This window comes from Rhodococcus sp. 14-2470-1a, assembly GCF_002259425.1.
In the GTDB taxonomy this organism is placed as follows: Bacteria; Actinomycetota; Actinomycetes; order Mycobacteriales; family Mycobacteriaceae; genus Rhodococcoides; species Rhodococcoides fascians_E.
This window is the reverse complement of sequence record NZ_NPFZ01000026.1, coordinates 57,672-115,342: the sequence shown is the minus strand read 5'-3', so window position 1 is coordinate 115,342 and position 57,671 is coordinate 57,672. Positions and strand designations below refer to the sequence as shown.

The window sequence follows — 57,671 nt, the reverse complement described above, 5'->3', positions numbered from 1 at the left end:
GATTCGATTAGCGGGACCGGATCACGCGACGATCGGTTACTGGGTCACCGAAGATGCGGAGGGACGAGGAATCGTCACTCGTGTCGCGCGAGCTCTGACGGCCCTCGCCGCGGAGCTCGACGGCATCGTTCGAGTCGAAATCCATTGCGATGCTGCGAACGACCGCAGTCGGGCGGTACCCGAGCGCCTCGGATACCGCCTCGACCGCGTGATCGATCACCCGATCACGACGTCGCATCAGACCGGCCGTCAAATGATCTGGATCTACGACGCGTCCTGACGCCACTCCGATCGTGGGATTGCAACTACCCTCGGCCGCGGGCGGTTCCGGGCTCTGTCGTAAGCGTGTCGCAGGTCGTCGATTACTGTATTGGGTTGAGAACGAATCGCTTTGGGAGTATGCGCGACGAGGACGACATCATGGCTTTCGATGTATGCGCGTCGTTCCAGCGTCTTCTCGAACGCCTCAGGAGAAGAGTGGTGTTTGAAGGATTCGATTTCCTGAGCCATTCCTACCTCGTCCCACCAGTTGTCGACGATTGCAATGAAATCACCGTGGGCAGTCAAGAGCACCTGGTTGGACACCACCGGAGGCAGGCCACTACTTCTGCAGAGTGCCTGAGCGTCGACTTCCGCCACCGAATGCGCGCCGTCTCCGAGTTCGTACAGCACCCTCCTCGGCATGGACGTTCCCCGTGATGACCCGTCGTCGAGTTCTTTCATCAACGCGCCGACGTCAGCTGCGCCGCGCTGCACCACCTCGGCGACGAGGGCCGTGCATTGCTTGCGATCGGACATTCGGCGGGCTGCATCGAGCAAACACCGATCGACCGGTGCGACGGGCAATCCTGCTTTCCTCACCGCCAGCGGTAGACGCGTCGTACGCTCGACACTCACAAATCCGGTAGCTTGACGATTTCGGGCATTCGGTATCAGGAGTACGCAGTCCGTCGGTTGCGTCGAAGACCCGAACCCATGCAACGCCAGACCAGCACGACCGGACAGCATGGAATCCTGCCCGCCGTACAGCACCGCCGCCGTGTTTCTTTGTTGCCTGGTTGGCTGACCATTGTGCAAAAGCACCAATCCGGGCAGGATCCGCTGCCACGGCCCACCGGCGGTTCTGTCCACTACCGTTTGCGCCCCCACTCCGAGCCTCCTCAAATCTGCCGTACGGATCACGCCATTCCGTGCATGACGCATCAGTAGTTCCCGGTCGTCCGCCCACTCGCCCCGTTTCATGCTGAGCATCGAATACGAAGGGTCGGACATTCTGCACCGCAATCCCGGCTGCCTGTGGATAACTGCCCGATGCTGTGGATAAGTGTCCGAAGTACAGGTTGACCGAACCCCACGTTCGCTCCGAAACGAGCGCGCACGAACACAGCACGAGGCCGCACCCACCCGAGCGAAAGTGCCCTCCAGTCCGTCAGACTGACCGAACCCCACGTTCGCTCCGGAACGCCGGGGCAAACTCCGCCGGAAACAGGCGGAAACTGGGGGGTAGCGGACACCGGTCGACGGCGGGGCCGGGGGTACGTAGGGTCGAGGTGGTGACCGGGGACACTCGGGTTCGCATGTGGAGGGGAATCATGGCGATATCGGATATTCAGGAATATGCCCATTTGACCGAGGCGGATATCGAGGCGCTCGGTGCGGAGTTGGATGCGATCCGGCGTGATGTCGAGGATTCTCGTGGTGAGCGGGATGCCAGGTATGTCCAGCGAACCATCACGTTTCAGCGGTCGTTGATGGTTGCGGGCCGGGCGGTGTTGTTCGCGAGCAAGAAGAGGCCTGCGTGGTTGCTCGGTACCGCGTTGCTCGGTGCGGGGAAGATCATCGAGAACATGGAGTTGGGGCACAACGTCATTCACGGTCAGTGGGATTGGATGAACGATCCTGAGATCCATTCCAGTAACTGGGAGTGGGACAACACGTGCCCGTCGTCGGGGTGGAAGCATTCGCACAACTTCACGCATCACAAGTACACCAACATCGTCGGTTTGGACAACGATGTCGGTTACGGCATTTTGCGCATCACTCGCGATCAGGAATGGCATCCGAAGTATGTCGCGCAGCCGCTGGTGAATGCGTTGCTGGCGACGTTCTTCGAGTGGGGCGTCGCGCTGCATCACCTCGAGACCGACAAGCTTCGTACCGGCGAGGTGAAGTGGGAGGACAAGAAGGAGATGGCGGTCGACGTCGTCCGCAAGATCGGAAAGCAGGTGGGCAAGGATTACGTTCTTTTCCCGTTGCTGACCGGCCCCGCGTGGAAGTCGACGCTGACGGCGAATGTCGTCGCCAATCTCATTCGCAACTACTGGTCGTATGCCGTCATTTTCTGCGGTCATTTTCCCGACGGCGCGGAGAAGTTCACGCTGGAGGAATACGAGACCGAGACGCAGCCGGAATGGTATCTGCGACAGATGCTGGGTAGCGCCAATTTCGAGGCAGGCAACACGTTGGCGTTCATGAGCGGCAACCTCTGCTACCAGATCGAGCATCACCTCTTTCCGGATCTACCGAGCAATCGCTATGCGGAGATCGCTCCGAGAATTCGGCAGTTGTGCGACAAGTACGACCTTCCGTACACGACGGGTTCGCTTGCGCACCAGTACGGACAGACGCTGCGCACCATTCTGAAACTGTCCTTGCCGAATCGACTGCTCTCCGCGACCTCGGACAATGCGCCGGAAACGTCGTCCGAGCTGAAGTTCCGCATTCGCGGTGGAATCAAGGAAGTGTTCGGTGTGGATCCGGCGACGGGCCGGCGCCGCGGCCTGAAAACTGCATTGGGAATGCTGAAGCAGCACACACCGGTCCATCCCGCCTGATCCGCGGCGGGTGATTACCGCGCCGCGAGGCGCCGAATGATCACTCGAAGTCGGTCCTCGGCGCTACCGTTACCTCGGCTGTTTTCGAAGCAGCCGACGAAGGGAACGGCAAGCGCCGAGGGCAGGAGCGGATCGTGACGAGCACACCGGTGACATCGGAGTCGACGAAGAATCCAGAACACCGCACTCCGCGGGCATTCACGCCGCCGGAGCACGGGCGTCTGCGCGAGGTGCCGCACATCTCCGGGCTCGTCCTCGGGGTGTTCGCGGTACTGGTGTTTCTCTGGAGCCTGTCTCCGGCGCTGCGCGCCGTCATCCGTGTGCCACGCGAGTACATCGACAACTACTACATCGACGCACCGGACACTTCGCTCGCGTGGGCTCTGGTGCTCGGGCTCACCGCAGCCGCCCTCGCGAGCCGCAAACGCATCGCCTGGTGGTTCCTGACGCTGTATCTCGTGCTCGTCGCGGTCAGCAACCTGGCGGATGTGATCGACGGCAACAACATCAGTGCGTGGATCGCGCTGGGCGTGCACATCGTGATCGTCGGTGTGCTCATCGCCGCTCGCAAGGAGTTCTACACCCGTGTTCGACGCGGTGCGGCGTGGAAGGCTCTGGGTGTACTGATCCTCGGCGCGGTCGTCGGAACGCTGGTCGGCTGGGCGCTGGTCGCTCTGTTCCCCGGCACACTCCCGGAGAACCAGACGTTCCTGTGGGCATTCAACCGAGTCACCGCCCTCGCAACCGTCGACAACGAGCAGTTCGACGGCCGCACACACGTTTTCGTCAACACGCTCTTGGGCTTGTTCGGGGCGCTCGCACTGTTGGCGGCCGTCGTCACGTTGTTCCGGTCGCAGCGCTCGTCCAACGCACTGACCGGTAGCGACGAGTCCGCGCTTCGCGGCCTGCTGGACAAGTGGGGCGCCGACGACTCGCTCGGATATTTCGCGACCCGCCGCGACAAGGCCGTCGTGTTCGCACCGAGTGGCAAAGCCGCCGTCACCTACCGTGTCGAGATCGGGGTGTGTCTCGCCAGCGGTGATCCCATCGGCAATCCGGAGGCGTGGCCGCACGCAATCGATGCCTGGCTGGACCTGGCGGAGAAGTACGGGTGGACGCCCGCGGTCATGGGCGCGAGCGAGACGGGCGCCACGGCGTTCAAGCGGGCGGGGTTGAACGTTCTCGAACTCGGCGACGAGGCCATCCTCGACACCAAGAAGTTCAACCTCGCCGGCCGGGAGATGAGGCCGGTCAGACAGGCGGTCAACCGCGCCCGCAAGGCAGGCGTCACAGTGCAGATACGACGCCACCGCGACATTCCGGCTCAGGAGATGGCCGACATCATCCGGTGCGCCGACGAGTGGCGTGACACCGAGACCGAGCGTGGGTTCTCGATGGCGTTGGGCCGCCTGGGCGATCCTCTCGACGGTGACTGCCTACTGGTTCAGGCCCGCGAGGGCGAGAAGACCGTCGCGGTGCTCTCGCTCGCTCCGTGGGGCCGCACCGGAGTATCGCTCGATCTGATGCGCCGCGACCCGCAGGCACCGAACGGTGTGATCGAGCTTCTGGTCACCGAATTGGCAACCGGCGGAGATCAATTCGGAATCAGTAGGATCTCGTTGAACTTCGCGGTGTTCCGTGCGGTCTTCGAGGAGGGCAGCCGCATCGGCGCAGGCCCTGTCCTGCGGATCTGGCGGTCGGTGCTGGTGTTCTTCTCCCGGTGGTGGCAGCTGGAGGCTCTGTATCGCTCCAACCTGAAGTACCTGCCGGACTGGGAGCCCCGGTACCTGTGCTTCGCGGACAACCGTGAGCTTCCCAAAGTCGGCATCGCGTCGGCCATCGCCGAAGGGTTCCTGACGCTTCCGAGCTTCCGGCGCGCCCACAAGCACACCGGTTCTCACACGGCGGTCCCGGCGGCCCTGGCGGACACCGCCGACATCCACGCCGACGGCAGCGGCCCCGATCAGATCGACGAGGACGACGAGCCCCAGCGGGGCCCCAAGCGTCCCGACCAGGTGCGGGTGCGGCTCGCGAAGCTCCAGCGGTTGAACGACGAGGGCACCGAGGGTTATCCCGTCGCCTATCCCCCGACGCATTCCGTCGCCGAAGCACTGGCCGCCCCGCAGGGAACGACGGTCCGCATCGCCGGCCGTATCCTGCGCAACCGCGATTACGGCGGCGTCGCGTTCGCGGTCGTGCGGGACTGGACGGACGACATCCAGGTGCTGTTCGACCGGGAACGCGTCGGCGACAGGTTGGACAGTTTCGACTCCGACTTCGACCTCGGCGACCTCATCGAGGTCAGTGGCACCATCGGCCGCAGCAAGAAGGGTGAGCTCTCGCTGCTGGCCGCGGAGTGGCGGATGAACGCCAAGTGCCTGCACCCGCTGCCGGACAAGTGGAAAGGACTGCAGGACCCGGAGTCCCGCGTGCGTCAGCGCTACGTCGACCTCGCGATCAACCGCAGTGCCCGTGACCTGATGATCGCGCGCAGCAACGTCGTGAAGTCTCTGCGTGATTCACTGTCCGACCGCGGCTACATGGAAGTCGAGACGCCGATCCTGCAGCAGGTGCACGGAGGTGCCAACGCAGCGCCGTTCATCACTCACATCAACGCGTACAACCTCGACCTCTATCTCCGTATCGCTCCGGAGCTGTACCTGAAGCGTCTGTGCGTCGGCGGCATGGACAAGGTGTTCGAAATCGGTCGGGTCTTCCGCAACGAAGGCGCGGACTTCAAGCACAATCCGGAGTTCACGATCCTCGAGGCGTACGAGGCACACAGCGACTACGAGCGCGCAATGGTGCTGTGCCGCGAACTGATTCAGAAAGCAGCCGTCGCGGCACACGGGCGCGAGATCATCCTGCGTCCCGACGGACCGAACGGCGAGATGATCGAGATCGACATCTCCGGGGAGTGGCCCGTCAAGACACTGCACGGAGCCGTCGCGGAGAAACTCGGCGTCGACGTCGCGCCCGGTACACCGCTCGCGGAACTGCAGCGACTCTGCGACGAGAACGACATTCCCTACGAGAAGGAATGGGACGCAGGGGCCGTCGCGCAGGGAATGTACGAACACCTGGTCGAGGACTACACCGAGTTCCCGACGTTCTACAAGGACTTCCCGACGTCGATGTCGCCGCTGACTCGGCCGCACCGGTCCATACCGGGCGTCGCGGAGAAGTGGGACCTCGTCGCCTGGGGCGTGGAGTTGGGTACGGCGTACAGCGAACTGACCGACCCGGTCGATCAACGTCAGCGTCTGACCGAGCAGTCGTTGCTTGCAGCAGGCGGCGACGAGGAGGCGATGAGTCTCGACGAGGACTTTCTGCAGGCCCTCGAGTACGGCATGCCGCCCACCGGTGGACTCGGCGTGGGCGTCGACCGTGTCGTCATGCTCATCACCGGTGGCTCCATCCGCGAGACCCTCGCGTTCCCGCTCGCCAAACCCCGGCAGTAATTGTTCAACGTGAAACAATTTGCGCCCGGGCAGTTCGTGACCGTCGACGACCTGACAACTCACGTCGTCCTGTCTCATGCGCAGGGTGAGGACGGATTCGGTGCCGCGCCGACGGTGGTGCTGTGCGGCGGCCTCGCGAGCAATTGGTTCGATTGGGACGACTGCGTCCGAATTCTGTCCCCGTTCCACACCGTCGTGGTATTCGATCGGCCGGGCTTCGGGCTGAGCGAACCGCTTCCCGACGACCGGGTCCCGACGGTTGCCGACGAAGCCGCCCGCATTCTCGCCGTCCTCGACTCCTTGGAGCTGACGAGCCCGGCGTTGATCGTCGGGCACTCGATCGCCGGTTTCTACGCCGAGGCCTTCGCGAGGCTGTATCCGCAGCGGACCGCCGGTGTGCTGCTGCTCGACTCCAGTGCCGAACGCGACCCGTGGGTCGTCCTTCCGAAACCGTGGCGAGTTGCCGGGGCCCACCTGCTCGCGGCGGTGGCGTCGGGCAGCGGTCTTCAGTTCCTTCTGGGACCGACGGTCCGCAGGATTCTGAACCACTCCATCCCACCCGACGGCATTCCGCTCGAGACGCTGGACTGGACCCGGCGGATCTACCGGAGACGGTCGTATCTGAAAGCGGCCCTGATCGAGGACTTCGTCTACCCGGACATGGCCGCGGAGTTGAACGAGATCCGGCGGCGAACACGATTCGAGTCCGCGGCGATCGTCGCGGCCGCGCACACCGGCAGGCGAACGCCGTGGGGTCGCTGGTGGCTGCGCAAGCAGGCGCGGCTCGCCGGATACCTGGGAGCCGAGTTCGCCGTGGTGGACCACGCACATCATCACGCGATGATCGATCAACCCGCGGACGTCTCCGCTCTCATCGTGAGGTTGGTGTCACATCACAGGAGCATCGACACGTAACGTGTTCTGTCGAGCCCGTTGCCCAAGACCCGAGCCGAAGCCCGGCGATGGCACGGTAGCCACCGAGAGGAACTGAAGATGGGTGCGATCAGCACAACGCAAGGCCGGCAGACCAAGCTCCTCGGCTTGGGAGTCCACCGACCCGAGCGGGTGGTGACCAACGACGAGATCTGCGAGTTCATCGACTCGAGCGACGAGTGGATCCAGACTCGATCGGGCATCAAGAACCGCCGGTTCGCAGAACCCGAAGAGAACGTCGTCCAGATGTCGATCTCCGCAGGCAAGAAGGCGCTCGAAGCCAGCGGCATCGCCGCCGAGCAGATCGACACCGTCATCGTCGCGACGTCGACGCACCTCGAGTTGACGCCCCAGGCTGCCGCGAAGGTCGCACACGGCCTCGGCACCAAGGGCCCCGCCGCGTTCGACATCTGCGCAGGCTGCGCCGGCTTCTGCTACGCGCTCGCTGTCGCATCGGACCTGGTGAAGGCCGGAACGGCACAGTACGTCCTCGTCATCGGTGCCGAGCAGCTCAGCCTGACCACCGACCCGTACGACCGCACCACTCGCTTCATCTTCGCCGACGGCGCAGGCGCAGTAGTCGTCGGACAGAGCGACGAGACCGAGATCGGCCCCGTCGTCTGGGGATCGGACGGATCGCAGTCCGACGCCATCGTCCAGACCATCGACTGGTACGACTACATCACCGGCGAGGACGCCGAACGTCCGTGGATCAAGATGAACGGCATCTCCGTGTTCCGTTGGGCCGCGTTCGAGATGGGCAAGGCAGCACAGAAGGTCCTCGACGTCGCCGGCATCAAAGCCGACGAACTGCATGCCTTCGTCCCGCACCAGGCCAACAGCCGCATCACCGAACTCCTCGCCAAGAGCCTGAACCTGAACGAGGAGACCCCGGTCGCCAACGACATCGCCGAGACCGGCAATACGTCGGCCGCGTCGATCCCACTGGCCATGGAGGAACTACTCCGCACCGGCAAGGCCAAGGAAGGCGACACCGCGCTGCTGCTCGCATTCGGTGCAGGCCTCTCCTACGCCGGGCAGGTCGTCAAACTCCCCAAGCTGTAACCGGCTCCACTCCCGCCCAACTGGGTCATTCCGCAGGCTCCACTCCCGCCCAACTGGGTCATTCCGCAGGCTCCACTCCCGCCCGAGGTTGTGGACGACAATCCGATGATTTTCGTCCACAACCTCGGACTCGTCGGCGGTTAGGCTGGGCGTCATGCCGAAGCCACCGTTGCCTGCAGATGCCATCGAACTTCTGAAGAAGCCCAATCCCGCTGTCATGGCGGTTGTTCGTGCCGACGGAACGCCCATCACGGCGCCGACGTGGTACCTCTGGGAGGACGACAAGATCGTTCTGAACTTCCAGGCCGATCGCAAGCGTCTCGAGCACATTCGGGCGAACCCGAAGGTGTCGATCTCGGTGCTCGACGAGGCGAGTTGGTACACCCACGTCACCATTCACGGCACCATCACGCTGCAGGACGATCCGGGTCAGGTCGACATCGACCGGATCTCCACGCATTACACCGGTGAGCCGTACCCCGTGCGGGACAAGGAGCGCGTCACCGGGCTGCTCGAGGTCGACGCCTACGTCGGCTGGGGCAAGATCGGTTCCTAGCTTCCGGTGCCGATTGCCCGATTTGTCCGAGAGTGCAACACTCGGGCATGACCTATCCGCAGGGCACCCCGTACGGGCACTACGCAGGGCCTGTCCCCGGCCCGCCCCGGACCAACTCCACCGCTGTCGCGGCACTGATCTGCGGCGTGGTGGGGTTGTTCACCGGGCTCGTCGGCTTCGTCGCCATCGTTCTCGGCCACATCGCTCGGAGTCAGATCAAGCGGACGGGCGAGGACGGCGCCGGAATCGCGCTCACCGGGCTGATCCTCGGTTACGTCAGCGTGGTGCTTCTGTTCGTCGTGATCGCCGTCTTCTTCTGGATCGCGGTCCTGTTCGTCAATGCGTGATGCGACTTCGTCGAGGCATGATGCGAGGCTGCCGCAATCAGGGCCAGTACCGCGAGGCCCATGACGAACAGTGCCATCGCGGTCCACCCGAACTGCTGGTACACCACGCCGCCGAGCCAACCGACGACGGACGAGCCGCCGTAGTAGAAGAGGTTGTACAACGACGTCGCCTGCGCACGCCCGACGGTTGCGCGTTGACCGGTCCAGCCCGACGCGATGGCGTGGGCCGCGAAGAACCCGACGGTCAGGATCACCAGGCCGACGAGGATGACGATCAGGTTGCTGCTGATCGTCAGGCCGACGCCCGCGATCATCAGCAGCGTGGACCCGGCCAGAACCCCGGCTCGACCGTGGCGGACGGCAAGCTGACCGGCGACACGTGAGGACACCGTGCCGCTGAGGTAGGCGAGGAAGATCAGGCTGATCAGCGACTGCGGCAGACCGAACCCGGATCCTTCCAGGCGGAATCCGAGGAAGTTGTAGATCGCGACGAATCCGCCCATCAACAGAAACGCCTGCGCGTACAGCACCAGCATTCCCGGTTCTTTCAGGTTGGCCCACAGGCGGGTGCCGAGCGACGGACCGGCCGAGTCACCGGCTCGAAAGCGTCGGGGCGCCGGTGCGAGGATCAGGAACAACGTCGCGGCGACGGCGGCGAGGATCGACACCGTGAGGGTGCCGATGCGCCAGTTGGTCACCTCCGCGACCGGTCCGGCGACGATGCGGCCGAGCAGACCCCCGAGTGTCGTGCCCGAGACGTAGGTGGCGGCGGCGAGTGCCGTGTGGTTGCGATGGACTTCCTCGCTCAAGTAGGCGATCGCGATGGCCGGGAGTCCACCGAGCGCTGCACCTTCGAAGAATCGTATGGACAGCAGCACCGGCAGCGACGACGACAACGGCACCACCAGGCCGAGGACCGTGGCGACGACGATCGAGATGCTCATGGCCTTGACGCGACCGATGCGGTCGGCCACGACGGACCACGGCAGCACCGACACCGCGACACCGACGGTGGCCAATCCCACAGCCAGGGAGGACTGGGACGGTGTGATCTCGAGGCCCGACGCGATCAGAGGCAGGATCCCCTGGACCGAATAGAGCTGAGCGAACGTGGCGATACCCGCGAACAACAGGGCCGCCACCAGGCGCTTGTACTCGCGCGATCCACGAGGGTGGCCTTCCCACTCCAGCGTCACGTCGGTCGTCGCAGTCATGACGACAACGTTAGGCCGGGAAACTATCACGGTCCAATGCATGATCGGGTTCGAATTCATGCATCAGCGTTATGATTTGCTCATGCGCGACGAGGCCCGTCACCTACTTCCTCTGATACCGGCGATCCTCGCGGTCGCGGAGACCGAGCACATGACCGAAGCATCCGAGCTTCTCGGCGTCCCCCAACCGACTGTCAGCCGGCAGATCGCCCGGGCGTCGAGCATCCTCGGGGTACAGCTCGTCGAACGCAGCGGACGCGGTATCGCGCTCACCACCGCGGGCCGAATACTCGTCCCGTACCTGCAACGCGTCGCCGTCGACCTCGAAGCCGGCCTCGACGCCGCGGGAGAACACGATGCGAACGCTCGGGGCCGCATCGCCATCAGCTTCCAGAACACCCTCGGTGAGGACATCGTTCCGGCGTTGATCCGGCAATTTCGCGGGGACCACCCGGCGGTGACGTTCGACCTGGATCAAGGCGCGCGGGAACGGTGCCTGGACCGCCTCGACGACGGGCTGGCCGATCTCGCCTTCGTCTCGCTCAGCGCCGAACACACCGAGGCCAACTCGTTCCAGCTCTACGACGAGCGGCTCGTCCTCGTCGTACCCGCCGACCACCGTCTGGCGCGTGCGCGTTCGGTCCACGTCCGGGACACCGCAGGCGACAGCTACATCGCGATGGGTCACGGTTACGGGATGCGGTCGATCTGCGAAGACCTGTGGGCCGACGCCGGGATAGCACCGGACATCGAATTCGAAGGCAGAGACATTCACACCGTGCGGGGCCTGGTCGGCGCGGGCCTGGGCATCTCGATCCTGCCTCGATCCCGTGGCCTGGGTCCCGAGGTCGTCGAGGTGAAGATCTCCGATCCCGCGGCTCGACGGAGAATCGGCATGGTGTGGTCCGGCAGGACGGCAGCCGGGCAGGTGCACGCTTTCCGGACGATGGTGATCCGCAGCGGCAGATCGCTCGTGGTTAGGTGATCGTGTGCAGCTGATCCTGATTCGACATGCGCTCCCCCTGCGATCCGACGAATCCGCCGATCCGCCCCTCGCCGAACTCGGACACGAGCAGGCCGGTCGCCTCCCCGACGCACTGTCCCGCTTCCCCATCACCCGGACGATCGCGAGCACTCAGCTCCGGGCAGTGCAGACCGGCACCCCGGTGGCGGCCCAACTGGGACTCGACCTGGGCACCGACGACAGAATCACCGAATACGACCGCGACTTCGGCGGCTACATCCCCCTCGAAGATGCACGCACCGAACTCCGCGACGCGTTCGGCCGCATCAAGGCTGGCCATCTGCCCGAGCAGGTCGACGAGGCCGCCTTCCGCGCCCGAGTCCTCGGCGGTATCGCGGCCGCGGTCGACGGAATCGAACACACCGACACCGTCGCCCTGTTCGCGCACGGCGGGGTCATCAACATCTTCCTCCAGGACATCCTCGGCACTCCGAAAGCTCTCGGTTTCCCCATCGACTACTGCTCCATCACCCGAGTGCTGTTCTCGCGCAACGGCACCAGATCCGTGTCGTCGGTCAACGAAACCCATCACGTCTGGGACCTGCTTCCACGCAACCGGTAGCGAGCTGGAATCCTCATAGACCTCTTAAACAGGCAGTTCAGAGACGGTTTCGACGCCGTTTCCGCTCATCGGCTGGTCAACCGGCTCGCGAGAGGCAGTTAGCCTCAGGATCACTATGGGTAAATTCAGTTTCACTCGTCGGCCGTCCGTCGCACTTCTCGCCATCGCTTTTCCGCTGGTGGCTGCTGGTTCGTTCGCGCTCGGCGCCGGCGTCGACCTGACTGCGGACACCCAGCCGACCACGGCCGCGTCCACGGCCGAGGCTCCGACCGAAACCCCCACCGGTGATCCGCTGGCCACCTCGCGGAAGAACCTGCAGGAAGCCGGACTGCCCGTGAGCTTCCTGTCCGCAGGCGTGAGCCAACTCACCGACGGCGGCAACCAGCTCAACGACGGAGTCGTGCAGCTCACCGACGGCATCACCCAGGCACACGACGGCACCGTCCAACTCGCCGACGGGTTCGTGGAGTACCGCGCAGGCATCGGCCAACTCGGTGACGGCGCGTCGCAGATCAGCGGAGGCGTCGACGAGGTCGTGGACACCCTCGCCGGATTCGGTGCCCAGCAGGCTCAGTTCACCGCATCGCTCGAAGCCGCGGCGCAGCAGGTCGACGCGTTCCCCCACCCCGGATCCGACGGTATCTCCGGCCAGATTCGCGGGGTCATCGACACTCTGAACACCCAGGGCTTCGGCCCCGACACTCTGGATCAGTTGCAGACACTCAAGGCGGGAGCCCGCCAGCTCTCCGGGGAACTCAACGACCCGTCGAGCCAATTCCTGTCGGCCACAAGCCAAATCGGCGACGCCACCGTTCAGCTCCGGGACGGGCTGGGACAGCTCGACGACGGCGGTGGCCAGCTGCGTGCCGGCACCGACCAACTCGTGACCGCGGTGGAACCGGTCTCCGGCATCGTCAGCGGCATCCAGACCAACGTCCAGGAAGCAACAGCCGGCCTCCCAACGGCCAAGCAACTGAACAGCGGAGAACTGAACAGCGGGAACGCTGCCGCCTCCGACGATTCGACCGACGTGGCAGCAGCCTCCGGCACATCCGGTTCCACGACCTCGGTCGCCCCGTACCTCATCGCAGCACTCGTCGCCGTCGGCGCGGTCGGCGCCGTCAGCCTCGTACGAGTCCTGAGCCGCGACTCCCGTCTGCGGTGGGTTGCCGCCGCCGTCGCAGTGGCAGCCGTCGGAGCGTGCGCAGCTCTCGCGTTCGCCTTCACCGCACCCGACGCCTCGATCGGTGCCCTGATCGGAGCAGGAGCGTTCCTCGTCGTCTCGGCAGGCGCCTACCTCGCGGCCGCGGGTGCCATCCAACGGGTACTGGGATCGACCGTCGGACAGGCGGTGAACGTGGTGCTTCTCGTGGTCCAGGTCGTCGTCTGCGGCGCTGCCTCGGCCAGTAGCGCGGCCATCTGGGGACACCTGTCGGCCTTCATGCCGATGGCGTACACCGCGGCGGGTGCTCGCGAGATCGGCTACTCGTCGATGACGTCGACCGGTTGGCTGGCGTTGGTGCTGACCGCCGCGCTGCTCGTCGTCTCCGGAGTCGTGTACCGGACGTCCTCGCGAACCGAGGGAAGAGCCGCGGAGCTACCGAACCACGCGTAGCGGGTGAATGGCAGGCGGGGCTGCCAAGTGCTCGCCGAATTCGCTCAGCGCCTTCTGTAGGTGCGGGGTCTTCATGTGCGCGTCCAGATCGTCCTCGGACCGCCATACCTCGATGGTCACGAACGTTCCCCGTTCGGCGGCGGATTCGAACAGTTCGTAGGACACGTTGCCGTCCTCGTGCAGTGACTCCGCCGCGAGTTCGGCCAAGCCTGCGCGAACGACGTCCACCGATTCGGGTTTCGCGGTGATCGTTGCGACGACCTTCAGATCACTGAGCACAATTCTCCCTTTCGCCAGTGGTGGGGTGTACGGCAACCACCGAGTCCGACGGTACCGTCATGAGCGCATCCGCATCGGCTGAAACAGATCAAAGGGGAATCGTGAGCGACGTGCACGAGAAGGCGACGCGGAAGGACTGGCTGGGGCTCGCTGTCCTCGTCGTACCCATTCTGCTCGTCTCGATGGACATCTCGGTGCTCTACCTCGCGTTGCCCGCGGTGACCGCCGACCTCGAGCCGAGCAGCAACCAGACCCTCTGGATTCTGGACCTCTACGGGTTCTTCCTCGCCGGACTTCTGATCACGATGGGGTCGGTAGGTGACCGGATCGGCCGACGGCGACTGCTGATGGTCGGCGCCCTCGTGTTCGGTGCCGCCTCGGTACTGGCCGCGTTCTCCACCTCGCCGGAGATGCTCCTGATCGCCCGCGCTCTTCTCGGTGTCGGCGGTGCCACCATCGCGCCGAGCACACTGTCCCTGATTCGCAACATGTTTCGCGACCCCGCGCAACGCAAGGAAGCAATCGGGTTGTGGACGGCAGGTTTCGCCGGCGGCGGGGCGATCGGACCCGTCATCGGCGGTTTCCTACTGGAGCATTTCTGGTGGGGATCGGTCTTCCTCGTCAACATTCCGGTGATGATCGTGATCCTGGTCGCGGCGCCCATGCTGGTTCCCGAGTTCAAGGACCCCGAGCCCGGCAAGTTCGACCCCATCAGCGTCGCCCTGTCCATCGTCGCAATGCTCGGCATCGTCTACGCGATCAAACACGGTGCACAGGAAGGTTTCGACGTCGCCACCGTCTCCACCGCGGCAGGCGGGCTGGTACTCGGATTCCTGTTCGTCCTCCGGCAACGCAAGGCCAAGGACCCGCTGATCGACGTGACACTCTTCGGCGAACGCGCATTCAGCGCAGCCGTCCTGGTCCAGTTCCTGGTGATCTTCGCACTGACCGGCTTCAGCCTGTTCGCCTCGCAGTACCTCCAACTCCTCGTCGGCCTCGGCCCGTTGGCTGCCGGACTGTGGTTGCTGATCCCCGCTGCGGCAGCGGCAGTCGGTGCCGTCTTCTCCCCGACTCTGAGCAAGATCGTCCCGACGGGCACCATCATCGCCGGCGGACTGGTGCTCATCGCCGTGGGTTCGCTGGCGCTGCACTTCGTCGGCTCGAACTCCGGCATCCCGCTTCTGATCACCGGAATGTCCCTGATCACCCTCGGCGTCGGTGCCGCGTCCACCCTCAACTCCGACATCGTCCTGACCGCCGCCGCACCCGAAAAGGCCGGTGCCGCATCGGCACTCTCCGAGACCGGCGCCGAGCTCGGCGGTGCCGTCGGCATCGCCATCCTCGGCACCATCGGATCCACCGTCTACCGCAACGGCGTCTCCGCCCAGGTACCGCCGAACACCCCCGCGGACATCGCCGGACCCGCCACCGAAACCGTCGGCGGCGGAATGGCAGTGGCCGAGCTACTGCCACCCCCACTGAACGACATGCTGCGCGAACTCGCCGCACAGAGCTTCGTCGACGGCTTGAACCTGGCTGCCGTGTGGAGCGCAGGGCTCATGGCCGTCTCCGCCGTCGTGGTCTACGGCCTCCTGCGTCGTACCTGATTCATACCGGTGCGGGGGTGCGCTCGCGGTACGCGCGCCAGCCACCGAACTTCGTGATGTCCACAGCCGCGTCGGCCGCCTCGTACGAGCAGCAGAAACCCGTGACCCACCGGCCGTCGGACAGTTCCACCGACGTCAGACCCATCGGCACCGGAAGACCGGCCAGGAACGTGCCCACACCCGCCGCGGACATCCGATACAGCTCCCCGGCAATCGCAGCCCCGGTGCCGGACGCGTGCCGCACCAGACCGGGTTTCGGCGGCGTCGTCCCCAGATCGACCAGGCGATATGCGTCGGACGTCAGGACGTCGCCGAGGAAGCGCGCACCTCGATCGGTCAGCTGGTGGTGCACCGGAAAGCCCTTCAGATGCGCTCCCACGACGAGAACATCGATGCCCTCGGCGACGAGGACAGGTGCCGGGGCCGAGGTGAGCGCAGCAGCGATGTCCACGGCGACCTGATCGTGGAAGCCCGGTACGACGACCATGACCCCGAACGGGTCACCGGCACCGGTCGGCTCTCCCGGAACCGCGACGGCCGCCATGTCCAGTAGGTTGCAGAAGTTGGTGAACGTCCCCATTCGCCGATTGACGGCAAGCGGATCCGCCTGTACCGCAGCGATCGTCGGGTGCTCGGTCGTCGTCGGAAGCACTAGCGCGTCGTACCCGTCCAGCAGGGCCACGGCAATGCGCTTGCCTGCGGCAATCGTCGACAGATCGTCGACGTACCGGTGCGCCGACGGCTCGGCGGCCCCGGAGACGATGCGCGCCACCGTAGGGTCCGCTGACGCAGGACTCGAGGCCAGGAACTCTCCCACCGCCGAATACCTCTGCGCGACAATCGCTCCGTCGTACAGCAACGTCGCGATGTCCAGAAGCGGCGAGATGTCCACCGTGTCGTACTCGATCCCCCGTACCCGCAGGCCTGCCACCGTTCTGTCGAACGCATCGCGGTACTCGGGACTCAGTGCGGCGAGGTCCTCGGCTCGGGGCACCGCCACCCTCGGCGTCGGCGACGCAGCGAGCCTCACGTCCACCGGCCACGACCGGCTGCGTGGATCGGCCTCGTCGAACCCGGCCATGACGCGGGTGGCGAGGGTCGCCGTGTCGAGGTCGGCGGCCATCACCGTCACGCAGTCGTAGTCGACGCACGCCGGGACCACACCGGTCGTCGGAACGACCCCGAGAGTCGTCTTGATCCCGACGAGACCGTGGAACGACGCCGGCACGCGTCCCGAACCTGCAGTGTCCGTGCCGATTCCGATATCCGCGATTCCCAGCGCGACCGCCACGGCCGATCCGGAACTGGAACCGCCCGACACTCGCTCGGGATCCCACGCACATCGCACTGCCCCGTACGGGCTTCTCGTCCCGACGAGACCGGTGGCGAACTGGTCGAGGTTGGTCTTGCCGAGAATCAGTGCACCCTGCTCGACGAGCCGGGCCACCGCCGTCGCGGACACCTCGGGCACGTACGAGAACTCGGGGCACGCAGCCGTCGTCGGCAGCCCGGCTACGTCGACGTTGTCCTTCACCGCGACGAGCATCCCCGCGAGGGGCAACGACGCGTCGACGAGGTCCGCATCGGCAAGCACGTCGGCCTCACTGCGCAGCGTGATCCACACCTCGGGACGATCGACCTCGGCAATTCGCGCGTACGCCTGCCGAATCCTGTCATGCAGCTGCATCGGACCCCTCCTTCTTGCTGAACTCGCCCGCTGCCGACCATGCAGCACGCTCAGAATCGAACGCTGCCGCCTGAATCGTGCGGAACTGCTCGATCGACTCGTGTTCGGCGGCGAGGAACTCGTCGTGCTCCGCCAGCGAGAATTCACCGTCGGTGATCTCCACTCCGCCGTTGCCCCTCCCGGCCGCCGTGTCCGCGCGCAGATCCATCAGTTCCTCGGGCTCGACCGGATACCACGAAATCCGGTCGAAAAACCTCAGCATCCAGGGGCTTTCGGGTTGGAACTGTCCTGGGGAGGCAGGACCGGAGCCTGTGGACTTTGTTTCGGCAGAATAGCGGTGGTTCCAGACCTGAGTTGTGCGGCCGACGAACTGGTAACCACCGGGGCCTTCCATTCCGTAGATGCAGAGGTATGCCCCGCCGATTCCGACAGCGTTCTCCGGGGTCCAGGTACGTGCGGGATTGTATTTGGTGGTGACCAGCCTGTGCCGCGGGTCGAGTGGGGTGGCGACGGGTGCGCCGAGGTAGACGTCACCGAGGCCGAGGACCATGTAGTCGGCTGCGAAGACGGTGTCGAACACGTCTGCGACGGAATCCAATCCGTTCATGCGCCGGATGAATTCGATGTTCCACGGGCACCACGGTGCATCGGACCGGACGCCGTGCATGTACCGGGCGATGGCTTCGCGGGTCGACGGGTCGTCCCAGGACAAGGGCATGCGGACCGTCCGGGACGGAACGACGAGCTCCGATGCGGCGGGGAGGTCGGATTCGACCTCGTCGAGCAACCCCATCAGCGTCGTGATCGGCAGTACGTCCGGGTCGACCTTGACCTGCAGCGACCGGATTCCGGGTGTCAGGTCCAGCAGTCCCTTCGGGGCGATCGCCTCGATGCGCTGGTGCAGCGCATGTGCCCGTGCGCGCAGTGCCAGGTCCAGCTTCATGTCGCCGTACTCGACGAGCACGTTGTCGTCGCCGGAGCGCCGATACGTCACCGCGGTCTCACCGTCGCGGCGCGCGATGACGCCGTCGTCCCCGTCTCCGCCGGCGGAGAAGACAACCGGAAGCGATGCCCTGCGTTCGAGTCCCAGTGCGCCGAGCGCGGCGGCATGCGCTGCCTTCACCGGTACGAACCTGATGGTGTCCCCCGGCTTCAACTGCCCGAGCTTCCAGCGCTCGGCAGCCACCACGGTGACCGGGCAGACGAAGCCGCCGAGGCTCGGGCCGTCGGGCCCCAGGAGGATCGGGGTGTCACCGGTGAAATCGAGCGCGCCTACCGAGTACGCGTTGTCATGGATGTTCGACGGGTGAAGCCCGGCCTCACCGCCGTCCTCGCGCGCCCATTCCGGTTTGGGACCGATGAGGCGCACACCGGTGCGGTCGGAGTTGAAGTGGACCTCGTACCGCGTCGCGTACAGCGTGTCCATGTCCGCGCGGGTGAAGAACTCGGGCGCGCCGTGCGGCCCCTCGGTCACCGCGATGTCCCACGTCGTCGTCAGGACGGGACGATGTTCCATCGGAATGGATCGAATGCCGTCCAGGCCGGCGCCCCCGACGACCTCGAGGACGTCTCCTTCGGCAAGGGTGCCGCCGCGGTGGCCCCCGAATTTGCCGAGCGTGAATGTGGCTGCGCTGCCGAGGTAGTCGTCCACCTCGATACTTCCCTGCACCGTCACGTACACACGCAGGCCTGCGCCGGTGGTGGGTCCGACGTCCAGCACCGCACCGGCCGAGACCAGGACGGGCCGCCACTGAGGCACGTCGGTCCCGTCGATCCGCACACGAGCGTCCGCGCCGGTGACGCACACATAGGTATCGGCGTCGAACGTCAGCGCCGGGCCGGCCATCGCGGACTCGAGACCCGGGGCGCCCTCGGGATTGCCCAGGGCCACATTGCCCAGTCGGAACGACAGATCGTCCATCGGTCCGGACGGAGGAACCCCCACCTTCCAGTAGCCGACGCGTCCCGGCCAGTCCTGCACCGTCGTCAGCATGCCCGGCCGCACGACGGTCATCTTGGTGGTGCTCATGGCCTGGTCACCACCAGACGAACCGACGTCGGGTCGAACCCGTTGCACGGGTTGTTGATCTGCGGGCAGTTCGAGACCAGAACCAGGGTGTCCACCTCGGCTCGCAAGGACAGTGACTTCCCGGGCGCAGACAAACCGTCGACGATGCCGAGCGTGCCGTCCGCGTCGACGGGAACGTTCATGAAGAAGTTGATGTTGGACACCATGTCTCGCTTGCCGAGTCCCCACTTGGCGCCCTCGATCAGGAAATTCTCCACGCACGCGTGCTGGTGGCGAGTGTGGTGGCCGTACCGCAGGGTGTTCGACTCCTGCGAGCAGGCGCCGCCGACGGTGTCGTGGTTACCGACCTCGTCGGCGACGATCGTCATCAACGGTGTCGAATCATCGCTGCGCAGCACGGTTCCGGTGGTGAGGAACAGGTTGCGCTGGGCGGTGACCGTCGCCGCGGCGGAGTACCGGACGGCGTGATCGTCGGCGGCATAGAGCAACGTGTCCACGGCCTGGTTGCCGTGCAGGTCGATCATCGTCAGGACATCGCCTGCCTTCACGACGGCCGACCAGGGGCCCCGGGCGTCGGCGACCTGGTCCAGTACCACTGATTCGAGTGTCGTTGTCATCATGCACCTTTCGGGTTCAGCGCGTTCCAGGCGCTGTCGGTGTTCCATACCGCGCGTTCGTACTCCGGTTCGGTGTTCGCCAGTGCGAGCAGCTCCTCCGACGCATCCCAGGCGGTGACGTCGAGCGCCGTCGTACCGAACGTGTCCGCGGGGTCGAGTGGGTGCGCGGTGTTCGCGAGCAGCACGACGACCGGCAGGTGCACCAGTAGATCGACTTCGGTGCCGGGGCCGGCCGAGCCGGTGCTGGTGAGTGCGCCGTCGGCCTCGACGCGTACCCCGTGGAAGAACGAGATCGACGGGGGCAGATCGCGCGGCTCCAGACCGTTCTTGGCAGCGCCGACGGTGAACATCTCGCGGCCCGCCGGCGACGAGGAATGCAGCGCCCCGGTCCCGTACTTCGCCGCATTCGTTGCTGCCGAGGTGGTTCCGCACAGCGCGTCGTGACGACCCGAACTGTCCGCGACGACGGTGGCGAGGACTCTGCCCTGGTCCGACAGCAGCGGATGTCCCGTCGTGACGTACGCCTGCCACGGGACCTTCACCGTGTCGGCCGCATTGAGTCTCTCCCACGGGGCATCGGCGCGGTAGAGCAGCAGGTGGGCACAGGCGGCGCCGTCGACGTCGCGCAAACGCAGCCGCGTACCGCGGGCCAGGACCTTGGTGGAATACCGGCCGCCGGGAATCGTCTCGGCCCAGGTGAGCGCCACACCGTCGGGGCCGGTGGGGGCGTCGACCTCAGCGGCCTGCGAGCGAGCATGTTCCTTGGCGGCGTGGGTGGTTGCTGTGCTCATGTGTTCTACGCTCCGATCGTGACGGGTCGTGGGTGTGCTTTGGCGCGGGGAAAGCAGGCGATGCCCACCACCACGACGGCCAGGACGGTCAGCGGGGCGGCCCACTGCAGAATCGGGTATTCCCCGGTGGGATTGAAGATTTCGGCACGCGGCCAGGACAGGTTGACCACCATCAGCCCGCCGTACAGAACTGCTGCGATGTTCACAGGGATACCGAGCCAGCCGAGGGTGAAGAGTTTCTTTCCTTCGGCATCCACCTGCACTCCGCCGCGGGGCCAGCCTTTCAGTCGCTGGACCAGCAGTGGGACGGTGACCATCATGTAGGCGAGGTAGATCAGGACGATGCAGACACTGGTGAGGGTCGTGAACAGGGCGGCGTTGCCGACGTTGACCGCGAGGACCGCGACACAGGCCAGTCCGATGAGAACCGAAGGGGCAATGGGCGTTCCGGTCTTGGAGTTCACCTTGGACAGGATGTCCGACGCGGGCAGTCGTCCGTCACGGGCCATGGAGAACATCAGTCGCGAGGCAGCGGTCTGGATGGCCAACGTGCAGATGAACACCGCGATGGCGACGTCGATCAGGAGGACCGTGCCCCACGGCGACGTCAGGATGGAGTCGATGACGTAAGGCAGGCCGAGCGTCGCGAGATTGCCGTCGGTGAGCGACGGTGCCGCCATCAGTGCGCCGACGATCATCAGCCCACCGCCGAGGGCCGACGCGGACAACGCAAGCCTGATCGTACGCGGCGCGACCCGACGCGGGTTGTGGGTTTCCTCGGCAAGCTCACCGGCAGAACCGAATCCGACCATCACGTAGGCGGCCATGAGTCCCGAGACGATCCACGCCCAGATGTAACCGGGTTCGGCTCCCGCGGCACCGGTGTCGAGGACGACCTGGGGTCCGCGCTGTGCGTGGGTGAAGAACACGAGTACCAGGGCGATGACTCCGACGATCTCGCACGTCACACCGATCGAGTTGATGCGTGACATCCAGTTCACGCCGATCGAGTTGATGGTCGTCGTCAGGACGAGCAACACGGACCCGAGGACCACTGCGTTGGTGGCACCGCTGGGGGACGTCAGTGCCGGATCGTCGCCGACGATCTGGAACCCGCTCCATATGCTCGGCAGAACCACCTGCAGCGCGATCGCCGCGGCCGACGCCGTGACGATCTGCGCGATGATCATGAACCAGCCGGCGAACCAGCCGACGATCTCACCGCCCATCCTGCGCGCCCACTGGTAGATGGCGCCTGAAATGGGATACCGGGCAGCAAGTTCCGCGAAGTTCAGCGCAACCATGAACTGGCCGAGGAACACCAGCGGCCAGGTGAAGAAGAACGCGGGGCCGCCGAAACTGAAGCCGAGTGCGAACAGCTGGAAGATCGTGGTGAGAATCGAGACGAACGAGAACCCCGCCGCGAACGAGGCGAATTTACCGAGCGAACGGTGCAGTTGCTGTTCGTATCCGAGCTCCGCGAGATCGGAGTGGTCACTGCGCGGTGGCGAGGACCCTTCGGGTGCGGGCAGAGTAGTCGAGCTCATGGATGTCTCCTCGAGAGAAAGAGTGACTGCGGGAAGGTGCCTGACCGCCCGTCTGCGCTGCCGGTGCGGGCTTTTCTGTCAGTCGATAGTTTTCCGGCCCGAGGTGCCCCACGAGTGACAGCGATGAAACAACTACGTTTCGCAGGTTTCTATCGAATGACAGAAACTTCACTGCCGCGTCGTCGATGCCAGGATGGACCCATGACCACCGCAGGCCGACCGAGGCTCAGTACCAAGAAGCGGCCAGGAGACACGGCTCTCGAAGAAATCCTCGACGCCGCGGCAGAGCTGTTCACCACCCGCGGCTTCACCAACACGTCCACGCGCATGATCGCCGACGCCGTGGGCATGCGTCAGGCGTCGCTGTACCACCACTTCGCCAACAAGGACGAGTTGCTGAGTCTGTTGCTGAGCGGAACCGTCGACGGTCCACTGGCCGTCGCACAGCGCATCGCCGATTCCGACGCGGCCGCTGCGGTCAAGATGTACGCGCTCGCATTGTTCGACGCCGACCAGCTCTGCCGATCCCGGTGGAACCTCGGTGCGCTGTATCTACTCCCGGAGATCCGCGAACCTCGCTTCGACACCTTCCGTGCACACCGGCACGCACTGATGGACCGCTACGCCTCGATAGCAGCCGAGGTTCTCCACGGAACGACGGCTGCACTGCCCGGCACCGAGGAGTTGCCGTTCCGGCTCGTCGAGACCGTCGTCAACGGTCGCGCCGACGCCGAGAGTGGCCGCGACGCGTCAGGAGAGGACTACGCCCGCGTCGTCGCGGAAGCAGCGGTCCGGGTACTCGGCTGGACCGGCTCGGTGGACGAGCTGCACACCCAGGCCAGGCCGCTACTGGAGTATGCGGCCGATCACGTGCCCGACGCACCCACGAGGTAGTTCGCCAGCCACGTCGTCACGCTCACACCGCTCGAATCCACCGCGTACGACGCGTATTCCTGGTGAATTCCGGAGCGGTAGAACGCCTCGATCTCACGGCGCCGCTGCTCGTTCGCCTGGTCCGACAATTGCCCCTGCAGAACCTGGAGCCCGCCGGCCGACGCGATGTCACCGAGCAGGATCTGTGCATCCTGCTGTGCCTTCGCTGCGACGTCCGGGCTGGGATCCGACGACACCGCAAGGAATCCCGCGAGCCGCGCCACGTAGTCGTCCTTCGGTGTCGAGCAGTACAGGTCACCGACCGCACAGAACGTTCGGACGACCGGGCTGACGTATCCGAACCCGCCCACCCGAGGCCCACCGACACCGGTGCCGACGACCTCGGGCCCGACCAACGCATCGGCGTCGGACCGCTTGGGATCGGAGATCAGCCCCACCGCGACGACCTTGTCCGCCGGAACCACGCCGAGGCCGGTACCGATCGACGCCGCGAGGTCGCCTGCGGCATCCGCGCCCTGGCTGTATCCGATGATGCCGAATTTCGTTGCACCACAACGGTCGGCCACGGACTTCAGCATGCCGCCCGCGTTGGCGGTGGCGATTGCACGCGACTCGCCGTAGATGCCGCCTTCCCACGGAAACGCCGTCGCCGGGTAGGACACGTAGTCGGTTCGGATATCGCTGCTCGCGATGCGGTCGGTGACGGCAGTGAGCATCCCCGGCCGCGGCGCAGCGCCCGAACTGGTCTCCCACGTTCCCGGAATCGCGACTACGTACATGCTGGGGCACGATGCCGGATCCGCCGACGCCGTGCTGGCAGTGACGGTGGACATCGCCGCCGACCCGGCAGCGATCGTCAACACGGATCCGATGGTGGCGACAAGCTTCTTCACGCGCATGGTGCGGCCTCACTGCGTCAGCGGACATTCGACAACTCACTGTGAGAATTCCAGTGCCTGATGTCGAATCGATGCCCAATCGGTAAACGCAGGTTACCTAAATTCATGAAGGTTCACATACGGGAACGAAAACGAGGTTTCAGCGCGTGAAACGTGCTTTTCGACCGGCCCCCAAACGCATGAATGCGCCACCGCAGCCGTCTGACGGTTGCGGTGGCGCATTCATGCCGAAGCGAGAAGAAACTACCTCTGCGGCGCCTGGGTCGGGACGATCGGCGCGGGCAGTGCGGTGGCACCCTGCAGGAAGGTGTCGACAGCGGCTGCGCAGGAGCGACCCTCGGCGATGGCCCACACGATGAGCGACTGGCCGCGGCCCATGTCACCGGCGACGAAGACGCCGGGAACGTTGGTGACCCACTCGTTCGAGCGCTTGACGTTGCCGCGCTCGTTCAGGTCCACACCGAGATCGGTGAGCAGGCCTGGCTTCTCCGGCCCGACGAAGCCCATGGCGAGGAGGACGAGATCGGCCTCGAGGGTGAACTCGCTGCCCTCGACCTTCTCGAACTTGCCTGCCTTGAACTCGACCTCGTGAGCTTCGAGACCGGTGACCTTGCCGTCCTTGCCGAGGAAACGCTCGGTGTTGACGGAGAACACGCGCTCGCCGCCCTCTTCGTGCGCCGACGCCACGCGGAACATCAGCGGGTACAGCGGCCACGGAGTGGACGTTGCACGCTCTTCCGGCGGACGCGCCATGATCTCGAACTGGTGAACGCTTGCCGCGCCCTGACGGTGCGAGGTACCGAGGCAGTCCGCACCGGTGTCGCCGCCGCCGATGATGACGACCTTCTTGCCCTCGGCGCTGACCGGAGGCTCGGCGAAGTCGCCCTGCTGCACGCGGTTGGCGTGGGGCAGGAACTCCATGGCCTGGTAGATGCCCTCGTTCTCGCGGCCTTCGATCGGCAGGTCGCGCCACGCGGTGGCGCCACCGGAGAGAACGACAGCGTCGAATTCCGCGCGCAGTTCGTCGGCCGTGATGTCGACGCCGACGTTGACGCCGGTGCGGAACACCGTGCCCTCGGCCTCCATCTGCGCCAGACGGCGGTCGATGTGGCGCTTCTCCATCTTGAACTCGGGGATGCCGTAGCGCAGCAGTCCGCCGATGCGGTCGGCACGCTCGAACACCGTCACGGTGTGGCCGGCACGCGTCAGCTGCTGCGCTGCAGCGAGACCCGCAGGACCGGAGCCGACGACGGCGACCGTCTTGCCGGTCAGGTGCGTCGGGTAGACCGGGGTGACCCAGCCTTCCTCGAAGGCCTTGTCGATGATCTCGACCTCGACCTGCTTGATCGTCACCGGATCCTGGTTGATGCCCAGAACGCACGACGCCTCGCACGGCGCCGGGCACAGCCGCCCGGTGAACTCCGGAAAGTTGTTGGTGGCGTGCAGACGGTCGATTCCCTCACGCCAGCGGTCCTTGAAGACCAGGTCGTTCCACTCGGGAATCAGGTTCCCGAGCGGGCAGCCGTTGTGGCAGAACGGAATTCCGCAGTCCATGCACCGGCTGGCCTGGGTCTGCAGAGTGTCCTTCGGGAAGTCTTCGTAGACCTCTTTCCAGTCCATCAGTCGCAGGTCGACCGGCCGACGCTTCGGCAGTTCGCGGACGGTGTTCTTCAGAAATCCCTGTGGGTCACCCACGAGCTGCCTCCATGATCGCCTCGTCCACGTCCGCGCCGTTCTTCTCGGCCTCGGAGATGGCAAGCAGTACCTTCTTGTAATCGCGAGGCATGACCTTCACGAAGTGGTTCACCTGCTGTGACCAGTCCGCCAGGATGCGCTCCGCGACATCGGATCCCGTTTCCTCGTGGTGACGAGTGACGATTTCCTTGAGCCAGGTGAACTCGTCGCCCTCGATGCTCTCGATGTCGACCAGCTCGGTGTTGAGGTTCGCCTCGAACGTCTTGTTCGGATCGAAGACGAACGCCACGCCGCCGGACATACCGGCACCGAAGTTGCGGCCGGTCTCGCCGAGGATGACGACCTTTCCACCGGTCATGTACTCGCAGCCGTGGTCACCGACGCCTTCGACGACGGCAACGGCACCGGAGTTACGGACCGCGAAACGCTCGCCGACTACACCGCGGATGAGAGCCTCACCCTGCGTCGCGCCGAACAGGAAGACGTTGCCACCGATGATGTTGTCCTCGGCGACGAATCCTGCAGGAGCGTTCAGCGACGGCCGCACGATGATGCGTCCGCCGGACAGGCCCTTACCGACGAAGTCGTTGGCGTCGCCGTTGAGGCGCAGGGTCATGCCCGACGGCACGAACGCGCCGAAGCTGTTACCGGCCGAACCGGTGAACGTGATGTCGATGGTGTTGTCCGGCAAGCCGACTCCGCCGTACGCCTTGGTCAACTCGTGTCCGAGCATGGTGCCGACGGTGCGGTTGACGTTGGTGATCTTGGACTCGAACGTGACCTTCTCGCCCCTGTCCAGAGCATTGCGGCTCTGCACGATGAGCTGCTGGTCCAGCGCCTTGTCGAGTCCGTGATCCTGGACGCCCGTGTTGTAGAGGTCCTGGTTCATGAACGCCGACTCGACCTCGTCGAGGATGGGCGACAGATCCAGCTTGGACGCCTTCCACGCTTCCTTCGCAGCGGTGGTGTCCAACAGAGCGACCTGGCCGACGGCTTCGTTGAGCGTGCGGAAGCCCAGCTCGGCCAGAAGCTCGCGAACCTCTTCTGCGATGAACATGAAGAAGTTCTCGACGAACTCGGGCTTGCCTGCGAAACGCTTGCGCAGCACCGGGTTCTGCGTCGCGACACCGACGGGGCAGGTGTCGAGGTGGCAGACGCGCATCATGATGCAGCCTGACACGACGAGAGGCGCGGTCGCGAAACCGAACTCCTCGCCGCCGAGCAGTGCGGCGACCATGACGTCGCGGCCGGTCTTGAGCTGGCCGTCGACCTGCACGACGATGCGGTCACGAAGACCGTTGAGCAGCAACGTCTGCTGGGTCTCGGCGAGGCCGAGCTCCCACGGTCCACCTGCGTGCTTGACCGACGTCAGCGGCGTTGCGCCGGTACCGCCGTCGTGGCCGGAGATGAGCACCACGTCGGCGTGTGCCTTCGAGACACCGGCCGCGACCGTGCCGACACCGACCTCGGAGACCAGCTTCACGTGGATGCGTGCCTGCGGGTTGGCGTTCTTCAGGTCGTGGATCAGCTGAGCGAGATCCTCGATCGAGTAGATGTCGTGGTGCGGCGGCGGCGAGATGAGGCCGACACCGGGCGTCGAGTGGCGAACCTCGGCAACCCACGGGTACACCTTGTGCGCCGGAAGCTGGCCGCCCTCACCGGGCTTGGCGCCCTGCGCCATCTTGATCTGGATGTCGGTGCAGTTGGTCAGGTAGTGCGAGGTGACGCCGAAACGTCCCGACGCCACCTGCTTGATCGCGCTACGACGCCAGTCGCCGTTCGCGTCGGGCTCGAAGCGGTCGACGCTCTCGCCGCCCTCACCGGAGTTGGAGCGTCCGCCGAGGCGGTTCATGGCGATCGCGAGAGTCTCGTGAGCCTCGGCGGAGATGGATCCGTAGCTCATCGCACCCGTCGAGAATCGCTTGACGATCTCCGATGCGGACTCTACCTCGTCGATGGAAATCGCTTGGCGCTCTTCGGTCTTGAAGCGGAACAGACCGCGAAGCGACGCGAGGCGCTCGGACTGATCGTCGACCATCTTCGTGTATTCCTTGAAGATGTCGTACTGACCGGTGCGGGTCGAGTGCTGCAGCTTGAACACGGTGTCGGGGTTGAAGAGGTGGTACTCCCCTTCACGACGCCACTGGTACTCACCGCCGACCTCGAGTTCACGGTGTGCGCGTTCCTGACGGTTCTCGAGGTACGCCATGCCGTGGCGGGTGGCCACGTCCTGTGCGATCTGCTCGAGCTCGATACCGCCGAGGTGACTGTTCAAACCGGTGAAGTACTCGTCGACGAGGCCCTGCGACAGGCCGATGACCTGGAACAGCTGTGCGCCGGTGTACGAGGCGAGGGTGGAGATGCCCATCTTGGACATCACCTTCAGCACGCCCTTGCCTGCGGCCTTGATGTAGTTGGAGACGGCCTTGTCGAACTCGATGCCCGTCAGTGCGCCGCGCTCGATCATGTCCTCGATGGACTCGAACGCCATGTACGGGTTGACCGCAGCGGCACCGAAGCCGATGAGCAGAGCCATGTGGTGCACCTCGCGGGCGTCACCGGACTCCACGATCAGGCCGACCTTGGTACGCGTCTTCTCGCGAACGAGGTGGTGGTGCACCGCCGAGGTCAGCAGCAGCGACGGGATCGGGGCCAGCTTCTCGCTCGACTCACGGTCCGACAGCACGATGATGCGTGCGCCACCGGAGATGGCAGCGGACACCTGAGCGCGGATGGCCTCCAACGACTTCTGCAGACCTTCGCCACCTTCGGCCACGGGGTAGAGGCCGCGCACGACGACCGAGCGCAAGCCTTCCTGGGTGCCCTCGTCGTTGATGTGGACGAGCTTGGCCAGGTCGTCGTTGTGCAGGATCGGCTGCGGGAGCACGATCTGCTTGCACGCGTCGGGGCCGGGGTTGAGCAGGTCGCCCTCGGGTCCGATCGTTCCGCCGAGGCTGGTGACGATCTCCTCGCGGATCGCGTCGAGCGGCGGGTTGGTGACCTGGGCGAACAGCTGCGAGAAGTAGTCGAACAGCATCCGAGGACGAACCGACAGCACGGCGATCGGAGTGTCGGTACCCATCGAACCGATGGCCTCGGCGCCGGTCTTCGCCATCGGCGAGACCAGAACGTTCAGCTCCTCGGTGGTGTAGCCGAAGATCTGCTGACGGATGAGAACGCGGTCGTGCGGCATGTGCACGTGCGGGCGGTCCGGCAGGTCGTCGATCGAGGTCAGACCTTCGTCGAGCCACTGCTGGTACGGGTGCTCGGCGGCGAGCTCGTCCTTGATCTCGTCGTCGGAGACGATGCGGCCCTGCGCGGTGTCCACCAGGAACATACGGCCGGGCTGCAGACGAACCTTGCGGACCACCTTCGCCGGATCGATGTCCAGGACGCCGACCTCGGAGGCCATGACGACCAATCCGTCGTCGGTGACCCAGAGTCGGCTGGGGCGCAGACCGTTTCGGTCCAGGACCGCGCCGATGACGGTGCCGTCGGTGAAGCACACCGACGCCGGTCCATCCCACGGCTCCATCAGCGAGGAGTGGTACTTGTAGAACGCCCGGCGAGCGGGGTCCATCGACTCGTGACGCTCCCAGGCTTCGGGGATCATCATGAGGACGGCGTGCGGAAGGCTGCGGCCGCCGAGGTGCAGAAGCTCGAGCACCTCGTCGAAACGTGCAGTGTCGCTTGCGCCTTCGGTAACGACCGGGAAGATCTTCTCGAGGGCCTCGGATCCACCGAACACGTCGGAGGTGATCAGTGCCTCGCGGGCGCGCATCCAGTTCTCGTTACCGGTGGCGGTGTTGATCTCACCGTTGTGCGCGACGCGGCGGAACGGGTGCGCCAGCGGCCACGACGGGAACGTGTTGGTGGAGAAGCGCGAATGCACAAGGCCGAGAGCGCTTTCCACGCGCTCGTCCTGCAGGTCGAGGTAGAAGCCCTTGAGCTGAGGCGTCGTCAGCATGCCCTTGTAGACGAAGGTCTGCGAGGACAGCGACGGGAAGTACACGGTCTCGCGGCCGGGCCCGTCCTTGCCTGCACCCTCTTCGCCGAGCTCGTGCTCGACGCGCTTACGGATGACGAACGCGGCGCGCTCGAGAGCCAGATCGGTAACGGAGCCGGCCGGCGAGGCGAAGAACAATTGACGGAACGTCGGCATCGCGTCACGCGCGAGCGCCCCGAGGGAGGAGTCGTCGGTGGGAACTTCACGCCATCCGAGGACCTTCATGCCCTCTTCTTCGACGATGCGGACGACGTCGTCGCTCGCGCGGGCGGCGTCCTTCTTGCCCTGCGGCAGGAATGCGATTCCGGTGGCGTACGAACCAGCGGCGGGCAGCTCGAAATCGACCACGGCACGGAAGAACGCGTCCGGTACCTGGATCAGGATTCCGGCGCCGTCACCGGTGTTGGGTTCGGAGCCGGCGGCGCCCCGGTGCTCGAGGTTGACCAGCGCGGTGATGGCCTTCTCGACGATGTCTCGACTACGACGACCATGCATGTCCACCACGAACGCGACACCACAGGAGTCGTGTTCGTTGCGGGGGTCGTAGAGGCCTTGGGGGCCCGGAGTGTGCTTCATACCTAGCCTTCGGATAAGTCCAGCCTTCAAGTACGTCGGATCGGCGCGGCACAGATAACCGGCCGTCGCGGACGGCTATTCGGTGCCGTTCGCCGTTGAAGCAGCACCACCGGAGGCGATCTTCGGATAACGTCGAGCGGGTGCGCTCGAAACGGTGAAACGAAGGTGCCTTTCGGGCGGATCGACAATTGGGTACGTCGGTCCAACAACAAACGATAAGTCAGCACCTAGGCCAACCTGCAAATAAGGTAAGCCTATTCAGGCTTTCTACCTGGGCTTTTACAATTCCCTGACCCCCGCATTGCGCCCCCCTGGCTCGCTCGATGATCGTTCGAACTCGAAAAATACCCTCATCGGCCCGCGTTCGCGGCGAGTTCTGCGGTACTGGAAGAGGATCCGGTAATTACACGGAGGAAATTTCGATCCGATCGGACGCGTCCTGGACGCACTACCCCGAAAATGACTACTGGCCGCAGCGAGTGAATCAGCTGCGGCCAGTGTTGTGGGCGGAGGGGGACTTGAACCCCCACGTCCCGAAGGACACTGGCACCTGAAGCCAGCGCGTCTGCCATTCCGCCACCCGCCCGGGCGACCGGTGAACATTAACACGCAGATATCGCTGCATGAAAATCGTGCCCGTTCGTCGGCCGACTGCAGCACCGACAGGCTCCGAGCGGCAACGTATATCATGCTGAGACGACGACCTGTAGGCGACACGCGCCTGAGGCGCAATCCAACGAAGCACGACCGGGAAGTGAGGTCACCATGGGCATTGTCCAGCGTTTCGAGCGAAAGCTCCAGGGCGCAGTGGGCGACGTCTTCGCCCGAGTGTTCGGCGGCGGTGTCGTTCCCCAAGAGGTCGAGGCGGCACTTCAGCAGGAGGCGTCGGACAGAGTCCGACCACTCGACGGTGGTCATTATCTCGCCCCCAACAGCTATGTGATCACCATCAACAGCTCCGATCACGAGGAACTGGCCGCGGACCAGGACCTGACCATGAAGGCATTCTCCCGCCACCTGGGCGACTACATACGCGATCAGGGCTGGCAGACGTACGGAGAGATCGTGGTTCGCTTCGAGCCGTCCCCTACTTTGCACACCGGCCAGTTCCGGGCCAGTGGTTCGGTCGACCCCGATGTGGGACGATCACCGACTGCAGCCGGTGCCGCGCCACAGAAACCTGCAGCACCCGGTCCGCGACCCCCGCGCCCGTCCGCCCCACCTAAGTCGACATCAGGAGCCGGCCACATGACGCAGAACCCAGGTTACGACCCGCAACGCGACCCGGCCGACGGCTCTCGCCCCGACCCTCGCGCACGCGGCGGATACCCGGCGCCGGGTCAGGATCCTCGGTACGCACAGCAGAACGGACGCGATCCGCGCGCAGCAGCAGACCAGGGCTACCGCAACGGTGCGCCGTACGGAGGCGGCTACGGCGCCCCGGCAGCACAGGCACCCGTCCAGGAGGGTCAGTACGACCCTCAGTCCTACGGCCAGGGCCACGACGACCAGGCGTACGGCGACCAGCAGTACGCAGATCAGGGCTACGACCAGCAGTATCCGGATCAGGGATACGACCAGCAGGCATACGGCCAGCAGACGTACTCGGATCAGAACGGGTACGAGCAGGCAGGGCATGAGCAGGCTGCACGTGATCAGGGCGGCCAGGCCTACTCCGATCCGTCGTACGGACGCCAGGGTTACGACCAGCAGGCATACGGCCAGCAGAACTACGGCCAGCAGGCATACGCGGACCAGGGCTACGACCAGCAGGCGTACGCCGAGCCCGCCGGATACCAGCAGCCCGCGTACGACTACCCGCCGCAGCAGAACGGGTACCCCCAGGGCCAGTACCCCACCGCGGGGTATCAGCAGCCTGCCTACGGTTACGACGAGCCCGCGTACTCCGACAGCCAGGGCCTGACGGCAACGCTGCAACTCGAGGACGGCAGCGGACGGTACTTCCAGCTCCGCGACGGCCAGAACATCATCGGCCGTGGCCAGGACGCTCAGTTCCGTCTCCCGGACACCGGCGTGTCCCGCCGGCACGTCGAGATCCGCTGGGACGGCCGGGTGGCGATGCTCTCCGACCTCGGATCCACCAACGGAACGACGGTCAACGGATCACCGGTCCAGGATTGGCAACTCGCCGACGGCGACGTCATTCGCGCTGGTCACTCGGAGATCCTCGTCCGCATCGTCTGACGCACCTCACCCGTATGGTGATCGACACGCGCAGCTTCCCCTTAGGATGCTGCGTGAGACGTCGTGTCATTACGATCGCTGGCGACTCGGGGGGAGATCCCGGCGTGCGCCCGCGACGCCGACCAAGTACGACCTGCGAAGGAGGTGGACGGCTGTGCAGGGCTTGATTCTGCAGTTGACCAGGGCAGGCTTTCTGCTGTTGTTGTGGTTCTTCGTCTGGGCCGTACTTCGCACGCTTCGCAGCGACATCTACGCGGCGTCGGGAATGCGGATGCCTGCGCGGTACTCGGGCGGGTCGAAAGTTCTCCCGTCGTTCAACAAACAGAAGGTTGCCAAGAATCTAGTGGTGACACAGGGCGGTCTCGCCGGAACACGAATTTCACTCGGTACCCAGCCTGTTCTCATCGGCCGCGCGGACGACTCCACGCTCGTGCTGACCGACGATTACGCGTCCACTCGCCACGCTCGAATCTCGCCACGCGGCGGCGATTGGTACGTCGAGGATCTGGGTTCGACCAACGGGACCTACCTCGATCGCGCGAAGGTGACGACGGCAGTTCGAGTTCCGCTCGGCACGCCGGTGCGTGTCGGTAAGACCGTGATCGAGCTGCGCCCGTGACACTGGTACTGCGATACGCCGCCCGCAGTGATCGCGGCTTGGTGCGCTCGAACAACGAGGATTCCGTCTACGCCGGTGCGCGTCTTCTCGCCCTCGCCGACGGCATGGGCGGCCACGCGGCAGGCGAGGTGGCGTCGCAGTTGATGATCGCCGCACTCGCGCACCTCGACGACGACGAACCGGGCGACGACCTCCTCGGCAAGCTCGAAGCCGCGACGCGCGAAGGCAACGCGTCCATCGCCGATCAGGTCGAGGACGAGCCCGAGCTCGACGGCATGGGCACAACCCTGACCGCAATTCTGTTCGCAGGCAGGAAGATCGGGCTCTGCCACATCGGCGACTCCCGCGCCTACATGCTCCGCGACACCAAGCTGACCCAGATCACCCGCGACGACACGTTCGTCCAGTCCCTCGTCGACGAGGGCAGGATCACCGCCGAACAGGCACATACGCACCCGCAGCGTTCGTTGATCATGCGCGCGTTGACCGGCAACGAGATCGAGCCGACGCTGACCGTGCGGGAAGCGAAAGCCGGAGACCGTTATCTCCTGTGCTCCGACGGATTGTCCGACGTCGTGAGCGACGAGACCATCGAGAACACGATGAACGAGGGTGATTGCGCGTCGTGCGCGGACCGCCTCATCGAATTGGCGCTGCGCAGTGGCGGTCCGGACAACGTGACCGTCGTCGTCGCCGACGTCGTGGACATCGACTACGGGCAGAGCTCGCCCATTCTCGGCGGCGCAGCCAGCACCGAGGACGAGGAAGACGCTCCGCCGCCGAACACGGCAGCCGGACGCGCCGCGGCCATGCGCCCACCCCGGACCACTCCGAAGCGGGTGACGACGCCTGCACCGGTGCCGGAGAAGAAGTCGCACAAGCTGCGGTGGACGCTCGTTGCTCTCGCCGTCGTCGCATTGCTCGTCGGCGGCGCCTTCGTCGCCAATGCGGCCATCCGTGGCAACTACTACGTGGGCGAGGACAACGGCCGCGTCGCCGTGATGCGCGGTGTGCCCGGTTCGATCCTCGGATACTCGTTGCAATCCGTGCACAGCATCGGATGCCTCGGCGACGAGGGGGCACTCACGTTGAGCGCACCCGACACCGTTCCCGCCGACTGCACCGTCTTCCAGGTCGACGACCTCGCTCCTGCCGCACGTGAGCAGGTGCGCGCGGGGCTGCCGTCGGGCAAGCTGGACGACGTCGACAGTCAGATGAACCGCCTCGCCTCGGGAGATCTTCTCCCGCCGTGCGACGAGGTCGCCTCGACGACGAGCCAGACCACTCCGTCGCCGACGCCCGCCGCGCCGCCCGCGTATCCGGCGGCACCTCCTGCACCGCCCGCAGACCCGGCCGCGCCGCCTGCCGATCCTGCTGCGCCGCCGACCACGACCACTCCGGCACCCACGGTCACCCAGTTGCCGGGTCAGAACTGCAGGACCGGTACTTGATGAGCTCCAATCCATCTGTGGGGGCGTCCTTTCCGAGCCCACCGGGCGGATTCGCGCCTGCTCCGGTCCAGTCCAATCGCCGCAACATCGAGTTGCTTCTGCTCGGTATCGCAGTGCTCATCACGACGCTGTCGCTCGTTCTGGTGGAAGCGAGCCAGGAACAGGCGATCACGTGGGATCTGGCGAAGTACGGTCTGGCGTACCTCGCGCTGGTCACAGTCGCTCATCTGGCCGTACGTCGGTTCGCTCCGTACGCCGACCCGCTGCTGCTGCCGATCGTGGCGCTGCTCAACGGGCTCGGATTGGTGTTGATCCATCGACTGGATCTCGCGGACCAGCAGTCGGCTGCGTATCTGGGACAGGAGATTCCGTCTCCCGACGCCAACCAGCAAGTCCTGTGGACAACCCTGGCCATCGCCGGCTTCATCGCGCTCCTCGTTCTCCTCCGCGACTACCGCACCCTCGCCCGGTACAGCTACACCGTCGGATTGTGCGGTTTGGTGCTGCTCGCCATCCCAGCCGTCCTGCCATCGGCGTTCTCCGAGGTCAACGGTTCCAAGATCTGGATCCGGCTGCCGGGGTTCAGCATTCAGCCGGGCGAGTTCGCGAAGATCCTGCTGCTCATCTTCTTCGCGTCGCTGCTGGTCGCCAAGCGTGAACTGTTCACCACCGCCGGCAAGCACTTCCTCGGCATGGACTTCCCCCGCGCCCGCGACCTGGGGCCCATCCTTCTGGTGTGGATCGTCTCCGTCGGTGTTCTCGTGTTCGAGAAGGACCTCGGTTCGTCGCTGCTGATCTTCGGCACCGTGCTGGTCATGATCTACATCGCGACCGAACGCGTCGGATGGCTCATCATCGGTTTCGGCCTGCTGCTCGTCGGGTTCCTGTTCGCGTACCAGGTGTTCGGCCACGTCAAGATCCGTACCGACACGTGGCTGCACCCGTTCGACGACTACAACGACACCGGCTACCAGATCGTCCAGTCGATGTTCAGTTTCGCCACCGGTGGTCTCGCAGGAACGGGCCTCGGCAGCGGACGTCCGTCGCAGGTGCCGTTCGCGAAGACCGACTTCATCATCGCGGCCATCGGCGAGGAACTCGGCCTCATCGGACTCACCGCGGTGCTGGTCCTGTACCTGGTCTTCATCATCCGTGGTCTGCGGACGGCGTTGGCGGTGCGTGACAGCTTCGGCAAACTCCTCGCCGCAGGCCTGTCCTTCACCGTCGCGATCCAGTTGTTCGTCGTCGTCGGCGGCGTCACCAAGCTCATCCCGCTCACCGGCCTCACCACGCCGTACCTGTCCTACGGAGGATCGTCGCTTCTCGCCAACTACCTGCTCGTCGCCCTGCTGATCAAGATCTCCGACGCCGCACGTGAACCCGCGACGCCGAAGAAGAAGCCGGCACCGGCCGCCCCCATCGCCGAGGCACCGACCGAGATGGTGAAGCGCTCATGAATACTCCGCTCCGTCGCGTCTCCGTCGCCGTCATGGTGATGGTCGTCGCGCTGCTGCTCAACGCCACGTACCTGCAGGTCATCAAGGCCGACGACCTACGGTCCGATCCACGCAACTCCCGAGTCCTGCTCGACGAGTACTCCCGCCAGCGCGGTCAGATCTCGGCCGGCGGCCAGGTCCTCGCCGCGTCGATCGCCACCGACGATCGGTACAAGTACCTGCGTACCTACCCACCGAACCAGTTGGCGCCCAACAGCCCGATGGCCAACGCCCCGATCACCGGGTTCTACTCGATGCTGTACTCGAGCACCGGCCTCGAGCGGACCGAGGATCAAGTACTCAACGGCTCCGACGACCGCCTGTTCGGTCGCCGCCTGTTCGACCTGATCTCCGGACGCGACCCACGCGGCGGCAACGTCGTCACGACAATCGATCCCGTCGTCCAGCAGGTCGCCTACGATCAGCTGTTCTCCCGCGGATACACCGGATCGGTCGTGGCGATCGAACCGTCGACCGGCAACATCCTCGCGATGGCCAGCTCGCCGAGCTACGACCCGAACCTGCTGGCCAGCCACGACGGCGCGCAGACCACCGAGGCCTGGGACGCACTGAACGCCGACCCCGCGAAACCGCTTCTGAACCGCGCCATCTCGGCGACGTACCCGCCCGGGTCGACGTTCAAAGTGCTCGTCACCGCCGCGGCCCTCCAGAACGGTGCAACACCCGACGACCAGTTGACGGCGGCCCCGACCATCACGCTGCCCGGCACCGAGACCACCCTCGAGAACTACAACGGAAGCACCTGCGGCGGCGGCCCGACGGCGACGCTGCGTGAGGCCTTCGCGCGCTCGTGCAACACCGCCTTCGTCGAGCTCGGTATCGCAACCGGCGCCGACGCACTGAAGGACACGGCGAGCGCATTCGGAATCGGCAGCGAGACGACGTCGCTGCCGCTGCCTGTCGCGGACAGCACCATCGGCCAGATCCCCGACGATGCCGCCCTGGGTCAGTCCAGCATCGGACAGCGCGATGTCGCACTGACGCCGTTGCAGGACGCGGTGATCGCGGCGACCGTCGCCAACTCCGGTGTACGGATGGACCCGCACCTGGTCAGCCAGCTGCAGTCCCCTGACCTGTCCAACCTGTCGACGACGGTCCCGCAGTCCGCAGGCGAGGCGATCAGTCCCGAAACCGCGAAGACGCTCACCGACCTGATGATCGGGTCGGAGAACAACACCGGCGGCGAAGGCAAGATCCCGGGCGTGCAGATCGCGTCGAAGACCGGAACCGCCGAGCACGGCACCGATCCGCGGAACACACCGCCGCACGCCTGGTACATCGGGTTCGCGCCCGCCGACAATCCGAAGATCGCAATCGCAGTAATCGTCGAGGACGGCGGCGACCGCGCCCTCGCCGCAACCGGTGGGTCGGTCGCAGCTCCGGTCGGTCGCGCCGTCATCGCTGCCGGATTGCAGGGGAGGTGACCATCTCGTGCCACTGAAGAACGGTGCAGTCATTGCACAGCGCTACCGCCTGCTACGACTGATCGCGACAGGCGGAATGGGCCAGGTGTGGGAGGCGATGGACAACCGCCTCGATCGCAAGGTCGCCGTCAAGGTGCTCAAGGCCGAGTTCTCCGAGGACCCGGAATTCCTGCAGCGCTTCCGTTTCGAAGCCCGGACCACCGCCCAGCTCAACCACCCCGGCATCGCGGGTGTCTACGACTACGGCGAGACCCGCGACGAAGCAGGCGAGTCCCTCGCGTACCTGGTGATGGAACTCGTCAACGGCGAGCCCCTCAACGCCGTCCTCGGACGCATCGGCCGGCTCCCCCTCGGCCATGCCCTCGACATGCTCGAGCAGACCGGGCGTTCACTGCAGGTCGCCCACACCGCGGGAGTGGTACACCGCGACGTCAAGCCGGGAAACATCCTGATCACCCCGGCCGGCCAGGTGAAGATCACCGACTTCGGAATCGCGAAGGCCGTCGACGCCTCCCCGGTCACGAAGACCGGCATGGTGATGGGCACCGCGCAGTACATCGCGCCGGAACAGGCCCTGGGTGAGGAAGCCACCTCGGCATCCGACGTCTACTCGCTCGGAGTCGTCGGGTACGAGGCCTTGTCGGGGACACGCCCGTTCGTCGGCGACGGGGCTTTGACGGTCGCGATGAAGCACGTGCGCGAGACACCTGCCCCGCTACCCGCCGACCTCCCTGCAGGCGTCCGAGAGCTCATCGAGATCACGATGGCGAAGGACCCGGCACAGCGCTACGCCAACGGCGGTGAATTCGCCGACGCCGTGGCCGCTGTCCGCGCGGGCCGGAGGCCGCCCGCGCCCGGTACCAGCCGGGGACCCGGCACGGGTCGAGTGATGATGCCGGGCGTCGTACCGGCGCCATCGCCGACCAGCACGCAGATGATGCCGACGTCGCAGAACCGCTACACCGGCCCACAGACAGGTGCCGCTGCGCCTGCGGTACCCGAACAGACCGGCATGTCCTCGGCGCAGAAGGCCCTCGCCTGGGGCGGCGGAGGTCTGCTGCTCCTCGCGATCGTCATCGGAGGGTTCGTGCTGCTGAATCGGGAGGACGAAACTCCCGCGCCGTTCGTTCCGCCGACGACGTCTCAGCAGCCGGTCACGACCACGACGACCACCACGGAGCCGTCCACCACCACGACCGAGCCGACGACGACCACCACGGAACCGACGACCACCACCACCACGACGACCACGACGGAACCGACGACGACCGAACCGACCACCACCTCGGAGACCACGCCGACGAGCCGCGGCGGGATCACCATCCCGTCGTTCACGTTGCCGTCCATCCCCGGAATCGGCGGCGGCCAGGAGGAAGAACCTCAGGCGTCGGGCACCACGGACGGCGCCGCCGCAGCGGACGAATTCTCGGATCGACCCCCCACCGATCGACCCTTCTTTGATCGACTAGGACAGCCATGACGACTCCCCGCAACCTCTCGTCCCGCTACGAGCTGGGCGAGATTCTCGGATTCGGTGGCATGTCCGAGGTTCATCTCGCGCGCGACAACCGCCTCGACCGCGACGTCGCCATCAAGGTCCTGCGTGCCGACCTCGCCCGCGACCCCACGTTCTACCTGCGTTTCCGTCGCGAAGCCCAGAACGCGGCCGCACTCAACCATCCCGCGATCGTCGCGGTCTACGACACCGGTGAAGCCGAGACGGAAGCAGGACCGCTTCCGTTCATCGTCATGGAGTACGTCGACGGCAGCACACTGCGGGACATCGTGCGCGCCGAAGGTCCGATGCCCGCCAGGCGCGCGATGGAAGTCATCGCCGACGTCTGCGCTGCGCTGGATTTCTCGCACCGCAACGGAATCGTCCACCGCGACGTCAAACCGGCGAACGTGATGATCAACAACGCCGGCGCCGTCAAGGTCATGGACTTCGGCATCGCCCGCGCCATCGCCGACAGCTCGAGCCCGATGACGCAGACCGCCGCCGTCATCGGAACCGCGCAGTACCTGTCGCCGGAACAGGCCAGGGGCGAGCAGGTCGACGCACGGTCGGACGTGTACTCGCTGGGCTGCGTCCTGTTCGAGATCCTCACCGGGGAACCGCCGTTCAAGGGTGACTCGCCCGTCGCCGTCGCCTACCAGCACGTCCGTGAGGATCCCGAGCTTCCGTCACGCGTCAACCCAGACGTTCCGCGCGAACTCGACTCGATCATCCTCAAGGCGATGGCCAAGAACCCCGCCAACCGCTATCAGTCCGCCGCGGAGATGCGTACCGATCTGGTCCGCGTCCTCGGTGGGCAACGCCCCAGTGCACCGACCGTCATGAACGACGAGGATCGCACCACGATCCTCGGCGCCATGGACGCACGTGCACCGCAACCACGAGCGAAGGCGACCGCCGACTCCGCCGACAGCACGAGCACCGGGCGCCACGCGGACTCCGATGACTCCGAGCCGCGGCACCGCGGCGTCAGGATCGCCCTTCTGTCCGTCGCGGCACTGGTGATCGTAGGAATCGTGGGTGCGTTCCTGTGGTCTCTGGGCCCCGGCTCCTCACCGGACCGCGTCGCGATCCCCGACGTGTCCAACCTGTCCGCGTCCGACGCCGAAGCACGCCTCCAGGAGGCCGACCTGCGGGTCGCGATCCAGGAGAAGCCCGACGCCACCGTCGCATCCGGCGACGTCATCACCACCAGACCGGGCGCAGGCGCCGAAGTGGACTCCAAGAGCACCGTCAACCTCGAGGTGTCGACCGGACCCGAGCAGGTTCAGGTGCCGCAGTTGACCGGCAAGACCGAACAGCAGGCCGCACAGGCCCTGTCCGCGCTGGGCCTCGAACTCGACGGCACCCGCGCACGTGCACCGTCGACGCCGGAGAACCTCGACAAGGTCGTCGAGCAGAATCCGTCGTCGGGGGTCGGCATCACCGTCGGATCGTCCGTGAAGATCACCCTCGGCTCCGGTCCTGCGCAGATCCGTGTGCCGGACGTCGTCGGCCAGCAGGTCGCCGTGGCGCAGCCGAACGTCGAAGGCGCCGGATTCAGAGTTCAGGTCGAGAACATCGACTCGAGCCAACCCGTGGGAGAGGTCGTCTCGACCAGCCCGGCAGGTGGGTCCAACGCAGTCGAAGGTGACACCGTCACCCTGCGAGTGTCCAACGGCGACAAGATCCCGATGCCGGACCTGCTCGGTCTGACGGTGTCCCAGGCACTGTCCGCCCTCGAGTCCGCAGGCTGGACCGGCACGACGTCCAACATCAGCACCACGACCGAGGTCCAGCTCGACCCGACCGTCGTGAACCGCATCGTCAATCAGGCCGAACCAGCCGGGTCGGAAATCACCAAGACCCAGACCGTCAACGTCACGGTCGGCGCCCTGGGAATTCCGGGGCGCTGACGTCCGCTCTCGTTCACACACGGCGAGCGGGCAAAAACCTCCACTATCGGGGCGAAAAGTGCACGTCCTGCCGACTTCGGCCGAACAGTGGAGCAAAATGCCCGCCGCGGTGCGTGCACGTACGGATTCGAGCGGCGGGATGTGCAGGTTGGTTCGACGGGCGCCCGATGGCCGTCACATCGGCACGTTCGCTGCTACCGAAACGCCAGCGCTACCTCGGCCTCGAGCCGATCCACCAACGCGTCGTCGGCTTCCGCCCCGCATACCTTCAACCAGTTCGCCAACATTCGGTGCCCGCCCTCGGTCATGATCGATTCCGGGTGGAACTGGACACCGTGGATCGGAAAGTCTTTGTGCCGCATGGCCATCACGAGACCCGAGTCGGTTCGGCCCGTCACCTCGAGCTCGTCGGGAATGGTGTCGGCAAGCACCGTCAGCGAGTGGTACCGAGTAGCGGTGAACGGTTGCGGCAGCCCTTCGAGGACTCCGATGCCATCGTGATTCACCGAGCTGGTCTTGCCGTGCAGTAGTTCCGGCGCGCGGTCGACCGTCGCACCGAACGCGGCCCCGATCGCCTGGTGCCCGAGGCACACCCCCAACAGAGGGGTCCTTTCCTTCGCGGCGGCGGTGACGAGATCCATCGTCGCTCCCGCACGCTGAGGAGTGCCTGGTCCCGGGCTGAGCAGAATGCCGTCGAAGTCGCGGGCCACGGCATCGCGGTCGTCCAAGCGCGGATCGTCGTTGCGCCACACCGTCGCGTCGACTCCGAGCTGGCCCAGGTACTGGACGAGGTTGAAGACGAAGCTGTCGTAGTTGTCGACGACGAGGATGCGCATGCGCCCCAGAATAGGTCACGGCCTGTCGGTCATCCTGGCTGGGCGAACTGCAGCCGGAGAGACCCCTGGTATGCGGGCACCGTCAGATCGTCGGAGGCTCCGACGGTGAGACCCAGGCCGTATCGGACCGAGTACTGGCGAAAGAGTTGCACACCCGGCTCGGCGTCGAGAGCGGCGTTCAGTGCGGCCGCGTCGCCCAGCGCGGTGACGATGTACGGCGGGCTGTACGTCCGCCCGCCCAACAGCAGCGTGTTTCCGATGCACCGGGGTGCGACATTGCCGGCGACCCGCTGGTCCTGCATCGCGATCGCGGTAGCGCCGCCGGACCACAACGCGTTGAGAACGCTCTGCACATCCTGTTGATGGACCACGAGATCGTCCGGGGATGCGTCCGAGGCGTACCGCCCGTCGCTTCCCCTCGGTGCATCGGTCAGCGTCACCACGACTCCCGGGCCCGACTCCGCCTCGAGCCCGGCAGGCGCCAACAGTGGGCCGACGCCGGCGAGCGCGTCGGCGACGTCGGAGTCTCCGGCACCGGCTTCCCGCTGGAGTTGCTCGACCTGCGCCGCCAGCTCGTCCCGCGTGTTCTCGGCCTGGTCCGCATCATCCTGAGCTGATCTGACCAGCGTCGACAGGCGTGTGGTGTCGGTCCGACGGATCTCGTCACCGCTGGAGAACTGCCGCGTGGTGGACAACAGCACACCGACGAGAAGGCACACGACGACCACCATCACCTGCCACGCGCGTGACGCGAGCACGCCCGAGCGGTCGTTGTCCGAAGCCATGAAATCCTCCGGTGCTCTCCCCAGCGTTTCCGCTGAGCTAGCGTGTACAGGACATGTGCACGCAGTTGGGCCTTCAGGCTGCCGTGATCATGTGACAGCACCGAACGCTACCTGCTCGGGGGATCTCCGCGGGCCGCAAGGTCACGCAGTGGCGACTCGGCCGTGTTCATCCACAGGCCGGTCCGCGATTGTCCACAGCTGTTCACAGTCCGGTATCCACAGGCACCGCTTCCGTGCACACCCAGACGAAGACCGCGACGACGAAAGGGCGAGGAATGCCGAAATCGAAGGTACGCAAGAAGAAGGACTATGTGATCGCTCCCGGGACGCGTACGCCCGGTTCGGTGGCGTCGGGCCCGTCCAGCCCGTTCTACGTTGCCGTGATGCTCGGATTCATGCTGGTCGGGCTCCTGTGGCTGCTCGTCTACTACTTGGCCGCCGAGGACATCTCGTGGATGAACAGCCTCGGAGCATGGAACTTCCTGATCGGCTTCGGGTTCATGGTGGTCGGTCTCGTCATGACGATGAAGTGGCGATGACGGCGTCGCCCTACCGTCGTCCTGCCGATCTACTTACACACATGTTATTCATCCCCAATGTGGATAAAGCCTGTGGATGAATCGGGCAGCCATCCACAGAATGTGGACAACTTGTCGTGGGCGACGCCCCTGCCTGCGGTGATCGCACTGACCGTCGGCGGGTTTGCCCTGCTCGTGGCCGCATTTCTCACCGACAACGATCCAGCGGGCCGCGTGCTGATCTCGATCGGCGCCCTGGGCCTGTGGATAATCGCCGGTCTCGCTGCGTATCAGCGACCGCGCCTGTGGATAGATTCGGCGGGACGGCTGTCCGTGAAGCGGTTGTCCGGCATTCACACGTACACGCGCGACGAAATCTCCCGGATCACGCTGGTGCCGTACCCCCGGCTGGGACGTCGCGTTCCGATGCTCGAGCTGAACGTCCGCCACCCGGGCGAGGACGACGATCGACTCGTGATCTTCGGCCGGTGGGATCTGGGGACGAGCCCCCAGAACGTGTACGACGCCCTCGAGCAACGCGGATTCGTCGAGGAGCGCTGACAGCACTCCCGACACCGGCCCCCGGAGACAGGCAGAGCGTCAGAGGCCCATTCGGGACCGGAGGTCGAGCACCCGGAAGGCGATGACCGCGAGCGCCACCACTGCGACCGCGGCTACGGCCGCCCATCCGAGGTAGCTGCGGGTCCGACGGTTCTGCACCCGCGCGGGAACGAACAGAATGCCCGCCGTCGCGAGCGCACCGGCGACCAGGCCACCCATGTGTCCCCACAGCGAGATGCCGGGGATGGTGATGCTGATGACGATGTTGAGGCCGATCACGACCAGCGCAGGCGTCGGGCTCCGGCGGAGTTTGAGCAGGATGATCGCCTGTGCGCCCAGTAGGCCGAAGATGGCACCGGATGCGCCGACCGTCGCGGTGAACGGGTCCTCGAGCAGCATCACCGACGCACTACCGCCGACGAGAGAAACCACGTACACCGCGATGTAGCGGGTCTTTCCGAGGATCGCTTCCACGTCGCGACCGATGATGTACAGCGCGAACATGTTGACGAGCAGGTGAATCAAGCCGTAGTGGAGAAATCCGCTACCGATCAGCCGCTCGTAGTCTCCGAGCGCGACGGCAGGCGGAAACAAGGCCCAGGACTCGTACAGCGACGACGCGCCGGTGTTGTCCATGACACTGCGGGACTGCAGGGCCGTCGCCGCGAACGCCAGAACGTTCAGCGCCATGATGACGTACGTGACCAGACCGTACGTCGAGTCCGCAGACCCGCCGGCGACGGTGCGTGCACGACGGACCTGCGCGTTGCCTGCGCGTACGCAGTCGACGCAGTGCTGCCCGACGGCCGCTGCCTGCAGGCACTGTGGACACGCGGGACGACCGCACCGCGAGCACGCGAGGCCCGTGGGTCGGTCAGGGTGTCGGACGCACCTCGACTGAGGTGGAGTGGGCTGATCGCCGTACGCGCCACCCCAGCCGGGGTTCGTCATCTACCGATGCTCCTCTTCGAAAAAGAGTTGAAACTCGAGGTATCAGGCCAGCGTGACGCTGGTGATGACGACCTCGTCGACGGGACGGTCACCGCGTCCGACGGGAGTGCCGGAGATAGCGTCGACGACCTTCTTCGACGCCTCGTCGGTGACCTCACCGAAGATGGTGTGCTTGCGGTTGAGGTGCGGCGTCTTCGTCGTGGTGATGAAGAACTGCGATCCGTTGGTTCCCGGTCCGGCGTTGGCCATGGCCAGCAGGTAGGGGCGGTCGAACTGGAGTTCCGGGTGGAACTCGTCGGCGAACTTGTAGCCGGGGCCACCTGCACCGGTGCCGGTGGGGTCTCCGCCCTGGATCATGAAGCCGTCGATGACGCGGTGGAAGATCGCGCCGTCGTAGAACGGACCGGAATCGGAGCCCGACGCGTTGGACGTCGTGTACTCCTTGGAACCGTCCGCGAGGCCGGTGAAGTTCTCGACGGTCTTCGGCGCGTGGTTGCCGAACAGCTCGATGACGATGTCGCCGCGGTTGGTGTGCAGCGTTGCCGTTGATGTCTTGTTTGGTGTGCTCACCCCACCATCGTGCCACCCCGCGCTCGTCGGCCGGTCGCGGACGGTCGGATGTGGCCGCACAGGATGTGGAACAGTGGGGGCATGACGAGCACATCGAAGTCTGCGCAGTTTCGGGATGTCGCCGTGAGCACCGGGGGCACCCTCGTCAAGGCAGCGAAAATTTTCGGAACCGGATCCGCAGGCGTCGGACTACAGCTGGCGAACCGGGCGTACGCGCTGGCCCGACGCGAAGCCGCCCGTCGCCGAGTCCGTCGAGTGACCTCGGCATCGTCGAAGATCAAGACGGCGAAGACCCGTACGTCGAAGATTTCCTCGGGCCCGTCGCTGCTCGGTACTCCGACACGCAAGATCGTCGCGGTCGGCGCAGTTCTGGGTGCGGCCGGAGGCATTGCGGTGCTCGTGTCCAAGCGGCGAAACGCGTTCGACCCGCCGGCGGACGCTCCGCCGAGCCTCGAGGACTACAGCGAGTCCCCGGTGAACGGATCGTCCGCACAGGCCGCGACGCGCGCGGACACCCCGCAGCAGACGTAGCGTCTAGCCGCTCGCCTCACCGGCTCGACCCGCGATCACCAGTCCGACGTTTCGCTGTGTGACGGTGCCGTCCGTCAGATACTCACTGTGGCCTCGGCTGTCCGAGAGACCTCCGTCGGACCGTGTCGCCAGTGGCCTGACACCGTCGAGCTCACTCGGATCCGATCCGAAGAACCCCGTATCGGCGACGACGTCCTCACGCGCCTCCGCCACGAACGTGTGTCCCGGCGGTACCGAGAGTGCCGAGATGTCGTCGAAGCCGAGACCGGGTGAGCCCAGCGCCACGAGATCGTCCACGCCGGACACCCCTCGTAGGGCGAGCGCGGCAGTGAGAGAGCCGTACGAGTGCCCCAGCAGCGTCAGATGCGGATCGTCGGTGCGTGAGGCGTCGAGACCATCCAGGAACGCAGCCAAACGGGGAGCGCCGACCGCGGCCGCCATCGGCGAGACGACTGTGCGCGTCGGATCGAGCAGGTTCCAGCCGAGATGCGGCGCCTCGTAATTCATCCACGTCACGCACGCCACCGATTCGTCCGGGGGCAGCACGCTTCGCACAGTCGCAGCCAGCGCGTCCATGTCGGAGTCGTAGCGCCCGACATCGCCGCCGATATCGGAATCCAGTCCAGGGACGAACACGGCGACGTGAGTGGCGGTCGACACGTTACCCACCGAAACAGCCGCCAACGTGTCCTCACCGCTGGTGTTGTCCAGCACCAGCAATTGGCGATTACCCTGTGCCAGAACGGCTTCGATCTCGTCGAGTGCTTTCAACCGCTTCTCGGTCTGAGCGAGACCGGCGTCCGCGTCGTCGAACAGCCCGCCGAAGACGTTGCCGTCCAACGTCCGAGCAAGCTGGTCGGCAACCGATTCCAGACGCGCTCGCTCGGAGATCAGGAGCCTCCGATTCGCGGCGTCGCGTACCTCGGCCGGAACGCCGTCGAGATTCCCGACAGCGCCGGGATCACGGACGAGCAGTGCCGTTCGCTCCGCCGGACTCGCCATCTGCCAGGACACGTTGTTCGCCGCTGCTGCCGCTGTCGGCGTGGGTAAGACGTCCGGGGCTGTATCGACGTCCGCGGCAAGCGCAGCGGCCGTTGCGACGTCGATGTCGGTGGCACGACGGATCACCTGCCGGGCTCGGGCCTCGAGCTCACGTATCACCCTGAGGCGATCGCGTGCATGGTCGAACGCATCCTCGGCCGCGACGGAGTACGTCGTCAGCGGATCGGCCACCGTTCCCGAATCGGAAATCTCGAGCCTGTGTTCGACGCCGATGCTGTCGCACTCTCGCAGCGCGGCCCGCACAGGATGGGCCTGTTTCGCGAACGTCGTCACAGCGCGGGCGATGCGACCTAGCTCGTCGGCGTGAGCGCGGTAGTCCGCGATCAGGTGCGACACCGAGAACTGTGCGGCATCAGCCGCGTCTCCGCTCCACTCGAGCTGTGCAACGGCGGCCTCGATCTCGCCGACCGTGGAGGCGAGAGAGTCGGCCGTCCGTGCAACCCGCGCACCCAGCAGGGTGATCTCCGACGGTTGCCATCGCTGAATTTCGTTCCACAACAACACATCCACCCCGATGTCGGTCAGGTCGACGCGGACGCGATCGACATGACTGACAGTCAACCCCGCCCGGCGCCAGGCTGCGGAGCGTTGTCCACAGCCTGTGGATGAAATCTGTGGAGCAACGTCAGCGCGCTATTCTCCATTCCGACTGTTCAGGCCCCGACGTGCCCGGCCGGGGCGGTGTGGACGGGCGGGGCGGTGCGGACGGTGCGGACGGGCGGGCCGACTTGGGAGGACGGCTTCGCTTGGCTCGATACAGATCGGCGTCGGCCGCGCGGTAGATCTCCGCCCAGCGACGCGCAGCAGGCATGCAGACGATGCCCACACTCCACTCGGCACGATGTGCACGCCGAAGACGGTCGATGATCTGCCACGCCTCGGCCTCGAGCACTCCGGGCATGAAGAGCACGAACTCGTCGCCGCCCAGACGGCCCAGCACGTCCCGTCGGCTCAACTCCGCCTTCCAGGCCTTCGACACGCGCGCGAGAAGGACATCACCTGCGATGTGCCCGTACTCGTCGTTGATGTCCTTGAAATGATCCAGGTCCAGAACGGCCATGCTGACCGACAGACCGCGCGCCGCGCATACGGGCAACATCTTGGCGACCTTGGACTCGAAGCCGAATCTGTTCAACAATCCGGTGAGCGCATCGTGCGTGGCGGTGTACCGCATGCGCCTGGCGAAAGCGCCGAACACTTCGGTGGCACCCACGACGCCGAGGGCGATGAGCACGTACGCGATGAACGAGGACTCGAACGGGCCCGCCGCGGCGCCGAGTACCGCGAACACCGCAAGCGCGCCCACCCACATCCCGGCGTTGCGCTCGGACCAGAAAGCGCCGATGTGCATGCCGAGGAACATCGTCGCCAGGACACAGATCAGGTACGTCGGCAAGGTGTTGCTGGCCGAGAAGGACAGTGCGACAGCAACGATCCCCATGAAGGTGACATGACCGATCGTGCGCTTGGGGCTCGGACCCTTCAACCGCATCAACATGACGGTCGCCGCGATACCGAGAATCAGGGACACGAGAACCGCACACCGCGCCCAGGTATTTGCGCTCGGCCAGTACGCGCTTCCCCCTGCCGCGTACAGAACCGTCGTGCCTCCGATGTACACCAGAAGGGTGAGCGCGGACTCGTCCAGCTTTCGAGTTTTCGCCATCAGACGATCCAGCATTGCCGCCCCACCTCCCCCAGAACATCGCATCCAGCGTCGACGGCGACGTCTGTCGTGCGGGACTTTAACACCTTCCGCCGACATCCGAATGCGAAGCGAACCCGGTGAACCGTAGGGAACGAGCCGAGGGGGAGAAAGCTAGGACACCAGTTCGGCTCGAGCCGACTCGCGGGCAAGGAGGCGATCGCGCGACTCCTCGAACTTGGTCGCCTTCACCCCGAGTTGCTCGACGAATGCCGCGAGGCGATCCCGGTCCTGCTCGCCGCCGGGCCCGAAGTCGGTGCGGTCGAAGATGCGCCACTTCCGCAGGACCGGCATCAGTACCTCGTCGAGGTGCTGGCGTAAATCGTAGATTCCGTGCTTGGCCAGGGACATCGCATTCTTGCGGAAGTTGGGCATGTTGAGTCCCGGCATGGCGAAGTCCGTCACCACGTCGGCGATTGCCCGCACCGTTTGATCCGGTGTCAGGTCGAGCGCGGCCTCGCCGAGGTTCCGGTAGAAGATCATGTGCAGGTTCTCGTCCGCGGCGATTCGAGCCAGCATTCGGTCCGCCACCGGGTCACCGCACGCATGGCCGGTGTTGCGGTGGGACACACGCGTCGCAAGCTCCTGCAACGTCACGTAGGCGACCGAATGCAGGAAGTTCGCACCGTCCATCGGAGCGTCGACGCCTGTGGTCATGTGCTGCATCCGTGCCCGTTCGAGCTCCACAGGGTCCACCGCTCGGGTCACGACGAGGTAATCCCGCATCACGATGCCGTGCCGGTTCTCTTCTGCCGTCCACCGACCGACCCACGTACCCCAGGCCCCGTCGAGCGAGAAGTTGTCCGCCAGACCTCGGTGATACGACGGCAGGTTGTCCTCGGTGAGCAGGTTCGTGATCATCGCCGTACGCGCCAGGTCGGACAGTGACGACTGCGACTCGTCCCAGTCGTCACCGCCCATCGCCGCGAAGTTCCTGCCTTCGTCCCACGGAATGTAGTCGTGGGGATGCCATTCCTTCGCTATCGCGAGGTGGCGGTCGAGGTTCAGCTCCATCGTCGCCTTGAGTTCGGTCAGCAATTCGGTGTGATCGAGGTTGCGCATCGCTGATTCCTGTTCACGAGTTCGATACGCACGTCGCGTCCGAGGTGGCCTGATACGCGCTGACGCTAGAGCAGTCCCCGGCGCCCGGTCCCCCGTCCGCCGGTTGTCTGGGAATCTCCACATCCGGACCGCGGCCGCTTGGCCACCGTCACAGACATTGGCAGTTTTTCGCGGAAGCATGACATAACTGCCACTGTTCGACGTGGCCTGCACCGATCGACACTTGCACCATGGCAACTTTCCTCGCACTGGTACTCGTACTCGGATTCATCCACGTCGCCGCCACCACCTACGTGCGGCACCAGACCTCGAGCTCGGTCAGCAGACTCTGGGCCAGCCCCTACCGATACAACTACTTCCGTCCCGACGAGGAATCCGTTCCCACCCACCGCACCCGGACGGACAGCCGTGTTACTGCCGACTGCATATCAGGGACCTGAACCCTGACACACGCACCTCGGGATGAAATCGGACCCACAACACAGTGATCCCACAACGCAGTGACCCCGACACGCATTCGCGTATCGGGGTCACTGTCGATCTGTAAAGCTATCTAATTGTGGAGCTATCTAATTGTGGAGCCTAGGAGATTCGAACTCCTGACATCTGCCTTGCAAAGGCAGCGCTCTACCAACTGAGCTAAGGCCCCGGGGTGGTGCAAGCGAACAGTACCTTACGAAATCTCGAACTCGAAATTTCCTGGTCCTGACGCCTCCGTGCGGACGATCAGCGAGTGGAAACCTCGTGCCACACACCGTCACTGTTGCGGAGGGACCGCACCTTCGACGCTGCCGACACGACTGCTATCACTGCACCGATCAGAAGAAGGATTTTCATGATCATGTCCCTCTTCCGTATTGCTCGGTGTGGGCCTAGGAGGACTTGAACCTCCGACCTCTTCCTTATCAGGGAAGCGCTCTAACCGCCTGAGCTATAGGCCCGTGAACCTCGATTCGGACAGAAGATTTCTCTTTCCGAACCGAGGAGAGAGATTACCGCATCGAACCGCCGTACTCCAAAACGGCTCGATCCGGCACTCTCGAGCGACCTGGTTCAGTCCCGATCCGCGAGGGTTACTTCGACGCCCCCGACCAGGTCGGAGGACAAGTTGTAGATGAACGATCCGATGGTCGTCAACGCCGTGAACAACACCACGTTGATGACACCGATCACTGCGGCGTAGCCGAATACCTGTCCGGCACTGACCAATCCACCGTCACCCGACTCGGACACGATGTCGGTGAACGCACTGTTCAAGCGATCCCAGACACCCATTCCGTCGAGAACCGCGTACAGCAGCCCGACTGCGACCATCCACACGAAGAACAGCGATACCGCGATGACGAGGGAGATCTTGAGCGTCGACCACGGATCGATCTTGCGCAGTTGAATCGTGGCACGCAGAGGAGTTCCGTCCTCACGCGCTGCGATGGCGACCGGCTGAGCGATCTGCTGCGTCTCCGACGCCGGTGCCGTGTGCCGGACCTCCGACAGGTCCGGCATGTCCTTCGCCAGATCCTTGCGTTCGATGTGCCGCGTCGGTCCGTCGATGCCGGCGGCCTTCGTCTTGGCTGCTTCTCGACGCTGTGAACTGTCCGCCGAACTCTCGGCGCCCACTGCGGCGGTGGCTGCTGCTGCGGCCCCTGCCTGGGTTCCACGACGATCGTCGCCTGGCTGTCCGGACTGTCCCGGCTGGCCCGATTGAGCGCCCGGTCCGACCGGCGGCAGCGTTCCGCCGCGCGCCGACAGGTTGGTCTGCGGCTGGCTCTGTGCGCCGTTCGCCGGACCGCGCTGCCACGGAGGTGCGCCCTGACCCGAACCACCGACCTGTCCCGAGGCACTGCCCTGACCCGAACCGTTCTGGACAGGCGCACTGCGCACCGGTCCCGGACCGTTCTGGTAGCCACCCGCCGGCGGCTGCGTGACATCACCCGCACCCAGTGGATCGAACGCACGCTCGTTGTCCACCCGTGGTGCCGCCTCGGTGGGCGGCTGCTGGGCAGCAGCCGGGCGTGCCGGTGCAGGCGGACGCGGCTGATTCTGCGGCTGCGACTTCGGTGCCTCCGCGGGCCGCTGGTTCTCCGGCTGACGCTGATCCGGACGCTGAGGTGACGATGCCGGAGCCTGCTGAGTCGTCGGCGGCTGAGTCGTCGGCGGCTGGGCAGTAGTCGGCGGCTGGGGAGGCCGAGCTGTGGCCTGCTCACGCGCCGAGCCGTCGGACGTCCTCGCGGTTTCCGGAGCACCTCCCTGACGTTCGGGTGCCTGGCGTTCGGGTGCCTGGCGTTCGGGTGCCTGACGCGCCGGCTGGCTCGGCGGTTGCCGATCGCCGCCGGCGGGACGCGCACCGTTCCCTTGCCGTGGGTCGGACTGCTGAGAACCGGACTGCTGAGAACCGGACTGCTGAGAACCGGACTGCTGTGGAGCGCCCTGCTGAGGACCGGCCTGCTGAGGGGCCGGCGCACCGGGTCGCGACGGAGGACGCCCGCCGCCGTTCTGCGGCGTTCCGGGGCGAACCGCCGGCTGCGGCCGCGCGGAAGTGCGTGGCTGCTCGGCGTCGCTGGGCGGAACGGGCCTGCTACCAGGCCTGTTGGGAGTGCTCACTTACGACTCCTTCGGTGCGTCGTCTTCGTCTCCGGCGGCGCCGGGCTCGGGTTCGGCTTCGTCGGCGTTACGGGCAATAGCGAGCAGTGTGTCGCCTTCCCCGAGATTCATCAACCGAACGCCCTTCGTCTGTCGACCGGCCTTCCGTACCTGCTTCGCTGCGGTCCGGATTACACCACCACTGGAGGTGATGGCGTACAGCTCGTCCTCGTCGTCGACGATGAGAGCCCCCACCAGGGTGCCACGCTTCGGGTCGTACTGGATCGTCAGCACGCCCTTTCCGCCGCGGCCCTGCGCCGGGTAGTCCTCCATCGCGGTGCGCTTGGAGTAGCCACCGGAGGTGGCCACCAGCAGGTACTTGCCCTCCCGCACCACGTTCAGCGACAACAGCTCGTCCTCGCCGTTGAACCGCATGCCCTGGACACCGGAGGTCGCGCGACCCATCGGACGCAGAACCTCGTCGGTTGCGGAGAAGCGAATCGACTGACCCTGAGCGGACACCAGCAACAGGTCGTCGTCGGACGACGCCAACACAGCGCCGACCAGTTCGTCCTCGCCGCGGAGGTTGACCGCGACGATGCCGCCGCTTCGGTTGGAGTCGAAGTCGGTGAGCTTGGACTTCTTGACCAGCCCACCCTTGGTGGCGAGCACCAGGTAGGGCGCGTCCTCGTAAGTCTTGATCTGAATGACCTGCGCGATGCGCTCGTCGGGCTGGAACGCCAGCAGGTTCGCGACGTGCTGCCCGCGGGCCGTCCGGTTGGCCTCGGGAAGCTCGTACGCCTTGGCGCGATAGACCCTGCCCTTGGTGGTGAAGAACAGAATCCAGTCATGCGTCGAGCAGACGAAGAACTTGCTGACGATGTCGTCCTGCTTCAGCCCCGCGCCCTGCACTCCCTTGCCGCCGCGCTTCTGCGAGCGGTACAGGTCGGTTCTGGTGCGCTTGGCGTAGCCGGTTTCGGTGATGGTGACAACGACGTTCTCGCGGGCGATGAGATCCTCGTCGTTGACGTCTCCGTCGCTGGCGATGATGCGGGTACGACGGTCGTCGCCGTACTTCTCGACGATCTCACCGAGCTCGTCGCGGACGATCTGACGCTGACGCTCCGGCCGGGCCAGGATGTCCTGCAGGTCGGCGATGGTGCGTTCGATCTCGGCCAACTCGTCGATGATCTTCTGACGCTCGAGGGCAGCCAGACGACGCAACTGCATCGCGAGGATGGCGTCGGCCTGGATCTCGTCGATGTCGAGCAGTTCGATCAAGCCGGCCTTGGCGTCGTCGGCGGTCGGCGAACGACGGATGAGGGCGATGACCTCGTCCAGAGCGTCGAGTGCCTTGACCAGTCCGCGCAGGATGTGAGCGCGCTCCTCGGCCTTGCGCAGCCGGTATCGCGTGCGCCTGATGATGACGTCGAGCTGATGAGCCACGTAGTAGCGGATCATCTGATCCAGACGCAGGGTGCGCGGCACACCGTCGACGATCGACAACATGTTCGCGCCGAAACTCGTCTGCAGCTGGGTGTGCTTGTAGAGGTTGTTCAGCACCACCTTCGCGACGGCGTCGCGCTTGATGGTGACGACGATGCGCATGCCGACGCGGTCCGAGGACTCGTCGTCGATCTTGGAGATGCCGGCCAGTTTGCCGTCGCGCACCTGCTCCGCGATCGACGTGATCAGGTTGTCCGGGTTGACCTGGTACGGCAGCTCGGTCATGACGATCGTGGTGCGGCCGTTGGAGTCTTCCTCGATCTCGACGACGCCGCGCATGCGAATGGATCCGCGTCCGGTCGAGTACGCATCCTGGATGCCCTGCCCGCCGACGATCAAGCCGTGGGTCGGGAAGTCGGGGCCCTTCACGCGTTCCATGCACGCGGCGAGGGTCGCTTCTTCGTCGGCCTCGTGGTTGTCGAGTGCCCAGAAGACGGCGTCGCCGAGTTCACGCAGGTTGTGCGGCGGAATGTTGGTGGCCATACCGACGGCGATGCCGTTGGAGCCGTTCATCAGCAGGTTGGGCACCCGCGACGGAAGTACCGTCGGCTCTTGGGTTTTGCCGTCGTAGTTGGGGATGAAGTCGACGGTTTCCTCGTCGATGTCCCGCAACATCTCCATGGCGAGAGGCGTCAGACGTGCCTCGGTGTATCGCATGGCAGCCGCGCCGTCGTTGCCACGGGAGCCGAAGTTGCCCTGGCCGTCGACCAACGGGTACCGCATGGACCAGGGCTGAGCCAAACGCACCAGCGCGTCGTAGATCGAGGTGTCACCGTGCGGGTGGTAGTTACCCATCGTTTCGGCAACGGGGCGTGCGGATTTGACGTAACTGCGGTCCGGGCGGAAGCCGGAGTCGTACATCGCGTACAGCACACGACGGTGCACGGGCTTGAGGCCGTCGCGTACTTCGGGAAGTGCGCGGCCGACGATGACGCTCATCGCGTAGTCGATGTAGCTACGCTGCATCTCCTGCTGGATGTCGACCGGATCGATGCGGTCGCCGCCCTCGGCGTTCGTGGTCTGTCCGGGAGGCCCGACAGGAGGCTCGGTTATGTCCGACATGGAATCTCCTTCAGCGAAAGTCTAAGAGGTGTAACGAATTTCAAGTAGTGCGTGAAAGTTCGTCACACGTCCAGGAAGCGGACGTCCTTGGCATTGCGGGCGATGAAACTGCGCCGGGCACTGACGTCCTCGCCCATCAGGACACTGAACAGCTCGTCCGCGGCGGCGGCATCGTCGAGGGTGACCAATCGGAGCACGCGCACCGATGGATCCATCGTGGTCTCCCACAGTTCCTTCGCGTTCATCTCGCCGAGGCCTTTGTAACGCTGGACGCCGTCCTCGATGTTGATCTTGCGCTTGTTGGCGATACCGGCCTCGAGCAGTCCGTCGCGTTCGCGATCGGAGTACGCGAAGTCGGGTTCGCCGCGGCTCCACTTCAACTTGTACAGCGGCGGCATGGCCAGATAGACGTGGCCGTGCTCGATGAGCGGACGCATGAAACGGAACAGCAACGTCATCAGCAGCGTCGAGATGTGCTGGCCGTCCACGTCGGCGTCGGCCATCAGCACGATCTTGTGGTAGCGGAGCTTGGTTATGTCGAACTCGTCGTGGATACCGGTGCCGAACGCGGTGATGATCGACTGGACCTCGTTGTTCTTCAGAACGCGGTCGATGCGAGCTTTCTCGACGTTGATGATCTTTCCGCGGAGCGGGAGGATCGCCTGGTACATCGAGTCACGACCGGACTTGGCCGAGCCGCCGGCGGAGTCGCCCTCCACGATGTAGATCTCGGACTTGCTCGGGTCGTTGGAGCGGCAGTCGGCGAGCTTGCCGGGCAGGCCACCGATGTCCGTCGCGCTCTTGCGGCGCACCAACTCTCGCGCCTTGCGCGCGGCCATACGGGCCTGAGCCGAGGACACGGCCTTGTTGATGATGGTCTTCGCGTCGGCCGGGTTGGACTCGAACCAGTGCGCCAGGTGCTCGTTGCACGCCTTCTGCACGAACGAGCGAACCTCGGTGTTGCCGAGCTTCGTCTTGGTCTGACCCTCGAACTGCGGTTCCCCCACCCGGACGGAGATGACCGCGGCGAGACCCTCGCGGATGTCGTCGCCGGTGAGTTTGCCGTCCTTCTCCTTGACGAGCTTCTTGTCCGCTGCGTACTTGTTCACCGTCGAGGTGAGCGCGGTACGGAAGCCTTCCTCGTGCGTGCCGCCCTCGTGCGTGTTGATCGTGTTGGCGAAAGTGTGGACCGACTCGGAGTAACCGGCGTTCCACTGCATCGCGATCTCGACCTCGTGGCCTTCACCCTTGGCGGTGAAGCCCACGACGGAGTTGTGGATGGATGTCTTCGTCTTGTTGATGTGCTTGACGAAGTCGACGAGGCCGTCGGGGTAGTGGTACGTGCGCTTCTTGACCTTGGCGGGCTTGGCCTCGACGGCCTGAGCTTCTTCCTCGGACGCGGACTTCGGTGCCTCCGCGGTCTCGGCCAGCTCTTCCTCGCTGGCGTCGGTTGCTGCCACGCGCTCGTCGGTGAAGTTGATGGTCAGTCCCTTGTTCAGGAACGCCATCTCCTGGAGGCGACGGTGCACGATGTCGAAGCTGAAATCGAGTGTCTCGAAGATCTTGCCGTCCGGCCAGAAGCGGACGATCGTGCCGGTGTCCTCGGTGTCGCCGACGGTCTCGAGCGGCCCTGGTTTGGCGTAGTCGTACGCCTGCGTGTAGCGGTGACCGTCGCGAGCGATCTGGAGTTCCACCTTGGTGGAGAGAGCGTTGACCACGGAGATGCCGACGCCGTGCAAACCACCGGACACGGCGTACGAGTCCGAGTCGAACTTTCCACCGGCGTGCAGCTGCGTCATGACGACCTCGACGGTGGGAACACCGGAGGCGTGCGTGGCGACGGGAATTCCTCGACCGTCGTCCTTGACCTCGACGCTGCCGTCCTCGTGAATGGTGACGTCGACGGTGGAAGCGTATCCGGCCATGGCCTCGTCGACGGAGTTGTCGACGACCTCCCAGATCAGGTGGTGCAGGCCTCGCTCACCGGTGGATCCGATGTACATACCGGGCCTCTTGCGAACTGCTTCCAGTCCCTCGAGCACGGTGATCGACGAAGCGCCGTAATCCTTGTTCTCGGTCTTACCCGACTTCTCGGCAGCCACGATTCGGTTGTTCTCCTTCAGCGTCAAGGTCCCCCTCGCACCGAATGGGTGCTGCCGTGTGGGCACCGGGTGGTGCCACCGCACGAGTCTGCTCGGCCGTCCTGCCTCACCCTGCGGGTAGGCCGTGACGGTGAGCAGATCCGAAGGGCTTCTCTGTTACCCGTCCATACTACTGGTACGTACCGACGGCATGGGGACGATGACACCCCGAAATGCCCCCTGGTTGCCTCACAGACGCATTTTTTCGCGTCCCGACGGCAAATATGGACAGCAGAATCAGCTCCGAGGGCTACAGATCGAGGACGATCCGTCCACCCGCTGCCCGCGACACGCAGATCAGCATCTCGTTCTCCTGCTCCTCGGGGGTCAGCCGAGTCTCGCGGTGTTCGGGAGTGCCGACGAGCACTCGGGTTCGGCACGTTCCGCAGAAGCCCTGCTGACACGAGTACGCCACGGACGGCTTCACCTCACGGATCGCCTGCAACGCTGTCTGTTCTGCGCCGACGGTGATCACGTCACCGGAATCGACCAATTGGACCTCGAACTCCACACCGTTCCGAACCGGAGGTGGAGAGAAACGCTCGAAGTACAAATGGGTGGCGTCGGTGCCGTCGACGGCCGCGCGCACCGCGTCGATCATCGGCGGCGGGCCACAGCAGTAGACGGCACCGCCCGCCACGCGACCGAGCAGTTCACTACCCGACGCGATCCCGTCGACGTCGTCGGTGCGGACGTTCACCCGTTCGCTGTCCAAGGCGAGAATCTCGTCGAGGAACGGCAGCGACTCCCGCGAGCGCCCCCGGTACTCCAGGTACCAGTCCATCCCGGAGGCGCGGGCTGCCCGCACCATCGGAAGGATGGCGGTGATACCGATTCCGCCTGCGACGAACACCGCCCGGCCGTCGACGACGAACGGAAATCCGTTGCGCGGACCTGTCACGGTGACGGGCGTTCCGATCTCGAGTGCATGCATCT

Annotated in this window: 45 protein-coding genes and 3 tRNA genes (2 of these 48 cut by a window edge); 23 read left to right on the top strand and 25 right to left on the bottom strand. The window is 65.3% G+C overall.

The window, feature by feature from the left end; all coding sequences use genetic code 11:
- On the top strand, positions 1 to 280 hold the 3' portion of the coding sequence (locus tag CH292_RS14665; RefSeq protein ID WP_256978141.1) for a GNAT family N-acetyltransferase. Its footprint begins 266 nt before the window's first position; only the last 280 of its 546 coding nucleotides appear in the window; its start codon lies off the left edge, out of view; it ends in the stop codon at positions 278 to 280.
- On the opposite strand, the gene CH292_RS29375 is transcribed toward CH292_RS14665, so the two are convergent.
- Entirely contained in the window at positions 265 to 798 is a 534-nt protein-coding gene (locus tag CH292_RS29375) for a hypothetical protein (protein ID WP_256978140.1), read from the bottom strand. The two genes, CH292_RS14665 and CH292_RS29375, sit on opposite strands and share 16 nt — an antisense overlap.
- Before the next feature lie 794 nt (positions 799 to 1,592).
- On the opposite strand from CH292_RS29375, the gene CH292_RS14655 reads away from it, so the two are divergent.
- From CH292_RS14655 to CH292_RS14630, 6 genes are all read left to right on the top strand, one after another.
- Positions 1,593 to 2,834 carry a fatty acid desaturase gene (locus CH292_RS14655; RefSeq protein WP_033189574.1) on the top strand — a complete coding sequence of 414 codons (1,242 nt, stop codon included), beginning with the start codon at positions 1,593 to 1,595 and terminating at the stop codon, positions 2,832 to 2,834.
- Positions 2,835 to 3,055: 221 nt separating this feature from the next.
- Positions 3,056 to 6,295 carry a bifunctional lysylphosphatidylglycerol synthetase/lysine--tRNA ligase LysX gene (lysX, locus tag CH292_RS14650; protein ID WP_373454685.1) on the top strand — a complete coding sequence of 1,080 codons (3,240 nt, stop codon included), beginning with the start codon at positions 3,056 to 3,058 and terminating at the stop codon, positions 6,293 to 6,295.
- Entirely contained in the window at positions 6,296 to 7,210 is a 915-nt protein-coding gene (locus CH292_RS14645) for an alpha/beta fold hydrolase (protein ID WP_094655098.1), read from the top strand.
- A 78-nt stretch (positions 7,211 to 7,288) separates the two neighbouring features.
- The gene (locus CH292_RS14640; protein WP_026347775.1) at positions 7,289 to 8,293 is read left to right on the top strand and encodes a beta-ketoacyl-ACP synthase III; all 1,005 of its coding nucleotides are present in this window, start codon (positions 7,289 to 7,291) and stop codon (positions 8,291 to 8,293) included.
- Positions 8,294 to 8,447: 154 nt separating this feature from the next.
- Positions 8,448 to 8,849, top strand: coding sequence for a PPOX class F420-dependent oxidoreductase (locus tag CH292_RS14635; protein ID WP_019665012.1), 402 nt, complete (start codon positions 8,448 to 8,450; stop codon positions 8,847 to 8,849).
- Positions 8,850 to 8,896: 47 nt separating this feature from the next.
- A complete protein-coding gene (locus tag CH292_RS14630; RefSeq protein ID WP_033189422.1) occupies positions 8,897 to 9,196 on the top strand; it encodes a DUF4190 domain-containing protein in 300 nt (99 codons plus the stop codon).
- Here CH292_RS14630 and CH292_RS14625 read toward each other — a convergent pair.
- Positions 9,121 to 10,410 carry an MFS transporter gene (locus CH292_RS14625; protein WP_094655097.1) on the bottom strand — a complete coding sequence of 430 codons (1,290 nt, stop codon included), beginning with the start codon at positions 10,408 to 10,410 and terminating at the stop codon, positions 9,121 to 9,123. The genes CH292_RS14630 and CH292_RS14625 overlap by 76 nt on opposite strands.
- Before the next feature lie 82 nt (positions 10,411 to 10,492).
- Here CH292_RS14625 and CH292_RS14620 point away from each other — a divergent pair, with 82 nt between their 5' ends.
- The 3 genes from CH292_RS14620 (at position 10,493) to CH292_RS14610 (ending at position 13,611) form a co-directional block, all read left to right on the top strand.
- A complete protein-coding gene (locus CH292_RS14620) occupies positions 10,493 to 11,395 on the top strand; it encodes a LysR family transcriptional regulator (RefSeq protein ID WP_256978139.1) in 903 nt (300 codons plus the stop codon).
- 4 nt (positions 11,396 to 11,399) lie between these two features.
- The gene (locus CH292_RS14615; protein WP_094655095.1) at positions 11,400 to 11,996 is read left to right on the top strand and encodes a histidine phosphatase family protein; all 597 of its coding nucleotides are present in this window, start codon (positions 11,400 to 11,402) and stop codon (positions 11,994 to 11,996) included.
- A 115-nt stretch (positions 11,997 to 12,111) separates the two neighbouring features.
- Complete coding sequence (locus tag CH292_RS14610) at positions 12,112 to 13,611, top strand: phage infection protein (protein ID WP_094655094.1); 1,500 nt, start codon at positions 12,112 to 12,114, stop codon at positions 13,609 to 13,611.
- On the opposite strand, the gene CH292_RS14605 is transcribed toward CH292_RS14610, so the two are convergent.
- Positions 13,594 to 13,890, bottom strand: coding sequence for a putative quinol monooxygenase (locus CH292_RS14605; protein ID WP_019665018.1), 297 nt, complete (start codon positions 13,888 to 13,890; stop codon positions 13,594 to 13,596). The two genes, CH292_RS14610 and CH292_RS14605, sit on opposite strands and share 18 nt — an antisense overlap.
- A 101-nt stretch (positions 13,891 to 13,991) precedes the next feature.
- Here CH292_RS14605 and CH292_RS14600 point away from each other — a divergent pair, with 101 nt between their 5' ends.
- Positions 13,992 to 15,497: an MFS transporter gene (locus tag CH292_RS14600; RefSeq protein WP_094655093.1), complete on the top strand. Its 1,506-nt coding sequence runs from the start codon at positions 13,992 to 13,994 to the stop codon at positions 15,495 to 15,497.
- 1 nt (position 15,498) lies between these two features.
- On the opposite strand, the gene atzF is transcribed toward CH292_RS14600, so the two are convergent.
- Genes atzF through CH292_RS14575 form a run of 5 tightly spaced genes read right to left on the bottom strand, consistent with a single transcriptional unit; the run spans position 15,499 to position 22,168 of the window.
- Positions 15,499 to 17,184: an allophanate hydrolase gene (gene atzF / locus CH292_RS14595; protein ID WP_094655092.1), complete on the bottom strand. Its 1,686-nt coding sequence runs from the start codon at positions 17,182 to 17,184 to the stop codon at positions 15,499 to 15,501.
- Positions 17,171 to 19,213 carry a 5-oxoprolinase/urea amidolyase family protein gene (locus CH292_RS14590; RefSeq protein ID WP_094655091.1) on the bottom strand — a complete coding sequence of 681 codons (2,043 nt, stop codon included), beginning with the start codon at positions 19,211 to 19,213 and terminating at the stop codon, positions 17,171 to 17,173. Before CH292_RS14590 ends, atzF begins: the two co-directional genes overlap by 14 nt.
- Positions 19,210 to 19,830 carry an urea amidolyase associated protein UAAP2 gene (locus tag CH292_RS14585; RefSeq protein ID WP_170949275.1) on the bottom strand — a complete coding sequence of 207 codons (621 nt, stop codon included), beginning with the start codon at positions 19,828 to 19,830 and terminating at the stop codon, positions 19,210 to 19,212. Before CH292_RS14585 ends, CH292_RS14590 begins: the two co-directional genes overlap by 4 nt.
- Complete coding sequence (locus tag CH292_RS14580) at positions 19,830 to 20,621, bottom strand: urea amidolyase associated protein UAAP1 (protein ID WP_094628008.1); 792 nt, start codon at positions 20,619 to 20,621, stop codon at positions 19,830 to 19,832. The genes CH292_RS14585 and CH292_RS14580 overlap by 1 nt, the downstream gene beginning before the upstream one ends.
- Positions 20,622 to 20,626: 5 nt before the next feature.
- Complete coding sequence (locus CH292_RS14575; RefSeq protein ID WP_020112267.1) at positions 20,627 to 22,168, bottom strand: amino acid permease; 1,542 nt, start codon at positions 22,166 to 22,168, stop codon at positions 20,627 to 20,629.
- Between the two features lie 201 nt (positions 22,169 to 22,369).
- Here CH292_RS14575 and CH292_RS14570 point away from each other — a divergent pair, with 201 nt between their 5' ends.
- Complete coding sequence (locus CH292_RS14570) at positions 22,370 to 23,062, top strand: TetR/AcrR family transcriptional regulator (RefSeq protein WP_019665025.1); 693 nt, start codon at positions 22,370 to 22,372, stop codon at positions 23,060 to 23,062.
- Here the strand turns inward: CH292_RS14570 and CH292_RS14565 are convergent.
- The 4 genes from CH292_RS14565 to CH292_RS14550 form a co-directional block, all read right to left on the bottom strand.
- Complete coding sequence (locus tag CH292_RS14565; RefSeq protein ID WP_094655090.1) at positions 23,035 to 23,961, bottom strand: cutinase family protein; 927 nt, start codon at positions 23,959 to 23,961, stop codon at positions 23,035 to 23,037. The genes CH292_RS14570 and CH292_RS14565 overlap by 28 nt on opposite strands.
- 243 nt (positions 23,962 to 24,204) lie before the next feature.
- Positions 24,205 to 25,656, bottom strand: coding sequence for a glutamate synthase subunit beta (locus CH292_RS14560; protein WP_019665027.1), 1,452 nt, complete (start codon positions 25,654 to 25,656; stop codon positions 24,205 to 24,207).
- On the bottom strand, positions 25,649 to 30,238 hold the full coding sequence (gene gltB / locus CH292_RS14555) for a glutamate synthase large subunit (RefSeq protein ID WP_094655089.1): 4,590 nt from the start codon (positions 30,236 to 30,238) through the stop codon (positions 25,649 to 25,651). Before gltB ends, CH292_RS14560 begins: the two co-directional genes overlap by 8 nt.
- Positions 30,239 to 30,741: 503 nt before the next feature.
- Positions 30,742 to 30,824 (bottom strand) — tRNA-Leu (locus CH292_RS14550).
- 179 nt (positions 30,825 to 31,003) lie between these two features.
- On the opposite strand from CH292_RS14550, the gene CH292_RS14545 reads away from it, so the two are divergent.
- The 7 genes from CH292_RS14545 (at position 31,004) to pknB (ending at position 40,865) form a co-directional block, all read left to right on the top strand.
- On the top strand, positions 31,004 to 32,443 hold the full coding sequence (locus CH292_RS14545; RefSeq protein ID WP_094655088.1) for a DUF3662 and FHA domain-containing protein: 1,440 nt from the start codon (positions 31,004 to 31,006) through the stop codon (positions 32,441 to 32,443).
- Positions 32,444 to 32,597: 154 nt separating this feature from the next.
- Positions 32,598 to 33,062, top strand: a complete 465-nt coding sequence (locus CH292_RS14540) for an FHA domain-containing protein (RefSeq protein WP_020112263.1) — start codon at positions 32,598 to 32,600, stop codon at positions 33,060 to 33,062.
- Positions 33,059 to 34,513 carry a PP2C family serine/threonine-protein phosphatase gene (locus CH292_RS14535; protein ID WP_094655087.1) on the top strand — a complete coding sequence of 485 codons (1,455 nt, stop codon included), beginning with the start codon at positions 33,059 to 33,061 and terminating at the stop codon, positions 34,511 to 34,513. Before CH292_RS14540 ends, CH292_RS14535 begins: the two co-directional genes overlap by 4 nt.
- Entirely contained in the window at positions 34,513 to 35,970 is a 1,458-nt protein-coding gene (locus CH292_RS14530; protein WP_026347777.1) for an FtsW/RodA/SpoVE family cell cycle protein, read from the top strand. The genes CH292_RS14535 and CH292_RS14530 overlap by 1 nt, the downstream gene beginning before the upstream one ends.
- Positions 35,967 to 37,454 (top strand): penicillin-binding protein 2, encoded by a 1,488-nt coding sequence (locus CH292_RS14525; protein WP_019665033.1) that lies wholly within the window; start codon positions 35,967 to 35,969, stop codon positions 37,452 to 37,454. The genes CH292_RS14530 and CH292_RS14525 overlap by 4 nt, the downstream gene beginning before the upstream one ends.
- Positions 37,455 to 37,461: 7 nt before the next feature.
- The gene (locus CH292_RS14520) at positions 37,462 to 38,934 is read left to right on the top strand and encodes a serine/threonine-protein kinase (RefSeq protein WP_179277977.1); all 1,473 of its coding nucleotides are present in this window, start codon (positions 37,462 to 37,464) and stop codon (positions 38,932 to 38,934) included.
- Positions 38,931 to 40,865, top strand: coding sequence for a Stk1 family PASTA domain-containing Ser/Thr kinase (pknB, locus tag CH292_RS14515; RefSeq protein WP_019665035.1), 1,935 nt, complete (start codon positions 38,931 to 38,933; stop codon positions 40,863 to 40,865). The genes CH292_RS14520 and pknB overlap by 4 nt, the downstream gene beginning before the upstream one ends.
- Positions 40,866 to 41,059: 194 nt before the next feature.
- Here pknB and CH292_RS14510 read toward each other — a convergent pair whose 3' ends face one another.
- Positions 41,060 to 41,701: an aminodeoxychorismate/anthranilate synthase component II gene (locus CH292_RS14510; RefSeq protein ID WP_019665036.1), complete on the bottom strand. Its 642-nt coding sequence runs from the start codon at positions 41,699 to 41,701 to the stop codon at positions 41,060 to 41,062.
- Positions 41,702 to 41,730: 29 nt separating this feature from the next.
- Entirely contained in the window at positions 41,731 to 42,486 is a 756-nt protein-coding gene (locus CH292_RS14505; protein ID WP_019665037.1) for a DUF881 domain-containing protein, read from the bottom strand.
- Between the two features lie 275 nt (positions 42,487 to 42,761).
- On the opposite strand from CH292_RS14505, the gene crgA reads away from it, so the two are divergent.
- Both crgA and CH292_RS14495 read left to right on the top strand, forming a co-directional pair.
- Positions 42,762 to 43,025 carry a cell division protein CrgA gene (crgA, locus tag CH292_RS14500; protein ID WP_019665038.1) on the top strand — a complete coding sequence of 88 codons (264 nt, stop codon included), beginning with the start codon at positions 42,762 to 42,764 and terminating at the stop codon, positions 43,023 to 43,025.
- Between the two features lie 57 nt (positions 43,026 to 43,082).
- Positions 43,083 to 43,565, top strand: a complete 483-nt coding sequence (locus CH292_RS14495; RefSeq protein WP_170947521.1) for a PH domain-containing protein — start codon at positions 43,083 to 43,085, stop codon at positions 43,563 to 43,565.
- Between the two features lie 39 nt (positions 43,566 to 43,604).
- On the opposite strand, the gene CH292_RS14490 is transcribed toward CH292_RS14495, so the two are convergent.
- A complete protein-coding gene (locus CH292_RS14490; protein WP_037140852.1) occupies positions 43,605 to 44,516 on the bottom strand; it encodes a rhomboid family intramembrane serine protease in 912 nt (303 codons plus the stop codon).
- Between the two features lie 42 nt (positions 44,517 to 44,558).
- Positions 44,559 to 45,086 carry a peptidylprolyl isomerase gene (locus CH292_RS14485; RefSeq protein WP_019665041.1) on the bottom strand — a complete coding sequence of 176 codons (528 nt, stop codon included), beginning with the start codon at positions 45,084 to 45,086 and terminating at the stop codon, positions 44,559 to 44,561.
- A gap of 81 nt (positions 45,087 to 45,167) precedes the next feature.
- Between CH292_RS14485 and CH292_RS14480 the strand changes: the two genes are divergently transcribed.
- Positions 45,168 to 45,617, top strand: a complete 450-nt coding sequence (locus CH292_RS14480; protein WP_094655085.1) for a hypothetical protein — start codon at positions 45,168 to 45,170, stop codon at positions 45,615 to 45,617.
- A 3-nt stretch (positions 45,618 to 45,620) separates the two neighbouring features.
- Here CH292_RS14480 and CH292_RS14475 read toward each other — a convergent pair whose 3' ends face one another.
- The 3 genes from CH292_RS14475 to CH292_RS14465 form a co-directional block, all read right to left on the bottom strand.
- A complete protein-coding gene (locus CH292_RS14475; RefSeq protein WP_094655084.1) occupies positions 45,621 to 47,240 on the bottom strand; it encodes an alpha/beta hydrolase in 1,620 nt (539 codons plus the stop codon).
- A gap of 64 nt (positions 47,241 to 47,304) precedes the next feature.
- A complete protein-coding gene (locus CH292_RS14470; protein WP_094655083.1) occupies positions 47,305 to 48,360 on the bottom strand; it encodes a GGDEF domain-containing protein in 1,056 nt (351 codons plus the stop codon).
- A gap of 138 nt (positions 48,361 to 48,498) precedes the next feature.
- Positions 48,499 to 49,446 (bottom strand): acyl-ACP desaturase, encoded by a 948-nt coding sequence (locus tag CH292_RS14465; protein WP_094655082.1) that lies wholly within the window; start codon positions 49,444 to 49,446, stop codon positions 48,499 to 48,501.
- 230 nt (positions 49,447 to 49,676) lie between these two features.
- Here CH292_RS14465 and CH292_RS14460 point away from each other — a divergent pair, with 230 nt between their 5' ends.
- Positions 49,677 to 49,886: a hypothetical protein gene (locus CH292_RS14460; protein WP_094627625.1), complete on the top strand. Its 210-nt coding sequence runs from the start codon at positions 49,677 to 49,679 to the stop codon at positions 49,884 to 49,886.
- A gap of 136 nt (positions 49,887 to 50,022) precedes the next feature.
- Here CH292_RS14460 and CH292_RS14455 read toward each other — a convergent pair.
- From CH292_RS14455 to CH292_RS14425, 6 genes are all read right to left on the bottom strand, one after another.
- A tRNA-Ala gene (locus CH292_RS14455) sits at positions 50,023 to 50,095 on the bottom strand.
- Positions 50,096 to 50,313: 218 nt separating this feature from the next.
- Positions 50,314 to 50,387: transfer RNA gene (locus tag CH292_RS14450), tRNA-Ile, on the bottom strand.
- A gap of 112 nt (positions 50,388 to 50,499) precedes the next feature.
- Positions 50,500 to 51,414, bottom strand: a complete 915-nt coding sequence (locus CH292_RS29650) for a DUF3566 domain-containing protein (protein WP_094655081.1) — start codon at positions 51,412 to 51,414, stop codon at positions 50,500 to 50,502.
- A 633-nt stretch (positions 51,415 to 52,047) separates the two neighbouring features.
- Entirely contained in the window at positions 52,048 to 54,594 is a 2,547-nt protein-coding gene (gene gyrA, locus CH292_RS14435; RefSeq protein ID WP_020112254.1) for a DNA gyrase subunit A, read from the bottom strand.
- A gap of 62 nt (positions 54,595 to 54,656) precedes the next feature.
- Positions 54,657 to 56,696, bottom strand: a complete 2,040-nt coding sequence (gene gyrB, locus CH292_RS14430) for a DNA topoisomerase (ATP-hydrolyzing) subunit B (RefSeq protein WP_094655105.1) — start codon at positions 56,694 to 56,696, stop codon at positions 54,657 to 54,659.
- 289 nt (positions 56,697 to 56,985) lie between these two features.
- Positions 56,986 to 57,671, bottom strand: the 3' portion of a protein-coding gene (locus CH292_RS14425) for a PDR/VanB family oxidoreductase (RefSeq protein WP_094655079.1). Its footprint extends 505 nt past the window's final position; the window shows 686 of its 1,191 coding nt (coding positions 506–1,191); its start codon lies beyond the right edge, outside the window — the gene reads right to left on this strand; it ends in the stop codon at positions 56,986 to 56,988.

What these genes read in the sequence shown, in the direction of transcription:
- CH292_RS14495 (WP_170947521.1), top strand. Translation starts at nt 43,083, where the DNA reads ATGTGGATAAAGCCTGTGGATGAATCGGGCAGCCATCCACAGAATGTG.
- CH292_RS14505 (WP_019665037.1), bottom strand. Translation starts at nt 42,486, where the DNA reads ATGGCTTCGGACAACGACCGCTCGGGCGTGCTCGCGTCACGCGCGTGG.
- gltB (WP_094655089.1), bottom strand. Translation starts at nt 30,238, where the DNA reads ATGAAGCACACTCCGGGCCCCCAAGGCCTCTACGACCCCCGCAACGAA.
- CH292_RS14465 (WP_094655082.1), bottom strand. Translation starts at nt 49,446, where the DNA reads ATGCGCAACCTCGATCACACCGAATTGCTGACCGAACTCAAGGCGACG.
- CH292_RS14490 (WP_037140852.1), bottom strand. Translation starts at nt 44,516, where the DNA reads ATGACGAACCCCGGCTGGGGTGGCGCGTACGGCGATCAGCCCACTCCA.
- CH292_RS14590 (WP_094655091.1), bottom strand. Translation starts at nt 19,213, where the DNA reads ATGAGCACCACCAAGATGACCGTCGTGCGGCCGGGCATGCTGACGACG.
- CH292_RS14580 (WP_094628008.1), bottom strand. Translation starts at nt 20,621, where the DNA reads ATGAGCACAGCAACCACCCACGCCGCCAAGGAACATGCTCGCTCGCAG.
- CH292_RS14630 (WP_033189422.1), top strand. Translation starts at nt 8,897, where the DNA reads ATGACCTATCCGCAGGGCACCCCGTACGGGCACTACGCAGGGCCTGTC.
- CH292_RS14575 (WP_020112267.1), bottom strand. Translation starts at nt 22,168, where the DNA reads ATGAGCTCGACTACTCTGCCCGCACCCGAAGGGTCCTCGCCACCGCGC.
- CH292_RS14610 (WP_094655094.1), top strand. Translation starts at nt 12,112, where the DNA reads ATGGGTAAATTCAGTTTCACTCGTCGGCCGTCCGTCGCACTTCTCGCC.
- crgA (WP_019665038.1), top strand. Translation starts at nt 42,762, where the DNA reads ATGCCGAAATCGAAGGTACGCAAGAAGAAGGACTATGTGATCGCTCCC.
- CH292_RS14570 (WP_019665025.1), top strand. Translation starts at nt 22,370, where the DNA reads ATGACCACCGCAGGCCGACCGAGGCTCAGTACCAAGAAGCGGCCAGGA.
- CH292_RS14460 (WP_094627625.1), top strand. Translation starts at nt 49,677, where the DNA reads ATGGCAACTTTCCTCGCACTGGTACTCGTACTCGGATTCATCCACGTC.
- CH292_RS14525 (WP_019665033.1), top strand. Translation starts at nt 35,967, where the DNA reads ATGAATACTCCGCTCCGTCGCGTCTCCGTCGCCGTCATGGTGATGGTC.
- CH292_RS14565 (WP_094655090.1), bottom strand. Translation starts at nt 23,961, where the DNA reads ATGCGCGTGAAGAAGCTTGTCGCCACCATCGGATCCGTGTTGACGATC.
- CH292_RS14585 (WP_170949275.1), bottom strand. Translation starts at nt 19,830, where the DNA reads ATGACAACGACACTCGAATCAGTGGTACTGGACCAGGTCGCCGACGCC.
- CH292_RS14620 (WP_256978139.1), top strand. Translation starts at nt 10,493, where the DNA reads ATGCGCGACGAGGCCCGTCACCTACTTCCTCTGATACCGGCGATCCTC.
- CH292_RS14510 (WP_019665036.1), bottom strand. Translation starts at nt 41,701, where the DNA reads ATGCGCATCCTCGTCGTCGACAACTACGACAGCTTCGTCTTCAACCTC.
- CH292_RS14655 (WP_033189574.1), top strand. Translation starts at nt 1,593, where the DNA reads ATGGCGATATCGGATATTCAGGAATATGCCCATTTGACCGAGGCGGAT.
- CH292_RS29375 (WP_256978140.1), bottom strand. Translation starts at nt 798, where the DNA reads ATGTCCGATCGCAAGCAATGCACGGCCCTCGTCGCCGAGGTGGTGCAG.
- CH292_RS14625 (WP_094655097.1), bottom strand. Translation starts at nt 10,410, where the DNA reads ATGACTGCGACGACCGACGTGACGCTGGAGTGGGAAGGCCACCCTCGT.
- pknB (WP_019665035.1), top strand. Translation starts at nt 38,931, where the DNA reads ATGACGACTCCCCGCAACCTCTCGTCCCGCTACGAGCTGGGCGAGATT.
- CH292_RS14470 (WP_094655083.1), bottom strand. Translation starts at nt 48,360, where the DNA reads ATGCTGGATCGTCTGATGGCGAAAACTCGAAAGCTGGACGAGTCCGCG.
- CH292_RS14635 (WP_019665012.1), top strand. Translation starts at nt 8,448, where the DNA reads ATGCCGAAGCCACCGTTGCCTGCAGATGCCATCGAACTTCTGAAGAAG.
- CH292_RS14530 (WP_026347777.1), top strand. Translation starts at nt 34,513, where the DNA reads ATGAGCTCCAATCCATCTGTGGGGGCGTCCTTTCCGAGCCCACCGGGC.
- atzF (WP_094655092.1), bottom strand. Translation starts at nt 17,184, where the DNA reads ATGCAGCTGCATGACAGGATTCGGCAGGCGTACGCGCGAATTGCCGAG.
- CH292_RS14480 (WP_094655085.1), top strand. Translation starts at nt 45,168, where the DNA reads ATGACGAGCACATCGAAGTCTGCGCAGTTTCGGGATGTCGCCGTGAGC.
- gyrA (WP_020112254.1), bottom strand. Translation starts at nt 54,594, where the DNA reads ATGTCGGACATAACCGAGCCTCCTGTCGGGCCTCCCGGACAGACCACG.
- CH292_RS14640 (WP_026347775.1), top strand. Translation starts at nt 7,289, where the DNA reads ATGGGTGCGATCAGCACAACGCAAGGCCGGCAGACCAAGCTCCTCGGC.
- CH292_RS14545 (WP_094655088.1), top strand. Translation starts at nt 31,004, where the DNA reads ATGGGCATTGTCCAGCGTTTCGAGCGAAAGCTCCAGGGCGCAGTGGGC.